Source organism: Bradyrhizobium sp. WSM2793 (assembly GCF_000379585.1).
In the GTDB taxonomy this organism is placed as follows: domain Bacteria; phylum Pseudomonadota; class Alphaproteobacteria; order Rhizobiales; family Xanthobacteraceae; genus Bradyrhizobium.
This window is the reverse complement of record NZ_KB902770.1, coordinates 165,734-222,558: the sequence shown is the minus strand read 5'-3', so window position 1 is coordinate 222,558 and position 56,825 is coordinate 165,734. Positions and strand designations below refer to the sequence as shown.

The 56,825-nt window shown below is 60.7% G+C and carries 55 protein-coding genes and 1 pseudogene (1 of these 56 cut by a window edge); 49 read left to right on the top strand and 7 right to left on the bottom strand.

The features are described from left to right. Positions 1-259: 259 nt before the first annotated feature. Positions 260-1,027, bottom strand: a complete 768-nt coding sequence (locus A3AS_RS43255; RefSeq protein ID WP_018316715.1) for a TetR/AcrR family transcriptional regulator — start codon at positions 1,025-1,027, stop codon at positions 260-262. 849 nt (positions 1,028-1,876) lie between these two features. On the opposite strand from A3AS_RS43255, the gene A3AS_RS0106105 reads away from it, so the two are divergent. The 11 genes from A3AS_RS0106105 to A3AS_RS0106055 all read left to right on the top strand — a co-directional run bounded on the left by A3AS_RS0106105 (position 1,877) and on the right by A3AS_RS0106055 (position 15,939). After that, a complete protein-coding gene (locus tag A3AS_RS0106105; RefSeq protein WP_018316714.1) occupies positions 1,877-2,857 on the top strand; it encodes a hypothetical protein in 981 nt (326 codons plus the stop codon). 262 nt (positions 2,858-3,119) lie between these two features. Then, the gene (locus A3AS_RS0106100; RefSeq protein WP_026201721.1) at positions 3,120-4,847 is read left to right on the top strand and encodes an AMP-binding protein; all 1,728 of its coding nucleotides are present in this window, start codon (positions 3,120-3,122) and stop codon (positions 4,845-4,847) included. 238 nt (positions 4,848-5,085) lie between these two features. After that, the gene (locus A3AS_RS0106095; RefSeq protein WP_198293681.1) at positions 5,086-5,787 is read left to right on the top strand and encodes an NADPH-dependent F420 reductase; all 702 of its coding nucleotides are present in this window, start codon (positions 5,086-5,088) and stop codon (positions 5,785-5,787) included. Positions 5,788-6,505: 718 nt separating this feature from the next. Beyond that, positions 6,506-8,185, top strand: coding sequence for an MOSC domain-containing protein (locus A3AS_RS0106090; RefSeq protein ID WP_018316711.1), 1,680 nt, complete (start codon positions 6,506-6,508; stop codon positions 8,183-8,185). 86 nt (positions 8,186-8,271) lie between these two features. Beyond that, the gene (locus tag A3AS_RS0106085; RefSeq protein WP_018316710.1) at positions 8,272-9,549 is read left to right on the top strand and encodes an MFS transporter; all 1,278 of its coding nucleotides are present in this window, start codon (positions 8,272-8,274) and stop codon (positions 9,547-9,549) included. Between the two features lie 135 nt (positions 9,550-9,684). Further along, positions 9,685-10,914: an amidohydrolase family protein gene (locus A3AS_RS0106080; protein WP_026201719.1), complete on the top strand. Its 1,230-nt coding sequence runs from the start codon at positions 9,685-9,687 to the stop codon at positions 10,912-10,914. Positions 10,915-11,001: 87 nt separating this feature from the next. Further along, positions 11,002-11,502, top strand: coding sequence for a nuclear transport factor 2 family protein (locus A3AS_RS0106075; protein WP_018316708.1), 501 nt, complete (start codon positions 11,002-11,004; stop codon positions 11,500-11,502). Positions 11,503-11,759: 257 nt separating this feature from the next. Further along, positions 11,760-12,830, top strand: coding sequence for a LysR family transcriptional regulator (locus A3AS_RS0106070; RefSeq protein ID WP_018316707.1), 1,071 nt, complete (start codon positions 11,760-11,762; stop codon positions 12,828-12,830). Positions 12,831-12,875: 45 nt separating this feature from the next. Then, positions 12,876-13,589 carry a glutathione S-transferase family protein gene (locus A3AS_RS0106065; protein WP_371260659.1) on the top strand — a complete coding sequence of 238 codons (714 nt, stop codon included), beginning with the start codon at positions 12,876-12,878 and terminating at the stop codon, positions 13,587-13,589. 52 nt (positions 13,590-13,641) lie between these two features. Further along, positions 13,642-14,889: an NAD(P)/FAD-dependent oxidoreductase gene (locus A3AS_RS43250; protein ID WP_049814793.1), complete on the top strand. Its 1,248-nt coding sequence runs from the start codon at positions 13,642-13,644 to the stop codon at positions 14,887-14,889. Positions 14,890-15,006: 117 nt separating this feature from the next. Next, entirely contained in the window at positions 15,007-15,939 is a 933-nt protein-coding gene (locus tag A3AS_RS0106055; protein ID WP_020508629.1) for a pyridoxal-phosphate dependent enzyme, read from the top strand. Positions 15,940-16,246: 307 nt separating this feature from the next. On the opposite strand, the gene A3AS_RS0106050 is transcribed toward A3AS_RS0106055, so the two are convergent. Further along, a complete protein-coding gene (locus A3AS_RS0106050; RefSeq protein ID WP_026201718.1) occupies positions 16,247-17,011 on the bottom strand; it encodes an SDR family oxidoreductase in 765 nt (254 codons plus the stop codon). A 129-nt stretch (positions 17,012-17,140) separates the two neighbouring features. Between A3AS_RS0106050 and A3AS_RS0106045 the strand changes: the two genes are divergently transcribed. The 7 genes from A3AS_RS0106045 to A3AS_RS47050 all read left to right on the top strand — a co-directional run bounded on the left by A3AS_RS0106045 (position 17,141) and on the right by A3AS_RS47050 (position 22,844). Continuing rightward, positions 17,141-17,908, top strand: coding sequence for an autoinducer binding domain-containing protein (locus A3AS_RS0106045; protein WP_018316700.1), 768 nt, complete (start codon positions 17,141-17,143; stop codon positions 17,906-17,908). 198 nt (positions 17,909-18,106) lie between these two features. Then, positions 18,107-18,745 carry an acyl-homoserine-lactone synthase gene (locus tag A3AS_RS43245; protein ID WP_049814792.1) on the top strand — a complete coding sequence of 213 codons (639 nt, stop codon included), beginning with the start codon at positions 18,107-18,109 and terminating at the stop codon, positions 18,743-18,745. Between the two features lie 158 nt (positions 18,746-18,903). Next, positions 18,904-19,308, top strand: a complete 405-nt coding sequence (locus A3AS_RS0106035) for an isochorismatase family protein (RefSeq protein WP_157644211.1) — start codon at positions 18,904-18,906, stop codon at positions 19,306-19,308. Between the two features lie 461 nt (positions 19,309-19,769). Further along, positions 19,770-20,738 carry an ArdC family protein gene (locus A3AS_RS0106030; RefSeq protein ID WP_018316697.1) on the top strand — a complete coding sequence of 323 codons (969 nt, stop codon included), beginning with the start codon at positions 19,770-19,772 and terminating at the stop codon, positions 20,736-20,738. A 121-nt stretch (positions 20,739-20,859) separates the two neighbouring features. Beyond that, positions 20,860-21,084: a ParB N-terminal domain-containing protein gene (locus tag A3AS_RS49955; protein ID WP_049814791.1), complete on the top strand. Its 225-nt coding sequence runs from the start codon at positions 20,860-20,862 to the stop codon at positions 21,082-21,084. A gap of 313 nt (positions 21,085-21,397) precedes the next feature. Then, positions 21,398-22,519 carry a hypothetical protein gene (locus tag A3AS_RS0106025; RefSeq protein ID WP_049814790.1) on the top strand — a complete coding sequence of 374 codons (1,122 nt, stop codon included), beginning with the start codon at positions 21,398-21,400 and terminating at the stop codon, positions 22,517-22,519. 172 nt (positions 22,520-22,691) lie between these two features. Continuing rightward, positions 22,692-22,844, top strand: a complete 153-nt coding sequence (locus A3AS_RS47050; RefSeq protein ID WP_157644210.1) for a hypothetical protein — start codon at positions 22,692-22,694, stop codon at positions 22,842-22,844. Between the two features lie 388 nt (positions 22,845-23,232). On the opposite strand, the gene A3AS_RS48895 is transcribed toward A3AS_RS47050, so the two are convergent. Beyond that, a complete protein-coding gene (locus A3AS_RS48895) occupies positions 23,233-23,490 on the bottom strand; it encodes a hypothetical protein (protein ID WP_018316694.1) in 258 nt (85 codons plus the stop codon). Positions 23,491-23,944: 454 nt separating this feature from the next. On the opposite strand from A3AS_RS48895, the gene A3AS_RS0106005 reads away from it, so the two are divergent. From A3AS_RS0106005 to A3AS_RS44770, 20 genes are all read left to right on the top strand, one after another. After that, on the top strand, positions 23,945-24,268 hold the full coding sequence (locus A3AS_RS0106005) for a DUF736 family protein (protein WP_018316693.1): 324 nt from the start codon (positions 23,945-23,947) through the stop codon (positions 24,266-24,268). A 101-nt stretch (positions 24,269-24,369) separates the two neighbouring features. Beyond that, entirely contained in the window at positions 24,370-25,185 is an 816-nt protein-coding gene (locus tag A3AS_RS0106000) for a DUF2285 domain-containing protein (protein ID WP_157644209.1), read from the top strand. A 148-nt stretch (positions 25,186-25,333) separates the two neighbouring features. Further along, complete coding sequence (locus A3AS_RS0105995; RefSeq protein WP_018316691.1) at positions 25,334-25,558, top strand: helix-turn-helix domain-containing protein; 225 nt, start codon at positions 25,334-25,336, stop codon at positions 25,556-25,558. After that, complete coding sequence (locus A3AS_RS43230; protein WP_018316690.1) at positions 25,548-26,087, top strand: S26 family signal peptidase; 540 nt, start codon at positions 25,548-25,550, stop codon at positions 26,085-26,087. Before A3AS_RS0105995 ends, A3AS_RS43230 begins: the two co-directional genes overlap by 11 nt. A 422-nt stretch (positions 26,088-26,509) precedes the next feature. Next, complete coding sequence (locus A3AS_RS43225) at positions 26,510-27,523, top strand: methyltransferase (protein ID WP_018316689.1); 1,014 nt, start codon at positions 26,510-26,512, stop codon at positions 27,521-27,523. A 396-nt stretch (positions 27,524-27,919) separates the two neighbouring features. Beyond that, positions 27,920-29,887 (top strand): relaxase/mobilization nuclease RlxS, encoded by a 1,968-nt coding sequence (gene rlxS, locus A3AS_RS0105975; RefSeq protein ID WP_018316687.1) that lies wholly within the window; start codon positions 27,920-27,922, stop codon positions 29,885-29,887. Positions 29,888-30,073: 186 nt separating this feature from the next. Next, complete coding sequence (locus tag A3AS_RS0105970; protein ID WP_018316686.1) at positions 30,074-31,216, top strand: GSU2403 family nucleotidyltransferase fold protein; 1,143 nt, start codon at positions 30,074-30,076, stop codon at positions 31,214-31,216. A gap of 625 nt (positions 31,217-31,841) precedes the next feature. Continuing rightward, positions 31,842-33,869, top strand: coding sequence for a conjugal transfer protein TraG (locus A3AS_RS0105965; RefSeq protein ID WP_018316685.1), 2,028 nt, complete (start codon positions 31,842-31,844; stop codon positions 33,867-33,869). Between the two features lie 12 nt (positions 33,870-33,881). Further along, complete coding sequence (locus tag A3AS_RS43220; RefSeq protein ID WP_018316684.1) at positions 33,882-34,433, top strand: hypothetical protein; 552 nt, start codon at positions 33,882-33,884, stop codon at positions 34,431-34,433. Continuing rightward, the gene (gene trbB / locus A3AS_RS0105955; protein WP_049814787.1) at positions 34,426-35,409 is read left to right on the top strand and encodes a P-type conjugative transfer ATPase TrbB; all 984 of its coding nucleotides are present in this window, start codon (positions 34,426-34,428) and stop codon (positions 35,407-35,409) included. The genes A3AS_RS43220 and trbB overlap by 8 nt, the downstream gene beginning before the upstream one ends. A 19-nt stretch (positions 35,410-35,428) precedes the next feature. Beyond that, entirely contained in the window at positions 35,429-35,797 is a 369-nt protein-coding gene (locus A3AS_RS0105950) for a TrbC/VirB2 family protein (RefSeq protein ID WP_084674789.1), read from the top strand. Continuing rightward, complete coding sequence (locus tag A3AS_RS0105945; RefSeq protein ID WP_018316681.1) at positions 35,797-36,054, top strand: VirB3 family type IV secretion system protein; 258 nt, start codon at positions 35,797-35,799, stop codon at positions 36,052-36,054. Before A3AS_RS0105950 ends, A3AS_RS0105945 begins: the two co-directional genes overlap by 1 nt. Continuing rightward, positions 36,048-38,615, top strand: coding sequence for a conjugal transfer protein TrbE (gene trbE, locus A3AS_RS0105940; RefSeq protein WP_018316680.1), 2,568 nt, complete (start codon positions 36,048-36,050; stop codon positions 38,613-38,615). The genes A3AS_RS0105945 and trbE overlap by 7 nt, the downstream gene beginning before the upstream one ends. Positions 38,616-38,644: 29 nt before the next feature. After that, a complete protein-coding gene (trbJ, locus tag A3AS_RS0105935; protein ID WP_018316679.1) occupies positions 38,645-39,397 on the top strand; it encodes a P-type conjugative transfer protein TrbJ in 753 nt (250 codons plus the stop codon). Between the two features lie 11 nt (positions 39,398-39,408). Continuing rightward, entirely contained in the window at positions 39,409-40,572 is a 1,164-nt protein-coding gene (gene trbL / locus A3AS_RS0105930) for a P-type conjugative transfer protein TrbL (RefSeq protein WP_018316678.1), read from the top strand. 3 nt (positions 40,573-40,575) lie between these two features. Continuing rightward, positions 40,576-41,280: a conjugal transfer protein TrbF gene (trbF, locus tag A3AS_RS0105925; RefSeq protein WP_018316677.1), complete on the top strand. Its 705-nt coding sequence runs from the start codon at positions 40,576-40,578 to the stop codon at positions 41,278-41,280. Continuing rightward, positions 41,277-42,302, top strand: a complete 1,026-nt coding sequence (trbG, locus tag A3AS_RS0105920; RefSeq protein ID WP_018316676.1) for a P-type conjugative transfer protein TrbG — start codon at positions 41,277-41,279, stop codon at positions 42,300-42,302. Before trbF ends, trbG begins: the two co-directional genes overlap by 4 nt. 83 nt (positions 42,303-42,385) lie before the next feature. Further along, positions 42,386-43,576, top strand: coding sequence for a TrbI/VirB10 family protein (locus A3AS_RS48890; RefSeq protein WP_245283152.1), 1,191 nt, complete (start codon positions 42,386-42,388; stop codon positions 43,574-43,576). A 5-nt stretch (positions 43,577-43,581) separates the two neighbouring features. Beyond that, positions 43,582-43,815 (top strand): DUF2274 domain-containing protein, encoded by a 234-nt coding sequence (locus A3AS_RS0105910; protein WP_018316674.1) that lies wholly within the window; start codon positions 43,582-43,584, stop codon positions 43,813-43,815. A gap of 502 nt (positions 43,816-44,317) precedes the next feature. Further along, positions 44,318-44,527 carry a helix-turn-helix domain-containing protein gene (locus tag A3AS_RS44770; RefSeq protein WP_018316673.1) on the top strand — a complete coding sequence of 70 codons (210 nt, stop codon included), beginning with the start codon at positions 44,318-44,320 and terminating at the stop codon, positions 44,525-44,527. An 85-nt stretch (positions 44,528-44,612) separates the two neighbouring features. Here the strand turns inward: A3AS_RS44770 and A3AS_RS48885 are convergent, their stop codons facing one another. Both A3AS_RS48885 and A3AS_RS48880 read right to left on the bottom strand, forming a co-directional pair. Next, on the bottom strand, positions 44,613-45,140 hold the full coding sequence (locus A3AS_RS48885) for a site-specific integrase (protein WP_245283151.1): 528 nt from the start codon (positions 45,138-45,140) through the stop codon (positions 44,613-44,615). A gap of 45 nt (positions 45,141-45,185) precedes the next feature. Next, positions 45,186-45,761, bottom strand: coding sequence for a hypothetical protein (locus A3AS_RS48880; RefSeq protein WP_245283150.1), 576 nt, complete (start codon positions 45,759-45,761; stop codon positions 45,186-45,188). Positions 45,762-46,132: 371 nt separating this feature from the next. Between A3AS_RS48880 and A3AS_RS49950 the strand changes: the two are divergent. Then, positions 46,133-46,240, top strand: a pseudogene (locus tag A3AS_RS49950) (AraC family transcriptional regulator); the annotation flags it as partial. A gap of 124 nt (positions 46,241-46,364) precedes the next feature. On the opposite strand, the gene ribB reads toward A3AS_RS49950, so the two are convergent. After that, entirely contained in the window at positions 46,365-47,441 is a 1,077-nt protein-coding gene (gene ribB, locus A3AS_RS0105900; protein ID WP_018316671.1) for a 3,4-dihydroxy-2-butanone-4-phosphate synthase, read from the bottom strand. 142 nt (positions 47,442-47,583) lie between these two features. After that, a complete protein-coding gene (locus tag A3AS_RS0105895; RefSeq protein WP_018316670.1) occupies positions 47,584-48,207 on the bottom strand; it encodes an Lrp/AsnC family transcriptional regulator in 624 nt (207 codons plus the stop codon). Positions 48,208-48,818: 611 nt separating this feature from the next. On the opposite strand from A3AS_RS0105895, the gene A3AS_RS0105890 reads away from it, so the two are divergent. The 10 genes from A3AS_RS0105890 to A3AS_RS0105845 all read left to right on the top strand — a co-directional run. Then, positions 48,819-49,172, top strand: a complete 354-nt coding sequence (locus A3AS_RS0105890) for a VOC family protein (RefSeq protein ID WP_018316669.1) — start codon at positions 48,819-48,821, stop codon at positions 49,170-49,172. Positions 49,173-49,199: 27 nt separating this feature from the next. Further along, on the top strand, positions 49,200-49,787 hold the full coding sequence (locus tag A3AS_RS0105885) for a flavin reductase family protein (RefSeq protein WP_245283148.1): 588 nt from the start codon (positions 49,200-49,202) through the stop codon (positions 49,785-49,787). 114 nt (positions 49,788-49,901) lie between these two features. After that, a complete protein-coding gene (locus tag A3AS_RS0105880; protein ID WP_018316667.1) occupies positions 49,902-50,771 on the top strand; it encodes a branched-chain amino acid ABC transporter permease in 870 nt (289 codons plus the stop codon). Further along, positions 50,755-51,786, top strand: a complete 1,032-nt coding sequence (locus tag A3AS_RS0105875; protein ID WP_198293680.1) for a branched-chain amino acid ABC transporter permease — start codon at positions 50,755-50,757, stop codon at positions 51,784-51,786. The genes A3AS_RS0105880 and A3AS_RS0105875 overlap by 17 nt, the downstream gene beginning before the upstream one ends. Further along, on the top strand, positions 51,783-52,508 hold the full coding sequence (locus A3AS_RS0105870) for an ABC transporter ATP-binding protein (protein ID WP_018316665.1): 726 nt from the start codon (positions 51,783-51,785) through the stop codon (positions 52,506-52,508). Before A3AS_RS0105875 ends, A3AS_RS0105870 begins: the two co-directional genes overlap by 4 nt. After that, the gene (locus tag A3AS_RS0105865; protein WP_018316664.1) at positions 52,501-53,220 is read left to right on the top strand and encodes an ABC transporter ATP-binding protein; all 720 of its coding nucleotides are present in this window, start codon (positions 52,501-52,503) and stop codon (positions 53,218-53,220) included. Before A3AS_RS0105870 ends, A3AS_RS0105865 begins: the two co-directional genes overlap by 8 nt. A 104-nt stretch (positions 53,221-53,324) precedes the next feature. After that, positions 53,325-54,089 carry an enoyl-CoA hydratase/isomerase family protein gene (locus tag A3AS_RS0105860; protein ID WP_018316663.1) on the top strand — a complete coding sequence of 255 codons (765 nt, stop codon included), beginning with the start codon at positions 53,325-53,327 and terminating at the stop codon, positions 54,087-54,089. After that, positions 54,090-54,884, top strand: a complete 795-nt coding sequence (locus A3AS_RS0105855; protein WP_018316662.1) for a creatininase family protein — start codon at positions 54,090-54,092, stop codon at positions 54,882-54,884. Between the two features lie 168 nt (positions 54,885-55,052). Further along, positions 55,053-56,186 carry an LLM class flavin-dependent oxidoreductase gene (locus tag A3AS_RS0105850; protein ID WP_018316661.1) on the top strand — a complete coding sequence of 378 codons (1,134 nt, stop codon included), beginning with the start codon at positions 55,053-55,055 and terminating at the stop codon, positions 56,184-56,186. Between the two features lie 16 nt (positions 56,187-56,202). Then, positions 56,203-56,825: the 5' portion of an enoyl-CoA hydratase/isomerase family protein gene (locus A3AS_RS0105845; protein WP_007594449.1), read on the top strand. 157 nt of this gene lie beyond the right edge of the window; the window shows 623 of its 780 coding nt (coding positions 1-623); the start codon lies at positions 56,203-56,205; its stop codon lies off the right edge, out of view.

The window sequence follows — 56,825 nt, the reverse complement described above, 5'->3', positions numbered from 1 at the left end:
ACTTATCCAAATGGTGATGCTGCGTGAGAGCTCGTGCTATTCGTTTGTCACTCTGGACGGCGCGCTGCTCGCGATCAGCCGCTCCCTCGGTTTAGTATTGAAAAGCGCGTTCTCAAAAGAGAATCGTGAGCATTGGCGATGTCTAGGAATTGTCCGTACGCCGCACGCCTGTTAGGCGGCGGAGAATGCCGTGCATTCAATCCGCGCGTCGCCCCGGTCATAAAAGCGTTTCGACGAAATCTTAGGTCTTAACCCAGTCCTACTTGTGACGGTGTTCATCATCAGCGAGCCGCTGACGATGGTGCGCATTTCGCACTCCGACTTTATAGCCCCGCGGATTTCCCGGATCTGACGCCTGGGAATCGATCTTTCGAAGGTTCCCCGTTTGCTGCTGAGCCAACTTCACCTTCATGTCCAAATAACCCCACACTGCCGCCTCGATAGAGCGCGTTAGAGAGGATGCATCGACCTCTCCTCGTCGGCCGCTGGCGTAATTTAGCGCCTTGGCAATCTCGACTATGTCCATAGCCGTCGTTTCAGATACGGACATTGAGAGACCGAAGCTCTTCCGTAGGAACTCTTCTAGCGAAGCTCGGATGATTGTACCGGCGCGCGACGCTGGCATGAGCGATGCTAATCGAACTTCCTCGAAATCCAGCAATCTTGCCAACAGTGGACGTCGTACCTGATTGCGGACGGCCGCCTTAAACACCTCCCGCAGTGCTCGTCTCGGCGGGGTTAAGGCGAGCGCTGCCAAGATGGCGTCGACCATACTGGTCGTCTCGCGCTCGATGAGTGCGATGGTAACTGCGTCTTTGTTCGGAAAATACTGGTAAAGCGACCCTATGCTTACTCCGGCACGAGCCGCGATCTCGTTCGTCGTGTAGCCGTCAAACCCGTAACGTTCAAGAATATCGGCCGCACCCTCGAGTATCGTATCCACCGTTAGGGCCGCGCGGGTTTGAGCGGGCGTTTTTCTGGGGTTCAGCCGCTGCGTGCCAACCTTATTGAAGCGTGATGAGCTCATGTGAGAAATGCTCGTACCTTTTCTGGCTGTCGTCAAGGGTATCCTGATCCTGCAGACGTCACCGTGCGCATTGCTCCGATGTTCTTTCGACGGTCTTCCCGACGGTTGCCATGCCCGAACCCGCGACCTTCATGTCGGCGACGCGCGCGGCAACGGTCTAGCTGGGGGCGGGGAAGTCGTACCAATGGCCGTGCGAATGTTGGGAGTTCCGTAGCTCGAGGACGCATATGGTTGCATCATTCGTGATGGGACTTTCATCCGCTCGCGTCAGGAGTCGGCGCCGAGTTGAGCAATCTGTTTGGTGTGCATGCCGACTGAAGGCAGGCGGATTCTCGACAGCCGAAATGTGAGCAGGTGTGGCCGTCTCTGCGGTCAATGGCAGCATTTGCAGGAAATATCGCGAGAGCCCGATGCGAGTACCGAAATGGCGAGCAATCGCTACCCTGTGCGCATGAAAACGGAGTGACGTTCGTTCGCTCAACGACAAAACAACGAAGGGAGAGTTCGCGAGCGATACAATCTGGCCAGCAAGGCGGCAAGGTTCAATTGGATCAAGTCGCCTCCGTGCAATTCAATCAAAGCCGCGGTTCTTAGAGCGCTCGACTACCCCAGGAAAGCGGTGGGGAAGCGTTGGTGCGCGCTAGTTGCGTCCGGACAGATCGTAACGTTCGAAACGGCTGATCGTGTTGCTGAAGACTAAGACCGAACCACTGAGAGAGGACAGTTTCGGTGGCTTAAGAATCCTCTCGCCGAGCGACGTCGCCGCTGGCGTGGCCAAAACGCTTTACTCAAACAACGTTACATGGGGGATATCACGTGTCTTGCTGTCATTGGAGGATCGCACTGGCGATGTTGTCCGCGACGATGCTTGGCCCAATAGGCTTTGCCAACGCCGCGGATTGGCCTGATAAGCCGGTGAAGGCTGTACCGGTTGTCGATGCTCCCTTCTTTACCGTGAATGACAACCGGTTAACGTACGCATATTTGTTTGAAGCTAATACTCCTCTAGCTCCGGGAGGGAAGAACGTTGCCGCGTTTACGCACTTTGACGCCTGGGCATACGGTACCAACTCTTTCAACGGCCTATTGGCCAAGAACCAGCAGGGCGACGTAGCTTCATCTTGTAGGCTACCAAATCAAGGCTGCGCCGGCTCACTGGAATTCCACGGTTTTCTCAGGAGCACACTTGGCTTCAATCAAGTATTTGACACCAAAGCGTTCTCAGCCGGGCCGCTACAGAACGTCTCGCTGGCGGTCGGAGGCGGCGTGCAGTTCAAGAATACATTCTCCGCAATCAACCGAAACTCGATTACCGCAGGCCTCCAATTCGACTTCGCTTTGCCCTACAAGGGGTACTTCAACATTACGCCGCAAATGTACAAGGCTTGGCAGTACTCCGGGAGCTATGCGGCGATATCATTCGCACCGGCATTTCCGGGAGCTCCCAACGGATGGCTCGACTTCGACCCGACATGGTCCCTTTTCATGAGCTATTACATGCCGTTGGGTTTCTTGCCTGAGTCGATCCCGCTCTCCGTCAGTGGCAACTTCACCATCATTGGCCCCATGGGGAGGGGCGCGAAACCAGGCGTCCTTCCAGCGGCCCTCATTGCTCCCACCATAACCGAGTACAATGGTGAGCCGGTCCGCTTGACGTTGGACGCCAGCAAAGTGCTGTGGGGTCCCAAGTATTCTCATTTCGTCGACGTGTGGGTCGCTTACAAGTATTGGCGCAATCTTCTAGGGCTTGACGACACTTCCAATCTGGCGTGCCTGTCGCTCAATTGCAGGGGATCATCACTATACTCCGGGATTACGGTGAAGTTCTAACCGCCTGGCTTGGTACGACAATCCGAAGATGTCCGGAGCTGCTCACGGCATCGAGTCAATGGCTCGGCGGCGTGGCCACGCACTCCATAGATCGAAGACGCCTCCGCTAGCGGGCCGGTCAGTTCTGCTCCTCCCTGACTTGGGCCGCCTAGCTTGTGCTAGGCGGCCCATTTCAGTCGACCCTCACGGGAATTCGCAATCGGGACCTGCTTCTGATGAAGGTCGAACGCACAAAAGGCGCAGGTTTTGCAGGAAAAGTATGATGACAACGTTCCAGGACGCGCGCGCCTTTTTGCTGAAGCATCGCACCGATTACGATACGGCGGTGAAGGGATTCCGTTGGCCTGATCCTGTCCCTTTCAATTGGGCACTGGAGTGGTTCGATGCCGATCTTGCCACGAGAGAAGAGAGCAGAGACCGCCCAGCTCTGTGGATCGTCGATGCCGGCCGGAACACGGAGAACAAGCTCACCTTTGCGGAGTTGTCGCGCCGCTCCAATCAGGTCGCGAATTTCCTGCGCGCGCAAGGGCTGCGGCGCGGCGATCATCTGCTGCTGCTGCTCGGCAATGTTGTGCCGCTATGGGAGACCATGCTGGCGGCCATCAAGCTTGGTGTGGTCGTCATTCCTGCAACGACGTTACTGACGCCGGAGGAACTGATGGATCGATTGGAGCGCGGGAGAGCTGCAGCGGTGGTCGCAGCGCAGGACCAACTGAACAAATTCGGGGGCCTGGCGACAAACAACCTCGTCCGCATCGCCGTTGGAGCGACATCGCAGCCCGGCTGGCTCGCCTACGAAGAGTCTGCGCTCGCATCGGAGTTTTTCGTCCCGGACGGTCCGTCGCTGCCAAACGATCCGATGCTGCTCTACTTCACCTCGGGCACCACGGCCAAACCCAAGCTCGTGCGCCATAGCCAGCGCAGCTATCCAGTCGGCCATCTTTCGACCATGTACTGGCTTGGCCTCAGACCCGGCGACATTCACCTCAATATCTCTTCGCCGGGCTGGGCCAAGCATGCCTGGAGTTGCTTCTTCGCGCCCTGGAATGCGGGGGCTACCGTATTCGTCTTCAATCAAGCCCGCTTCGAAGCAAAAGCATTGCTCGAGGCCATCGGCCGTTTCGGCGTGACCACGCTATGCGCACCGCCGACGGTCTGGCGTCACTTCATTCAGGAGGACCTTGGCTCCTTCAAGGTGAGCTTGCGTGAGGTCTGTGGCGCAGGCGAGCCACTCAATCCGGAAGTGATCGATCGGGTACGTGCCGCGTGGGGGCTCACCATCCGCGATGGATACGGCCAAACGGAGACCACGGCGTTGGCTGGCAATTCTCCTGGTCAGAAGATCAAGATCGGATCTATGGGGCGCCCGCTGCCCGGTTATCAAGTGCAGATTAGCGATGCTGATGGTCTTCCCGCAACCGAGGGCGAGATCACGTTTCGGCTCAACGCGGGCAGGCCGGCTGGGCTCATGCAGGGCTACCAAACCGAGGACGACGGACTTTCCGGCGTCAATGGCGTGCTTTACCGCAGCGGCGACGTCGCCGTTGCAGATGAGGACGGCTATCTCACTTTCATAGGACGGTCTGACGATGTGTTTAAGTCCTCGGATTATCGCATCAGCCCGTTCGAACTGGAGAGCGTTCTGCTTGAGCACGAGTTCGTCGCGGAAGCGGCGGTGGTCCCCAGCCCGGATCCTGTACGCCTCGCGGTGCCCAAGGCTTTCGTACTGCTCGCTTCAAGTGCCGAGGGTTCACGCGATACTGTGCTGTCTATCTTCCAGCACCTGAATGCGCGGCTTGCGCCATTCAAGCGTATTCGGCGCCTCGAAATCGTCTCCGAACTTCCCAAAACAATCTCTGGCAAGATCCGCCGCGTCCAGCTTCGCAAGCCTGAACAGGACGCCAATGGCATCAGCCCGTTGCGTGGCCAGGAGTTCCGAGAAGAGGAGTTTCCCGAGTTGCGAATACAAAAGGGGAAAGATAGCCGATAAGCGAACTTGGAGAGCTGTCGCGGAGGCGAACACTCGGCGAGTGTGCGCTGCGCACTGAACCGTGTTCCAAAAGATGCGTGCTTGGCACTGAACCAGAAGCCGATGCAAACGCGGTTCTTTGTGCCTGTCGGAAAAGTAGTGTTGGAATCGCGTCCCCATCCGAGCGCGCCAAAGACACACATCGTTCGAAGTCACGTACGATTGGTGTGATTGGTTTCAAAACACCGTGAGGAGTGTGGTGCTCCTCGAAGCGCGAATTCACAAATTCTGTTTCGATCAATCAACAAAGGCACGTTCTAAAATGCGGAATATTGCAATTTTCGGATCTGGTCGAGTAGGAGCGACGCTTGCCACCGGTTTGGCTGCGGCCGGGCATTCTTTGAAACTCGGCGTGCGAAACCCAGAAACGGCGCGCGGCAAATGGACGGGACCTAACGCGATGTTCGCCAGCCTGGCCGAGGCATCGCGCGACGCCTCGGTTGTTATCAACGCTACGCCCGGAGCGAGTAGCGTCGAGTGCCTTTCAGTTCTTCGCGCAGAGTTGAAGGGAAAGGTGTTGATCGATGTTGCTAACGCAACGGTACGTGGTCCGGATGGAATTCCGAGTGCCTTGCTTTACCCCAACTCAAGCTTGGCGGAAGTCCTTCAGGCAGCATTACCTGAGACCTTCGTGGTCAAGACGCTTAATACCGTGTTGTCGCCCGTGATGGCGAATCCCGATCTGCTGAGATCGCCAGCGACCGTCTTTGTGTCCGGAAACGATGACGGTGCGAAGGCGGTCACGCGGGAATTACTGCGCGACCTCGGCTGGTCGGATGGCTCCATCGAGGATCTTGGAAGGATCGATAGCGCGCGTGGTACCGAAGCACTGATCCTCCTCGTGCCCTATCTCATTCGTTCCAAAGGATTTGCAAACTTTGCGCTGAGCGTGGTGCGGTGAACCCAATCGATTGTTGATGAAGTGTGACGTCGCTCTCTGAGAGAAGTGTTGTTACTCGGCATCTTTTGCCGGCAATCAAGAGAGGCCGATTGGGTCAGTGGCGGCAAACCCGAAGGCCCGCCGAGCCGATTGTCGTTCCTCGCGCTCAACATGCGATGGTCGCTCAACGATGTGGGCGATGTCGTATTTCGCTCTTGGCAGCCGTCCCCTCGGCAATCCGCGCACGATACCGACCAGATCATGGGTCGCTGATGAGCGTCTTGCGCAGCCCGGCGGGCAGAGCTGGATGAGTGTTTACTTTTCGATCGGGGCGTTGGTGATCGTGGGATACTGGTGCAGCTGAGCCGCTTTCGGCCTGGGCGCGATACGCTGTAGCGTTCTAATCGCATCCGTTAACTCTCGCCTAATCCAAAATGCGAGCAGACACCTCGATTGTCGAAGCGGAAGGCGCCGTGAATCGTTTGTTTTGCTGAATTTCCTGCTGTCTAGACCTCCCTTCGGGAGCGCTCTCGAGCGTGCTCCAAAAGCGAGTTGTAGGAGTGAATGATTACGCAGAATATTCGGAGATCGCGAACAATGTCCAAGCTAGCAGAGATGAAGAGTCGTCGTGCCCCAAACACGCCTTAGTGGCAAATCTTCGGAGGCGCCTCGCACGCCAAGGATCATCGCCCTCAGCCGCGCTCATCCCGTCCCGACCGAGATTCGCGGCCGGCAGCTGATGACGTCGATCGTCCGCGACCCCATCGAGGGGCCACTGCAAATCGGTCCCGAAGGACCGGTCGACAATTCGACCGCTGTACACACCGAGCACATGCTGGCGTTTCCTGCCGCGCATTACGATTTCTGGACGCGTGAACTCGGCGTGGCTCGCAATGCATGGAACTGGGCCTGGTGGGGAGAGAATCTGACGGTTGATGGCGTAGACGAAGAAATGCTGCGCATCGGGGACCTGGTCAAGATCGGTACTGCCGAGTTTGAGGTCACGTCGCCGCGGATTCCTTGTTTCAAGGTGGCTTGGCGCATCGGTCAACCGGACTCCATCCTTTTGCGTATGATGGAGACGGGGCGCGTTGGTTTCCATCTGGCGGTGCTCAAGCCGGGCCTGGTCTCGCTCGGTGACGCAATCGAGGTTTCCTCTCCACAGCCTGAAAACATCACCGTCGCCGACCTGTCGCGGCTGCTGCTGTCGACCTCCATCGAAAGCGTGGAGCAGCTGAGCGCCACTTTGGCGATCCCGGCCCTCGGCAAAAAGGCGGCGGGAGCAGTCCGCCGCCGAATTGCGCTGATCGAGGATCGCGAGCGCATGCGTGTCGGCCGCTGGCGAGGGTGGCGCCGGTTCATCTTGGCGAACGCTAACGACGAGGTCGAGGGGATCCGTTCGTTCCACTTGCAGCCTGATGACGATCAGCCCCTGGCTCCCCCGGCGCCAGGCCAATTTTTGAGCGTCAAGACCCAGCGCGAGGGCGAGCCGGACCTGGTGCGCACCTGGAGCATCAGTGACGTCGACCTGCAACGGCGCCTTTACCGCATTAGCATCAAGGTCATAGAAGGCGGCGCCGGATCTCGCCGCATGCACGAGCAGTTGCAGGTGGGAGACGCCATCTGGTGTCGTCCACCCGCAGGTCAGTTCATCCTCAATCGCAGCGGCCACCGCCGTATCGCGCTGTTCAGTGCAGGTATCGGTGTCACACCGATGATAATGATGCTGAAGGGCTACATCGAGCGGGGGCAGGGCGCGCCGCCCCTGGTGTGGCTGCAGGTGGCCGTGAATGGGCGGGCTCACCCGTTCAAGGAGGAGATCTCCGCGCTGCTGGCGCAGCTCCCGGATGTTCACCGGATCACCTATTACACCCGGCCTGATCCCGCGGATCGCATTGGTGTTGACTACGACCGCTCGGGTCGCCCGACGGCGGAGGATCTGCGTGAGAATTTCGGGGCGCCTTATCCGCTCAACCTGTTTGGCCGGGAGCTGCCGTTTCCCGGACAGGAAACGGAGGCCTACGTCTGTGGCCCAGAAAGCTTCCAGGATCTGGTGCGGGATTCACTGCTGGCGATCGGTGTGAAACCCTCCGACATTCGTTCCGAGGCATTTGTCGTCAACAGAGTGGCGAGTGAGGGGCAGGCGGCCCTGATCGAGAAGGCGGCAGTGCGTTTCATCCGCTCCGGGGTTACCGCCGAGTGGCACGCGGACGACGGCCAGACCTTGCTGGACCTGGCGGAGGCAGCGGGCCTGAGCCCGGCTTATGCCTGCCGCTCCGGTCTTTGCCAGAGTTGCGAGTGCGCGATCATGGCCGGTGCTGTCCAGTACGACCCGCAGCCATCGGTGTCCTTGGAGAGCGGCAAGGTGCTTATCTGCTGCGCCCGGCCGGCGACGAACGTGATCGAGCTGGATGTTTGAGCAGCCGGCAACTCCTGTCTCCATCCGACCGGTGGAGTCTTGAAAAACTGCAGCTGCGATCGACAAGACTAAGGGGAGGAAGTGGGATGACTTCGACGCGGGACTATTCCGAGCTCAAAGCAAATTGGCGCCTGCTGCTTGCTGCGTTTGTCGGATCGGCTGTGGGATTCCCGACACTTCCATTCTTCAGCATTGGCGCCTTCGCGCCGACGTTCCAGCGCATCTTCGGCTGGAGCCAAGCCGCCATTCTGGGTGGGCTGCTGCTCGCCACGGTCATGATTCTTCTCTTCGGCACCTTTATCGGAGCATTCATCGATCGGAGAGGGCCCCGCCTGATCACGATGGTCTCACTGGTTGGCATGGGAGTCAGCTATATGGGGCTGGCCGCCTCCGACGGCTCCATGACGGTCTATTATGCCGCTTGGGTCGCGATGTGCGTCACCGGTCTCGGTGCCAGTGCCATATCTTTCACGCGAGTGATCAGCGGCGCTTTTAGCCATCGTCGTGGGCTCGCGCTTGGCTTGGTGTTGGCGGGATCCGGCGTCTTCGCTTTGCTAGTGAAACCTTTTGCGGCATGGCTGATCGCCGCCTTCGGTTGGCGCGTCGCCCTGGTCGCGATCGGTGCTCTGCCGGTTTTGCTTGCAGCTCCGCTCGTGTGGTGGGGTTTCCCAAGAAGCTGGACAGGACCGAAAGGTGTTGTCGTGATGGCTGAGACGGGGCTCAGCGTCAGGGATGCCTTGCGAAGTTGGGCTTTCTGGGTGCTGATCGTCGCCTTTATTGGCATGGGTTTTGGGATCGGCGCACCCGTGCCAAATATCGAAGCGATCCTCAACACCAAGCAGCTCGATGCGCGCGTGATCGTCAATGTGGCGGCGCTCATTGGCCTCTCCATCGTTGTGGGCCGTCTTGCTGGCGGTTGGTTGATGGATCGCTTCTGGGTCCCAGCGTTGGCTATGATCATGTTGCTCAGCGCCGCCTCGGGCTGCGTGCTGCTGTCAGCGTCCGTGGTGACGGACACCAGTGCAGGCGCCGCCATCGTATTGATTGGCCTCGCCGCCGGCGTGGAATATGACATTCTGGCCTATCTGGTCGCCAGGTATATCGGCTTGCGCCGCTACGGGGCCATCTACGGCATCTTGTTCGGCATTTTCGCAATCGGAGCCGGTGGAGGGCCAGCGCTGCTTGGTCGATCTTATGATTTGTCCGGCAGCTATACGACGGGCCTCTTAGTCTGCGCAGGCGCCCTGGTCGCATCCGGTCTCTGTCTCTTGTCGCTGGGTCCCTATCCCACAAAGTTCGAACCCGTTCAGGGCGCCTCGTGCCCAAGCGATGTCGAACCCCAGGCCTTCACCTCCAGCACCTGAACCGGCTGCCATGATCAGATTACCAAACTACGTCACGCCGTGTTTGTGCCCGGGATCGCTTCAGGCGACTCTAAGCCCGAGTAAGCGTTCGCCGGCATACGACCCGCAAGCGCGTGTCAGTAGGGGAGATGGGCTGTGATTACAGTGCTAAGCAACGCGCGTATCTTTGACGGGGTCTCCGAAAATATCGTTGAGAATGGCGCGGTGGTCATTGAAGGCGATAGGATTCGGGATGTGACATCGGGAGCTGTGCGCCTCAGCGACGCCCGTATCATCGATTGTCGCAACCGCTATCTGATGCCCGGATTGATCGACTGCCACGTCCACGCTTGTTCACCGACATACAATTTGCCTGTTGCGGATCATCTGCCCGCGTCCTTGCTAGCGTCCCATGCGGTGAGATGGTTGAAGGGCGCGTTGCACCGAGGGTTCACTAGCGTGCGCGATGCGGGTGGCGGCGACGTCGGTCTGCATCTGGCGATCGAACGGGGGGTTATCGAGGGTCCTCGCTTTTTCTTCTCCGGGAAGGCGCTGTCGCAGACCGGAGGTCATTCGGACAACCGTCCTGCTGATTACGTCCCCCAATGCGGTTGCGCCGGCTACGCCGGGTGTACCGGGCTGGTCGTCGATGGGGCCGACGCCGTGCGGCTCGTTGTCCGCGAGGAGCTGCGCAAAGGCGCCACGCAGATCAAGCTGATGCTGTCTGGGGGCGTCACCTCTCCGACCGACCCGATGTGGATGCCCCAGTTCACCGACGACGAGATCCAGGCAGCGGTCCACGAAGCCGGTACACGCCGCGTATATGTGATGGCGCACGCACATACCGACGATGCGGCGCGCCGCTGCGCCACCCTCGGTGTGCGTACTGTGGAGCACGGGACAGACATAAGTCCGGAAACGGCGGCCCTCCTGGCCGAACACGGCACCTACGTCGTTCCCACGTTGTCGCCCGCCGCGCTCCTCGAGCGGCACGGCGCGCGGGTGGGGCTACCCCCCGCGGGCGTCGAGAAAGTCAAGGGCATCATCACGCTTATGGCACGCTCCATCGAAAATCTGACTCGGGCCGGAGTAAAGCTCGGAATCGGCACCGATCTCTTCGGCGAGGAGTTTCACGTCATGCAAGGAGGCGAACTGAAATTGCGGGGCGAAGTTTCCCCGGCGATCGACGTGTTGCGCTCGGCCACCTCTATCGGTGCGGAAATCCTCCAGAAGAGTGGCGAACTCGGGTGCATTCGCCCTGGCGCTCTTGCCGACATCCTTGTTTTGGAGGGCGATCCCTTCGCGGATCTCGGACTTTTCGAGGACGCTGCGCGGAACATCCCGATGATCATGAAGAGCGGGCAGTTCGTGCGTTGCTCGCTCTAACTTCAGCGTCGGGTGGCGGTCCTGCTTCGGCGGGCCGGACAGCGGCGCGAATCCGAAGTGGAAGAAATACCCAGCGAAAGGACGACGATGACCGATCCCTTGAAGGAACTGCTGGACAAGCGCGCGCTAGACGAATTGATCTTTAAAACGATGCATGCGCTCGATGCGCGCGACTGGCCCGCTTACCGGACGTCGTTCGTGGACGATGTCGCCTTCGACTTCCGCGAGCATGGCGCGGCCCCACCGGAGGCCCGCCAAGTGATTACCGGGATAGACAACTTTCTGGTCTTGCAGCGCGCGGTGATCGAGGGCTTTGACACTGCCCAGCATCATGTCACGAATATGGTGCACACGATCGATGGCGACAAAGCCATAACCGATTCTTATCTTTATGCTGAGCATTTTTTGAACAACGACCGCGGTGATCGTAGCGTATCGCTGGGCGGCCGCTATCAATTTGACTCACACCGCTACCCTGGCGGCTGGAAAATCCATCGCCAACGCTTCTACAGCCCATGGATTCGCGGCAACCCCATGCTCTATCAGATTGCCGTTGAGGTGACGTCTGCGCGCGCCGCCGGCCAGTAGCGTCCGCCATGCTTGCGACGCTCCAGTCTGTAGCGATCCTGCGTCATTCGACAATGGTGCTCGTCATGCGAGTCCCGTCGTCCGCATCTGGCAAGAGGCAGCAGTACGTAAATTGGGGAAACGGGCGAAGGAAGTTCTTACGGCACGTTGCTATAGCCGTGGTGCGCGTCTGCGCGGCTTCGCAAATATAAGCCACATCGCACTGAGCCGGCTCCTTTTCATCGAATAATCGAACCGCCACGGAATCTGTCGTCGAAATGAGACATCTCACTTTTCGCCAGCTAAATATCTTCGCGACGGTGGGTGACCACGAGAACCTGGCGGCCGCCGGCCGGATACTTGGCCTCTCCGCGGCCACCCTGAGCGACGCTATTCGCGATGTCGAGGCTGCGCTCGGTAAGGAAATGTTCGATCGATCATCACGCAAGATGCGGCTGTCCGCCGACGGTCGCGCACTGCTGCCCGATGCGAAAAAGCTCGTGCGTGAGGCGCATGCGCTGACGTTGCGACACCGCAGCCGATCGGTGCTTTGTATCGGCGCGTCAATGACGGTCGGGAACTATATCTTGCCGCCGCTGCTCGGTGATTTCGCGCTGAGGCACCCCCAAAGCGAGATCGCGGTGCAAATTCGCAACACGGACGACGCCATCCAGCTGGTGGCGGAGCATGCGGTGGACGCGGCGATCGTCGAAGGACGTGTCACCGATTCCTCGCTCGATGTTCGTGTTTGGCGAAGAGATCCGTTGGTGATCATCGCTGCGCCGGACCATCCGCTAGCGAGAACCACGGACTTCGCGGCTCTCGGCGCGGCGAGGTGGATCCTGCGCGAGCATGGATCGAGCACGCGTCAGTCTTTCGAGACAGCTGTCGCTGGTTGGCCGGTTGCGCCCTATGTCCTTATGACCGTTGGCAGCAATGAACTCTTGAAGGCTGCCGTGATGCGCGGGCTGGGCCTCAGCTACATCGCGGCGTCGGCAGTGGCGGCGGAGGTCCGGCGCGGCGAGTTGGACATCGTGCCCCTGAATGGCGTCTCGTTCCAACAGACCTTGAGCATCGTCCAGCGCATCAACAAACGGTCGAGCGCGATCGTGCAAGAATTCCTGGATCTCTGCGTCGCGGCCCATGTGCCCGGAGGTGTTGAGGCGGACTCCGGTTCGGGCAGAACGTTGCCTTTGGTAAGCGGACCAGCCGAGCCCGCTAACGCGATTGGCGGAAAGAAGGGCGCATCGGCTCTCGCGTCAGGCCGGGAATGCAACAAAAGCGGCCGTCGAAAGCGCGATCAATCGCATCTCGAGAATAGGTTGCCTGTTGGTCCGTTCGCTTCGTGAATCTCTAACGTCGAGTTCGGTCATTTGCTACTTCCGCCGACATCCATGGCTGGTACGCTCGACGCAAGTCAGAACTTCGGAGGCGCAGCATCGCTTGCGTCGACCTTGAGTCAACACCGAGCTCGAACGGGGCAGAGCATGAAGTTGCACGGAAACAGAGTGGGGTCGAATTGCCGTCGGGTGACCATCTATCTCGCGGAGAAGGGTCTTGAGCTCGAACTCGTTGAGGTTGACCTGGCATCAGGCGAGCACAAGAGCGCGGCGTTCCGTGCGAAGAATCCGGCCGGCCTTATACCGGTTCTGGAGCTGGATGATGGAACTTTCCTCCCCGAATCTTCGGCGATCGTTGAATATCTCGAGGACAAGTTTCCGGCGCCGACAATGATCGGTAGCACGCCAGAGATGCGAGGAAAGGTCCGAGCACTCGAAAGGATCGCCAGCGATCTCGCGATCGTTTCAGGTGTGATGCTTAAGCACTCCAACCCCATGTTCGCAAAGAACGTCGATCAGGTTCCGGCAGTTGCTGAGGCCGTGCGGGGCATCGTCGCTCAGCAGCTTAACCTTCTCGAGGCACATCTCGGCGACAAGCCCTTCCTGGCGGGGGAACGACCGACCATCGCGGATATCACTCTCTTCTCCTTCACCCAGGCGTTCAGAGTTCGGATGAACACGACTCTTGCCGAAGGCTACCCGCGTCTGACCGCCTGGTACGAGCGATTCGAAAAGCGGTCGAGCGCTGTGTACCAGGTGGGCGCCTAAATGGCGCGGCTGATCGTGCAAATGGCCGGATGAAGCAAGACAGAGAGCAAATATGACCAAAAAGTCTGCCAGCAATGTTCATCTCTTGGGCGGATCCTCGTCGCTCTTGAATGACAAGAAGATTGCCATTATCGGCGCAGGACCATGTGGCCTGACGCTAGCGCGGCTTTTACAACAGAAAGGCGCCGACGTACGCGTCTTCGAAATGGAGCCGTCGAGCACGGCGCGTAACCAGGGCGGCTCGCTTGATCTGCATGAAGACTCCGGCCAACTCGCCTTGCGTAGAGCCGGTCTGCACGAGGAATTCCTCGCCGCATGTCGACCGGAAGGGCAAGCCATCAAAGTCGTAGACAAGCATGGCAAGATGATCGTGGATCTGCAGCCGAAGGATGAGGCGGAAACACGTCCCGAAATTGATCGCGCCGTGCTGCGCAGCCTACTGATCGACTCACTGGATGCCGAGACGATACAATGGGGGCGGCCGTTAGAGAGCGTGGAGCGGTCTGCGCAGGAAAATCTGCGATTAGTGTTTGCGGACGGGCGGCACGTAGATGTGGATCTGGTGTTTGGATGTGACGGCGCCTGGTCGAAGGTGCGGCCGTTTCTTTCCACGACGAAACCGTATTATTGCGGAATTACGATTGCGGAAACATGGATTCCGTCAGTGGAGGCACACCACCCTCGTGTGGCTGAGCTTGTTGGTGCCGGCATTTTTCTGGCGACGGGGGACGACAAGGGCTTGCTCGCTCAGCGGAACGGCAATGGCAGCGTTCGGGTGTACGTGCTTCTGCGTGTTCCTGAGGATTGGACGCAGCGCTGTGGTTTTGCTTTCAATCAACTCGATGCGACCCGCCAAGGCCTGTTGCAACTTTTTGAAGGATGGGCGCCGCATCTACGTGAGGTGCTGACGGTGCCTGATACATTTATTCCCCGCTCACTCTATACACATCCTCCCAGGCAAGCCGCTTGGCTCGATCGAGCCAACGTCACCTTGCTGGGGGATGCTGCTCACGTGATGCCGTTTTTTACAGGACGGGGCGTCAATCTCGCGATGCTGGATGCGGCCGAGCTCGCGGACAACCTGACATCCGGAAAATTCTCTGACGTTGCGGGGGCCATCCGCGCATATGAAACGAGCATGTTTGACCGAATGGCCCCGGAAATCTCGGAAAACCATGCCGACCAGGACGTATTTATCTCGCGCGACGCCCCTGCAGGCATCAAGGAGCTGTTATGGCGCAGAATAGAATCAGGCCAAGAACGCAAATCAAAACCGTCGGGCGCCGGCTCTAACTCCTAGATCACCCGACTGCGATGTTGATGCAACGATGTCTCCCTCATTCCCAATTTGGGGAAAGCAGGCGGTTCTGCAACAACGCGGCGACGGGTTCGAGCGATCTCAGAAAGATATCCCACGATGCATTCGAGTTTCCATCATGTAACGCCTGTTGTTGAGACGCCAACGATCAATCAGCGGCTAGGTCGCCGCATTATGTTTAAGATGGACTGCCATCAGCCCGCGGGGTCATTCAAGATCCGAGGCATCGGCCATGTCGTGGCGCAGCATGTTGCCGCCGGCGCTGATCATTTCGTCTGCTCATCGGGGGGTAACGCAGGACTGGCGCTCGCCTATTGCACTGCGGCCCTCAAAGTGCGAGCGACAATCGTCGTCCCCGAGACCACGAAGCCGAGCGTGCATCAATTGCTCGCGAGCTATGGCGCAACGGTCCACGTAGCGGGCAAGGTCTGGGATGAGGCCGATAAAGCAGCACGTGATCACTGCGCCGCTGAAGGCGCGGTCTACGTATCGCCATTCAATGATCCCCTGCTTTGGCAAGGCCATAGCACCCTTGTTGATGAACTCGCGTTTCAGATCGAGCGACCCGACGCGGTCGTTTTGTCTGTCGGCGGCGGCGGGCTCTTATGCGGAGTGTTACATGGTATGCACAAGCATGGCTGGAGCGACGTGCCCGTCATAGCGGCGGAAACCAAAGGCGCAGATTCCTTTGCTGCGGCCGTTGCGGCCGGCCACCCGGTCGCCCTGGGGGGCATTACCTCGAAAGCAACATCGTTAGGCGCCCTTAAAGTGTCCGACGAAGCCTTCCGCTGGACCGCGAGGCATCCTATCCACTCTGCTGTGGTCACTGATCAAGCAGCCTTCACATCGTGCGTTACATTTGCAAATGAGCTTCGTGTTCTGGTTGAGCCTGCCTGCGGCGCCGCGCTGGCAGCCGTCCAACATGGCAACTTTCCGCTCGATAAGTGCAACAACATCGTGGTGATCGCATGCGGCGGGAATGCCGTCAGCGCGGGCGCCTTGTGCGAATGGGCGACGCACCATTCGGCTTGAGGCGCTCGGCCTCTCCAGATGATCTTGAGAGGCCAGTATCCCGGTGGTCAACCCAGGTCAATCCTCAAACATTTGCCCGCCGACGGCGACTGACACGAAGCGATAACCGCCAACGACGGCTTCAGAGGTGCCTTCGACCGCCGTTGGGGACATACTTTTGTGACCTGGGTGAGGTCTAGTGGTCTTATCCTCCGCTACCTGCAGTAAACGCCGCGGCGTAGCGCGCCGTCAGTTGAAGGCAGATGGCGATCGTCGATCTTGCGATCCTCGCCGTCGATGAAGCGGGATCGCGCCGAGGGTATTGAAATCATTGGGCGTAGACGGCGCCGCCATTCACGTAAACGGTGGTCGTGTTCACCCAACGCGCGTCATTGGACGCTAAAAATAAAGCCGCGTCAGCAACTTCTTCCGGTTCACCCGGTCGTGTGAAAGGGGTCGGAACGGCCGGGGCCGGGGCCGAGCCGGTCGGACCGACCGCTAGACCCGCGATCCGGTCAGTGCGTATCAGTCCGGGGGCCAGAGTGAGAGCACGCACGCCGCGGATCGCAACCTCTCGCGAGAGGGCCCGGGTCAGCTGTTCGATCGCGAGCTTAGTGGATGAGTATAGGCAGTGTTCCGGCACAGCAAGTCGGGTCGTTCCCGAGGAGAGACTGATGATGACGCCGTTGTCGCGCACACGACGGCCAGCTTCTTGAAACGTGACGATAAAGCCCTTCAGCACCTTCAACTGATGGTCGATGGCTTCCTCGGAAAGCTGAGTTGGCGTCCCTGCAGCGATTCCGGGCATCCCGGGATGAGCATTCGCGACCACGATATCCAGACCTCCGAATGCCTTTTGCCCTTCATCGAACAGTCGGCGTACTGCCACAGGGTCCATGCTATCGCCTTGCAAAACAACGGCATCGCCCCCAGCCGCCTTTACCGCATCCGCAGTCGCATCCGCTGCAGTTCTGTTCGATACATAGTTGACAACAACGTTCGCGCCTTCGCGTCCATAGACCTCCGCGATCGCACGACCGATTCCGCGTGACGCGCCGGTGATGAGCGCTACCTTATTCTCTAGTTTGCGCATTGTTTCTTTCACTTCATGAGTGTTTTACTTCTTGAGTTGTCAACTTATCAGCCCCCCATATCATGGAAAGTCGTAAAGCTCCGAACGTGCTGTAAGGAATTATCGAACCGACGAATCCGGCGCTTCGATATGCTCGGCGGTGATGGCTTGGCGATCGCAAACAAAATGAATCCGATCGAGGACGCGTTCCAGGAATTCACTGACGCAATCCAGACGGCGGGCGATGTTAACGCATTCGAACGTCTTGCCGTGCGGCTCGCGCAAAGGCTCGGCTTTCAGCGATTTGCCTATTTGCGCTTGACCGGCGAGGCGCCCGTGCTCATCTCGTCCTACCCGAAGTCCTGGACCGACCGCTATTTTGATCTTGGATATCAAAAGCTTGATCCCGTAGTTCTCCGTGCCAGGGCTGAGCGTGCCCTCTTTAGCTGGGGTGGGAGAGCTCGTGCGCCCACGGGGTCGCGAGCTCAGCGTCAGTTTTTTGATGAGGCCACAACCTTTGGCATCCGCTCTGGAATCACCGTGCCGATCAGAGGCGGTTTCGGACAGACAGCGGCCTTCACGTTGGCGACGAGCGATCGTGAGATCGATCTCGACCGTCTTGCCGGCGAGTGGAGGGACATCATTCACCAGACGGGATTGTATTTCCATGCCCACGTCGTCGCTCGGCTCGGCGCTCCGTTTGTCAAGCGGCAAATCACCGAAGGCGAGCTGACCCAGCGCGAGCGTCAGTGCCTTGCATGGACAGCGCAAGGCAAGACGGTCGCCGATATTGCGGTCCTCGTCGCGATCGCGCCGCGTACCGTCGTCTTTCATCTTGAAAATGCACGTCGCAAATTGGGAGCGGCGTCGATCGCTCAGTGTGTTGCGATAGCATTGCGCCGCGGCCTGTTGAGCTGACGCCCTCGTATCTGATTTCCAGCAGGGTAGGATAAGGAAGGCGCATGCGTGCGGCCTTCAAGACGAAGGGCTCATTGCATTTAGTCTAAAGTGGTCTAGCGTGGTCCTGCTGATCGCGTCCCACCTGCAAAATCTGACAGGCGCTCACGCGGGCGTTTTCTGCTGTCAAAGCCTCCCTGGTAACTCTAGGAGGTCGGTATGCACGCTATCGCGCTTCATACGTCTCAGTTTGGTCGCCATCTCGACCTTCTAACGTCGATGTATCGGCTCCGTCGGCGCGTCTTCAAAGACCGATTGGATTGGAGCGTGTCGGTATCGGGTGACCTGGAAATCGACGTCTATGATGCCCTGGGTCCCAACTATCTTCTCGTCGTCTCAGATGAGAATGAGGTTCTTGGCTGCGTCAGGCTTCTGCCGACGACTGGCCCAACCATGCTCGCCGACACCTTTGCCAATCTTCTGGGCAACAGGGCGGCGCCACGTGACGAGCGCATTCTCGAAAGCTCAAGATTTTGCGTCGACACGGAGCGCAGCGTCGATGCCGGCCGAACCGGCTTCAACCGCGCCACCTTCGTGCTGTTTGCCGCGATGCTCGAGGCGATGCGAGAAGAGGGAGCGCAATCCATCGTGACCGTCACTGATGCTCGAATGGAGCGCATCCTGAGGCGAGCGGGTTGGCCTCTGGAGCGGTTGTGTGAGCCCCAGCCGCTTGGGCAGACCCTGGCGCTTGCAGGATTTCTTCACGATTCAGAACAGGCGCTCGAGGCCATGTACCGCCAAGCCGGGGTGGACGGACCGGTTCTGGTCTCACTAGGTTCGGAACGCAAGATCGCCTGATCTTTCGGCGGTTGACAAAGTCTCGTTACATGCTGGCTGATCCGCGACATAGCTGCGTTGTTCTCTTGAACATGACGCGAGGCGGTGGAGTCGACGCTCAGGCGTCCGCCCTCGGTCGACGCGGAAACCTGACGTTGCTGCCGGCATGCCGAGAGGTCTTGGGTATCCGTCAGATCGCAGTCGGCGAGTATGAACGGGACAATGTTCCCGATCAAATCGCTATCGCTATCGAGCACTTCGATATCGATGCCTTGTCCGTTTGGCGGGATCCGCAGCTTGGAGCTTTCCTTGCGGAATCGGAGGCTAGCGTCGTCTTTCTGGGCGGATCATTTCTGGAAGAAGAGGTGCTGATCGCGGCGTTGGAAGGGGTGCGGCACGGGTACGACATCCGATTGCTCTCGGATTTGTCGGTCGCACGTGATGAAGCCGATCGGTCGATCGCTTTAGCTCGCCTAGCCCATCATGGCGTCCTCGCCACCACGATCCGACAAGCTCTCCTTGAATGGGCTGTGTCTCTGGGCGATCAGGCCGTCAGCCGGAGGGTTCAGCAATTGCTCTCGTAAATGGCGCCTCCCGCAAGCGGCCGCTTGCGGGCCGGGCTCGCGTGAACCGAGCCCGCTTTGCGGTCTCGGCCTTGCGGCTTCGATCCCTGGCGCAAACACGTCGTGCACGAATCCAGGCGCCACATGTCGTCTATGTGATTGATGGAGCCCCACGCTCTCGCTAACGCGTCGACGATGCCTTTGAGGGCGATGCTTTGAGGAGCCGGCCGCAGGCGGCCGGCGCTTTTAATGAGCCCCCGGAAGGCGGGGTGGGCGGCGCTCCCGCATAGCCCCGAACCGGCGGTCCGCAACCGCGCCTCGCTAGGTCTCTCTGTGTCGCTTGCGTGCTTGGCGCGGTCCTCCGCTGTCGCTCCGGCCGTTCCGGTGCGGTCCGCCTCTACGTTCGGGGCTTTGCCGTCGCTTCTCGCCGCCCACCCCCGCCTTTCGGGGGCAGGGCGCGGAAGAGAAGCGAGCAGATCGTCATGTCCAAGCGTTCAGCCCACCATCACGCGACCAAACCGAAGGCAAGTCTTTACGAGGAAATCACCGCCCACATCGTCACCGATCTGGAGGCGGGCATCTTCCCGTGGGCCCGGCCATGGGGCACAGGGGGCGCCAATCAGGCTTGTGCGCTGCCGAGAAATGCAGCCACGGGCAAAGCCTATTCGGGGATCAACGTCCTGATCCTTTGGGGGCGGCTGTTTGAGTGCAGCTTTGCCTCGTCGCGGTGGCTCACTTTCCGCCAAGCCTCAAGTCTCGGCGCTACAGTTCGCAAGGGCGAGCACGGCGTTACCGTCTGCTACGCCGACCGCTTCGTTCCCAAGCGCGAGGAGGGTGACGCAAGCCGCACCTCTCAAGACTTGCAGGAAGCGGACGGAGCGGCCGTTCCGTTTCTGCGGCGCTACACCGTCTTCAACGTCGATCAATGCGACAACCTGCCGGACCATTGCCTCGTCGAAGCGCCAGCCTTGCCTGAGCGCGAGATCGTGCCGCAGGCGGAAGCACTTACTATCGCAACGCGCGCCGATATCCGCATCGGCGGTGCAAAAGCGTTCTATTCGCCATCAGAGGACACGGTCCACGTCCCGCCTCAGCCCGCCTTCTTCGAGCAGATCAATTATTACCGCACGCTGTTTCACGAGCTCGGGCACTGGACTGGTCACCTCTCGCGCCTGAACCGGGAGCTATCAGGCGCATTCGGTTCAAAACTCTACGCCAATGAAGAGCTGATCGCGGAACTGACGGCAGCCTTCGTCTGCGCTGCGCTGTCGATCGAGCCCATCGTCCGCCATGCCGACTATCTCGGCTCGTGGCTCAAGGTCCTTCGGGAAGACAGCCGCGCGATCTTCCGCGCGGCCAGCAAGGCCTCGAAGGCCGCCGACTTCCTGCTTGCCTTCGCAGAAGCCGGCGAGACCTCCGCAACTGCGGCCCAGCCGGAGATTGGCTCGTAACGACAGGGCGAACGAGGGCGCCCGTCCTCGCTCGCCCCGTGAACGGCCTCTCGACATCGGGCTCTTTCACGAGGTCGCCTGCAATCAAACGAGCCCACTCTCAAGGACAAGGACCCCAGACATGGAACTGCGCAACATCGCCCTTAGCAATCTCAGGATCGCAAACGTCAACGTCCGGCACGGCCGGAAAGCCCCAGATATCTCCGACATCCTGCCATCGGTTCGCGCGCGCGGCGTGCTTCAGCCTCTGCTAGTCCGGCCCCACGGCGACGCCTTCGAGATTGTCGCCGGACGTGCGCGATTACGGAAGCCGACAGCGATGCCGAAGCCCTGGAAGCATCCCTGATCGAGAACGTGGCACGCGCGCCCATGGATGAACTGCAGGAATATGAAGCGTTCGCCAAGCTCCTGAAACAGGGAAAGACCGCGCCAACATCGCCCAAACGTTCGGGCAAACCGAGCGCTACATCAAACAGCGCCTTGCGCTGGCAGGTCTCAACGGCGCCATCAAGGAGGCCTACCGGAACGGCAATATCGAGCCTGAGGAGCTGCAACTGCTCGCCACCGCCACGCGCAGCCGGCAAAAGGACTGGGTCGCGGCGTTTGAAGCGGAGAATGGTCCGGACGGCGATGCCGATGGAGCGCCCAGAGGGCACCAGTTGAAGCAATGGCTGTTCGGGACGGAGCAGATCGCAACGACCGCTGCGTTGTTTCCGCAGGAGGCCTACAAGGGCGACATCGTCACTGATCTTTTTGGCGACGCCAGCTATTTTGCCGATGCCGCCGCATTCTGGGCCTTGCAGAACGTCGCCATTGCCAGCTTGAGAGACGACCTTGCGGCCAAAGGCTGGAAGGTTACCGTGCTCGACAGGGGCGCGCGCTTTCCGTCATGGCGATATGACGAGGTCCCGTTGGAGGAGGGCGGCGAAGCCTTCATCGAGGTCCGCAACAATGGCGAGGTGGAGATACACGAAGGCTATCGAGCTTACGCGGAGACGTGCGGACCGGCCGAGGCAGAAGAAGTCGACCGCGCACCGCAAGCCGCGCGAGCTGAACTCACCAAGGCCGCCGAGAACTATCTTGCCCTGCATCGGCATGCCATCGTCCGCGCTGAACTGCTGGCTCACCCTGGCATTGCCCTGCGCCTCGCGGCGGCTCACATGATCGCGAGTTCGCCGCTTTGGAGCGTCAAACCTGATCCGCAGCGGGCCGACAAGGAAACGACCAGCCAAAGCGTAGCGTCAAGTCCCGCTCAATCGGCCCTCGATACAGAACGGCACGCCGTTCTCGAACTCTTGCAGCTCGAGAAGAGCTATTACGGGACCGTGACGCGCGGTAATGGCGATCCATTTACCGCGGCTAGCTTGTTTGCCGGACTGCTGGCGCTGCCCGAGGAGGCCGTGCTGCGGATCCTTGCCGTTGTCATGGCCGAGACCTTGGCGGCGGGCTCGATCCTCACCGAGGCCGCGGGACTGGCGATCAAGCCGGACGTGACGCGGTGGTGGAAGCTGGACGGCGTCTTCCTCGACCTCCTCAACGATCGGGCCGAGATCAACGCATTGCTGTCCGAGGTTGCAGGCAAGGCTGTCGCGGATGCCAATGTGTCGGAGCCCGGCAAGGTGCAGAAGAAGATCATCCACGACTGCCTGAACGGCGAGGGAAGGGAGCGCGCCGACGGGTTCGTGCCGCGCTACATGAGCTTCCCCATCGGCCATTATGATCCGAACAAGACCCTCGAAATTGTCTCCGCGTCAGAGGGCCTTAACGCTTTGTTTACCTGAGCTTGAGCCGGCCGATTCGGGCGCGGACGGCCTTGCCGTGCCCGAATTTGACCCTCGCCGAGTCGCAAAAGAGTCAATCTGGCGCGCGGCAAATTTCGTCAATTGAGAGCGGCGCGACTCATCCTATAGCTCGATCCAGTTGAGCTGAGTGCACCGCATCATGGAGCCGAGGATGGTGAACCCATTCAAGCTTTTTCACGAACCGCAAGCGGTCAGGCTTAGTCGCATTTGTCTCGCCCGAGCTATCGTTTGTCTGTCGGCGCTGGCTTCCAACGCGGTGCTGTTGCTGAAGGTCGTGCCGACCATGATCAGCGGGCTCAACTGATCGTCGCGTATCTGACAGGAAGGCCACAGCCGACGAGAGCGCGTCCTTAAAATCGAAGCCGGACCGTTCCACGCGATGCTGCGCTTAACGATCCGGCTTCACAGCTGGTTCAAACCACTCTCGGCCAGGGCGCCCAATCGACTTCGCGCAAGCTCGACGCTGCCTTAGCCCCGGCGCCTCTTGAGACTGAAAGCGGGTAGGCGAAGAGCTACTTCTTTTTCTTCGCGGCTTTTTTCGCGGTGGTCTTCTTCGCCTTCTTCGGCGCGGTCTTCTTCGCCTTCTTCGCTTTCTTGGCCATGTGCCCTCCGTCAATGCATGAAGCTAAAAGTGCAGACCGGGAATCGGCATGCACACAAATGATTGTAACATCGAACATGCGAGATTGACATCACGGCACGCCGACACGTGTGTTGCGCCTTCGAGTCGCGTCTCTCTTCGCCGTCAAGTTTGCAGCAATGAGGAGCGGCACGGCCCTCGCGAGCAGATCCGATGCGCCGATGAGCGTCAGTCCGCCGGCGTTACCAATCGCTGCAAATACGCTGTCGTCGCCCTGGCCGGAAGCACCACCGAAATTGGCGTAGAGCTTGCGCGGGCCAAACTCGGGCGCTGCCAGCGACAGGCTCACATAGTCCTTCTCGCCGTTCACTGTGGGCGGATCCAGCCCGACCGATCTCGGCGCCCAGGGGAATGACCCGGAAGTTAGGATGGGTCTTTCGGGGCTCTTGCCGCGGTTTGGATGATGCAGATGCGGACCAGGAGCAAGACCTGACACGGCATTGTAGCTGCGGGGTCGTCTTGTTCCGGCCGACCGGGTTGGTCTTGTCCTCTTCTGCTGTCAGCAGCGGGCTGATCCCCTCATGCGTGGCGAACAGACCTATGGGAAGCGCTCCGCCGGTCAAAACCTTCCCCGCCAGCTTTTTTCCCCGCCGGAGGAAAGGTCCGGCTCCTCGCGGCCGCTTCGCTGCAAATAAGCTTTCGGCTCAGGTGCTCCGCATGCGCTGCGCCCCGAAGGCGGGTTCGAAGGCGTTTCGCTTCCCATCACGGTCTCGCCATCGCGAGGGGATCGGCTCCTCGCGAAAACAACAGAAGAGGACAAGACCATGACCGCGATCGGATACGTCACCAAGAACGACAACGGCAGCTACAAGGGCCAGCTCAAGACCGTCTCTATCCGGGCCGACATCGACATCATCCCGAACCGCGACAAGACCGCCGAGACCCATCCCGACTTCCGCGTCTTCACGCAAGGCGTCGAGATCGGGGCAGGCTGGATCCGCCGCGGAGAGAACAGCCGCAAGGACTATGTGAGCCTGTCGCTGGCAGCGCCCGAGTTCGGCCCGCGCAAGCTCTACGCCAATCTCGGCCGCGCCGCCGGCCAGGACGACGACAGCGTGTTTGCGCTGATCTGGAATCCGGCGGACTGACGCCCCACGGCCCCCGCGAGAGCTGCTCGCGGGGGCCGTGCTCTTGCCCCATTTGGACAGAACCATCCAAAGTTGTATGAGTGCTTCTGGAGGAGCGCTTATTGAACCGGTCGGTGAATTCCAAGCAAGGCCAAGACAACGATCATGCCTCGTCCTGCTCGCCCGCGACCTATGACGGCGGCGATTGGGCTTGGGAGTTCTTGCGGCGGAACGTCGACTATGTCGCCGACTGGCGAAGCAGCGTTCCCCAGCACTTGCCGTGCATCACTCTGAACGATGGCACGAAGCTGTTGCGGCTCAGGCGGCGGTTTCTCCAAGCAGAGAAGTGGGGGCTTTATGCGTTCACAGATCCAAGACTCTGCGCTCGCCAAGCACCCGCATTCTGGCACTCCAATGCTTTGAAACGAGTGGTGCGCCTCAATGCCAGGAAGCCGAAGGAGGGCGAGGCGAACGTCCGCCGGCTTGCCGATTTCAACGCCGAGCGACATGCGGTGATCGGCGTAGATGGTGTTCCGCTGGTCGTGATGAAGCGCAATGGCGTTAGCGTTCCCCTCGAAATCCACGGCCTTTCGGTACTGACAGCGGCGTTCACGCCTGTCTACGAGCTGCACGATCTCGACGATCTCACAGCCGAGACCGAGCTTTTAAGGCGTTTGCAGCGCCTCACCGACGCCGACTTTAGAGCGGCTCAAAAACCGTCTTTTGCTGCCGATGAGCGCCTCCAGCAGGCTCTCATCGCGCTCGACGAGAGCCTCAAAGGCAAGACGTATCGACAGATCGCAATTGCGATCTTCGGGGAGAAGAAAGTTACTGAGGAATGGCACAGTCATAGTCAATTCTTGCGCGATCGCACGCGACGCCTCGTCGCCAAGGGCACCGCATTGATGAAGGGCGGTTACCGCGACCTTCTGGCCTGAGAATTTTTCCTTCTCATTTGACGAACTTTGCCCGCGCAGGATGGCGAAAGCTCGCCTCCCATCTTCGCCACTCCACAAAGCCCTTCCAATCTGACGACGCTTCTTCTTGCACCTCTTGGTTGTACGGGGGTGTTGGAAGGACAGCTGGATGACGATCACGAAAACTGACGACAAGGAACCGGACAAGCCGTTCCTCAATACGGTCGAGGCGGCCGCCTGGCTCAGGCTCACCAAGAACACGCTGGAGAAGATGCGGGTCCAGGGCAGGGGACCGGTCTACCGCAAGCACGGACGCTATGTCCGCTATCACATCGAAGACCTCGTCGAATGGTCACATGCGAGCAAGAGGAGGTCGACCTCCGATGCGGATTGATCGCACGAGATTATGGAGCCAGGCCTCGACGCTCTCGGCCATGTGCGCCGGCATCATTACGCTTCTGATGTCGTCCGCGCCCGCGGTGCCGGTTCTGATCTACAATGCCACCGGCAGCGCGCCGCTGGGCTTCTACTATGTGGAGCCGCGGCTGCCGGCGCGCGGCGAGCTCGCCGTCTTCAAGCCACCTCCTAAAATCGAACTCCTGATCATCGCGCACCAGATCCTGCCTATGCCCGTGCCGCTTCTCAAGCGCGTCGAGGCTATTGGCGGAGACGAAATCTGCCGGGCCAAGGAGCCGATCGGTACGATCTCCATCAACGGAAAGGTCGTCGCCGAGGTGCTGGATAAAGACCGGCAAGGGCGGCCTCTGCCGGCCTGGGAGGGCTGCATGAGGCTCGTGGAAGGAGAATATTTCCTGCTGCAGCCACATCCGAATTCCTTCGACTCGCGGTACTTCGGGCCAGTGCTTCGCTGCGATATCCTGGGTGTGGCACGTCCACTCTGGACGTGGAATCCGGATATGTGAGCGGTTGGCTGAACGGGCGCGCGTCCGAAACAAGGCGCGCGCCGTCGTATTTGCCCCTCGGCTAAAAGCCCCGATCAGCAGAAGCCGCGTCAGGCCGGCAGGCAAGGCCTTCCAGCGCAAAGCTGACAAACCTCCACGACGCCCCGCCGGATCGCGACGTTGATGATCAGAAGGTCGATCGCCAGCTCGTGCGCCGTTTGCATGCGTAAGTCACTCTTCTTTTGAGAGGGGGACTTGAGGGGCGCTGCCCCGTCACCCCTGCAAGACTTTCTTTCGTCCTCCGGTGCAGCAAGTCGGTCGCACGTCGCAGCTCACGCTGCTCGGTGCAACCGCGTTGCGCACCATCGGATTCGCGCCGCTCAGGCCGGCGCCGAAACAAGCTCTTGCCCCCGAAACCCCGGTCTCGCCGACGGGCAGGCGGCATGGCGAAGGCCATGCGCGCCGCGCCGATCAAACGCCCAGCAAGGGCCGACAAGCGAGACATCACGATGGCAAAATTGACGAAAGCGGAGGCCAAGGCACATGCTGAGGCCGTTGAACTGCTCAAGAAGGACGTCCTTACCTACGATGAGCGCGTATTTGTCCTGGACAACTGGCACGAGGGCGCAAGCCACATCAACGGATCGGCCGGGGCATTCTTTACCCCTAGCGGCCTTGCCGGAGACTTCGCAATCGATGCTTACGGCGGCCGAACCGTCGACCTTTGCGCCGGAATTGGCGCACTCGCGTTCCACGTCTATTGGAGGGCGCACTACGCGCGGGGCCGCGACGAGCCACAGAAAGAGATCGTCTGTATCGAGCGTAATCCTGCCTATGTCGAGGTCGGGCGCAAGGTGCTGCCGGAAGCCAATTGGATTTGCGCCGATGTGTTCGATCTGGACTTGCCAAGCCTCGGTCACTTCGGTTGCGCGATCGCAAATCCCCCATTCGGAGCCACTCCCAGGATCGGAAGCGGACCGCGCTACACGGGGCGCTCTTTCGAGTTTCACGTGATCGATATCGCCTCTGATATCGCCGACTATGGCGCGTTCATCATTCCGCAGGCGTCTGCACCGTTCCAATATAGCGGCGTGCAGTGCTACCGAGAACGCAAGAGCGCGGATTATCTCAAGTTCACGGAACAGACCGGAATTCATCTCGAAGCGGGCTGCGGCGTGGACTGCTCTTTCTATCGCGACGCGTGGAAGGGAGTCGCGCCAAACGTCGAAATCGTCTGCGCGAATTTCGAAGAAATCCCTCGCAACAAGGTCCAATCGTCAACCGACCCGGAGGCGGAATTGCGCGCCTTGTGGAGCAAAAAGGGCGTCCCGGCGGAGCGGCAGGACGCGACAATTAGCGAGATCGACGCCAAAGCAAAGGTCGGAATTCGGTTTGACGAACGCCCCGTCCAGGCCGACTTGTTCACTGATCTTGGGCCCAACGCACCCAGGCGCTGACGGTTGCTGCGGCGAATTTCGTCCGCATAATTGCCATCTGAGCGAGACAGGCGGCAAGCCTATTTCGCTCAGTCGGCCTCCGGGCACCTGATGAATTTCGGCGCTCGTCGGTACGGCCCAAGGGCCGTTGATGACTTCAGCCATTTTCATTCAGACACGGGCCACCTTTGACCTCTTGGTCAAGGGGCAAAAAATGCGGGAGGGCAAGATAAAAGCACTGGCGCTACATGGCGCCTAAGCCGTTGTCTGCACATCCAAGATTTGGCGCCGCCTAGGTCCTCGGTGTCGCCACGTTCGACCCAACCCAATGGCGAACTTGCGCAATTGCGTCTGCGTCTTGGCGAACGCTCCTCGGCTTCACATATCGCCGGTTCAGTCAAACGCCGGACGCGGGCCATGCGAGAAATCGACGACGAATTCGAAGTGAAGCTTGGAAGGATCGGCAACCGCAGAGCCAGGAAAGCGACCAGCTATCTTCGACGCGTTCGGCAAGAGGCAGCCAAGGCCGGCGCGAACGCGCGTGTAGGTTCCGCGTTCAGCGGCGGACGCATTGGCCGCGGCCGCGCGCAAGGCGCGGTGTTGGCCGGGCGCGCGCGGAGCCACGGACAACGCCGTGTCGTGGTCAAGGCCCGGATCGTGCGGATCAAGTCAGGTGACCTAGGCGCCGTGCAGGCTCACCTCCGATATGTCCAGCGCGACGGCGTCACACGCGAGGGCGAGCCGGGGGAGCTATACGACGCTGGTAACGACCGCGCGGATGGTAAAAGCTTTACGGAGCGCAGCGCCGGCGATCGCCACCAGTTCCGCTTTATCGTGGCGCCGGAAGACAGCGCGGAGCTGGCGGACCTGAAGCCTTTCGTCCGCGACCTCATGCAGCAGATGGAGCAGGACCTCGGCACCAAGCTCGACTGGGTTGCTGCCGATCATTTCAACACCGGCCATCCCCATACCCACATCGTCCTGCGCGGCAAGGACGATGAAGGAAATGACCTCGTCATCGCCCGCGACTATATCGCTCACGGCTTTCGGTCGCGGGCAGCGGAGCTCATCACGCGCGAACTCGGTCCTGAAACGGAGATCGAGGTCGTCCGCAAGCTTCAGCAGGAGATCACGGCCGAACGGCTTACTCGGGTTGACCGAGGCATCCTGCGCGACGCTCGCGACGGAGTGCTCGAGCCGGGCGCGCTGTCTAGACGAGAGCCCGCTTGGCAAACGGCGCGGATCGGACGGTTGCGAACCCTGGAGCGGATGGGGTTGGCAGAAGAGGCTGAACCGGGGCGTTGGCGGATCGACCCTGAGCTTGAGCCCAAGCTCAGACGCATGGGGGAGCGCGGCGACATCATCAAGACCATGCATCGCGAGATGGCCGCCGCTGGGATTTCGAAGGCCGCCGGCGACTATACGATCTTCGATCCGGAACGAGACGGTCAGCGTCTGGTCGGGCGGGTCGTCGGCGAAGGGTTTGCGGATGAACTGACAGAGCGCCGCTATGTGGTGATCGATGGGTTGGACGGGCGGACGCACTACGCTGAGATTGGTACGCTTGGCGCCAATGAAGAAGCGCCTGTCCGGAACACGATTCTGGGACTCAGGTCGCGCGCCGCTGAACCGCGCGCGACCGATCGGACGATCGCTAGCATCGCCGCTCGCCATGGCGGCATCTACAGCGACCGTCTGCATCAGGAATTCGACCCGCAAGCATCAGGCGAATTTGTCGGATCCCACGTGCGGCGCCTGGAGGCGATGCGGCGTGAAGGGATGATCAATCGGCTCGCCGATGGCAGTTGGAGCGTGGGGCGGGACTATCTGGACCGGGCGCTTCGATACGAGAAGCTCCAGCAATCGCGCAATCCGGTGCGGGTCGCGGTGCTGTCTTGGCAAAGGCTCGAGGATCTGCCGCAGGCTCTGGGTGCAACCTGGCTCGATCGCAAGCTCGTTGGGAAGGAGCCCGATGAGCTCGCGTCGGCCGGGTTTGGCGCCGACGTCGAGACCGCGTTGCGAGCAAGGCGGCAATGGTTGACCGAGCAGGGGCTGGCGCGGGAGGAAGGCGGCCAGATCCGCTTTGCGAGGAATATGCTCGAGACGCTCGAGGCGCGCGAACTGGCAAAGACCGCCGCAGATATATCCACGCGCACTGGCCTTGAGCATCTCGACGTCAAGGCCGGCGACAAGATCGACGGCGTCTACCCGCGCATGCTGACGCTGAACAGCGGACGGTTCGCCTTGATCGAGCGATCCCATGAGTTCGTGCTGGTGCCCTGGCGGCCGGTGCTGGAGCGGGCGCGCGGGCAATTGGTGACCGGCCAGGTCGGCGGGGAGGGTATATCCTGGTCGGTCGGCATCAAGCGCGGGATTGGACGATAGAGGCTGGATTTCATCAGCGGTAGCTCAGTTTTCCCGCGAGGCGGTTCGCAAGTAGCTCAATTTTTACCATGTAAGTCATTGAAAAATATAGTAGTTATACTATTTTAGCGATTCTAGTATATCTCAGTTTTCTCCGAGTTCCAGAAGTTATACTGTTTTCGCGAAAATAGTATAACGAGGTCTGCCATGGCGCCAAACCAACGCCTCGATATCTCCTACCAGACGCTCTATTCGGAGCTCGTCCAGCGCAGCCTGGATGAAAGCTTCACATCCGACTTCTCCGCCAACGGCCGGTTCGTGGCCGTCGCGGTCAAGGGCAAAAAATACTGGTACTTCGACACGCCCAAACCTGAGGGAGGGGCCCAGGATCGCCGCTATGTCGGTCTGGTCGATGACCCCGAAATCACCAAAAGGGTTGAAGCGTTCAAGGATTTGAAGGCCGACCTCAAGGGACGGCGCCGCCTTGTTTCCACACTGACGCGCGAAGCACACCTGCCGCGTCCTTTGCCCGTGGCAGGCCAAGTGGTGGAAGAACTGGCGAAGGCGGGCTTCTTCCGTATGAGGGGCGTGCTCGTCGGCACCGTCGCCTACCAGTGCTACTCCGCTGTGCTCGGCCGACGTCTTGATGCGGTCGCTATGCAGACCGGCGATGCCGACTTTGCGCAATTCCATGAAATCTCGGTCGCGATCAAGGATTCCATGCCTCCGATCCTGGAGGTACTTCGACATGTCGATCCGACCTTCCGCGAGATTCCGAGCCAGGCCGACGGCAGGGTCTCCACCCAATTCGTCTCGCGAGACAACTTCAAGGTCGAATTTCTGACGCCGAATCAGTGGTCCGACGATCAGGCCGGCAAGCCCGTCGCGATGCCGGCCTTGGGCGGAGCGGCGGCACTTCCGCTCCGCTTCCTCGACTACCTGATCTACCAGCCCATCCGCGCGGTGCTTCTGCACGGAGCGGGCGTGTCAGTCCTCATTCCATCGCCCGAACGCTACGCCATCCACAAGCTCATCGTCGGTTCCCGTCGTAAGGAGGATCGCGACGCTACCGCAAAGAGTTCGAAGGATCGGCTTCAAGCCCGATCGATCACTGAGGCGATGATCGCAAATCGGCAGCACGCTGATCTTGCATCCGCCTTCATGGAGGCATGGGATCGTGGCGATCAGTGGAAAGCCGCGATCCGCACGAGCATCGCCACCTATGACGATGACTTCCAGCAGTCGCTCCGAACCGAACTTTCGAAGGGTGTATCCGAGCTCGGCTCCGATCCAGCCGGTTACGATCTGCCGGATAAGCCGATTGGCGAGCCGGCCCCTCCGCCAAGATGACCTGCGGACGGCAGCCAGGTGCCGGCCTCGAACTTCCTGCTCCAACATCGCTTCGACCAGCAGCCGCCGCAGCACAAGCGTGGCTTCAATGCTCGCCTCTGTCACGCGGGTGCTGGCGATGAAGATGCCGATATAGGCTGCCGATCACGTCGACGTTCATGCTGGACGCTGCGTCTGGCCTAACATGACCCGCGGCAGTGATCGGGCTGTGAGCGATCGGGCTATCTAAGCCTAGTTGGCTCTTGCTCGCCAAATGGCATGTCGATCGCTGATCCGTTCGACACCTTGCGCCTGGGTACAACTAGATCCAGCTCAGTCTTACGGAATCGCACTTTGGCGCTCCATGGCCGAGCGCGACTCGCACAGGGGCGCGACGGTGTTGAGCGCCAATCGCCAAGGCTAAGTGGGTGACATGGCAACGAGATGCTATTTGCGCCAAGCGCTCACGCGCTGTTGAAGCATTCGATGACGCTGCGCTGATCTTGATCTTCAAGTCCGGCGCCTGATCAGGCTTGATCAATCTCGCGCTCGCTGACATCGCGACTTTTTATTTCGATTGAAGACCTGCTGCATTCGCCGTTTTCATCGCGCCGCTCACGTGGGGTGAGTGGGTGGGGCGAACCGGATGTTTCCAGCAAAAATCTATGTCGGACAGATCGCCGTTGTGTTCGGCATCGTGGTTGTGTCGACGTGGGGCGCCACGCAGTGGACCGCCGCAGCTCTCGGCTATCAGCAGCGCCTCGGTGAACCCTGGTTTCTGATCGTCGGCTATCGCGTCTATCTGCCTTGGCGATTGTTCGAATGGTGGTTTGCGTACGAAGCCTATGCGCCCGAGATATTCGAGGAGGGCGGAGCCATCGCTGCTGGCGGCGGAATCGCCGGCGCGCTGTTTGCGATCGTCAATTCGGTGTGGCGGGCGCGCCAAAGCCAATTGGTGACGACTTACGGTTCGGCTCGGTGGGCGACGGGGAAGGAAATCAAGACGGCTGGCCTGTTCGCCTCGAAGGGCGTTTTCCTGGGGCGCGTCGAGAACAACTATCTGCGCCACGACGGACCTGAACACGTCATGTGCTTTGCGCCAACCCGATCGGGCAAGGGCGTCGGATTGGTATTGCCCACACTGCTGTCGTGGACGTCGTCGGCGGTGGTGCACGACATCAAGGGCGAAAACTGGGAATTGACCTCCGGTTGGCGTTCGACGTTCTCGCATTGCTTGCTGTTCAATCCCACGGACGAGCGCAGCGCCCGCTACAATCCGCTGCTCGAGGTGCGCAAAGGCGCGGCCGAGGTCCGCGACGTCCAGAACATTGCCGACATTTTGGTCGACCCTGAAGGCGCACTCGAACGTCGAACCCATTGGGAAAAGACCAGTCACTCCCTACTGGTCGGCGTCATCCTTCACGTCCTTTATGCGGAAGAGAAGAAGACGCTCACTCGCGTCACCGAGATCCTGGCAGATCCTGCGCAATCCTTCGAGAAGACGCTCAGGATCATGCTGGCGACCAATCACCTCGGCACCGAGGCGCAGCCGAAAGTACATCCCGTCGTCGCCGCGACCGCACGAGAGCTGCTCAACAAGTCCGAAAACGAACGTTCCGGCGTTTTGTCGACTGCCGTGAGCTTTCTCGGGCTTTACCGCGACCCCGTCGTCAGCCGAAACACCGAGTCCTGTGATTGGCGCATCGCCGACCTCGTGAGCGCCGACAAGCCGGTCACGCTCTATCTCGTCGTTCCGCCATCAGACATCAGTAGGACCAAGCCGCTGATCAGGCTGATCCTCAACCAGATCGGCCGCCGGCTGACCGAGACGCTGAATACCAAGGCAGGCGACGTCAAGCACCGTCAGCTCCTGATGATGCTGGATGAGTTTCCCGCGCTTGGCCGGCTCGACTTCTTCGAAAGTGCGCTCGCGTTCATGGCCGGCTATGGCATCCGCGCCTATCTGATCGCGCAGTCGCTCAACCAGATCGCAAAGGCGTATGGGGAGAACAACGCGATCCTGGACAATTGTCACGTCCGCATTGCCTTCGCAGCCAACGACGAGCGCACCGCCAAACGCATCTCAGACGCCCTCGGCACCGCTACCGAACTACGTGCACAGCGCAACTATGCCGGTCATCGGCTAGCTCCCTGGCTTGGCCATGTCATGGTCAGCCGGCAGGAGACCGCGCGTCCTTTGCTGACGCCGGGCGAAGTGATGCAGCTGCCCCCGGACCAGGCCATCGTGCTGGTCTCGGGGTTAGCACCAGTCCGCGCGATCAAGCTGCGGCACTACGAGGACGGAAACTTCGTCAATCGCCTGCGCAAGCCGCCGAACTTGGTAGGCGATAAGTACGCCGATCGGCCGCCAGCCCGCGCCGACGATTGGAAGGGTGAGGTGCGCGCCACTGATCTTCGCCTTGCGAGCCTGCCTTACCGCGAGCTCATGCAGACCAGTGGCGAGGAGGGGGGCCTCAAGCAGCAATTGGCGTTGTTCGACGAGGCCGCGCCGGCATTGAACGAGACGCGCGCCTTCGAGGAACGATTGCTCGACGACGAGTCAGACGTCGCCTCTGAGCGCAGCCAGATGCAGCAGGCCGCAGGCGCATCCAGCACCGTGCGCCGAGCCCACGCCGTCACCCGCGACGATGACGACCTTCTTCCCTCGTTCTGAAGAGATCCCCTGATGAAACCGAAACTGTCGGCCTACGTCTCTGAAAGTGTGGCGCAGCGGCTCGAGCTCGCCGCGAAGCGTCCCGGAGCCAATAAGTCAGCTATTGTCGATGCTGCGCTGGATCGTTTTCTCAACCCCGAGCGAGACGCTAGCGGCGACGCGGCGCTAATCCGAAGGCTGGACCGGATGAGCCGGCAATTGGAGCGAGCCGACCGCGACGTGAGCGTCCTGGCGGAGACCATCGCGCTCTTCATCCGCTACTACCTGACCATCACTCCGCCGCTGCCTTCGCAAGATCAGGATGCGGCGCGTGCGCTGGGACGTGAGCGGTTCGAGATGTTTGTCGCCCAGGTCGGCAAACGCGTCGCCTCCGGTGGCCGGCTTGTCGCTGACGTCATGGACCGGGTCAGCGCCTCGAAGCCGGATCTCTTCATGCGGAACCTCGAGGAGGGCGCTCCCCTGGGAGCCGTCCAACCTAGCGACACTGGATCCCGTGCGCAGAACGCGACGGGTGAGCCGCCGGAGCATCCTCCGGCAGGGCGAGAGGAGGTCGGCAATGTCTGATCTCCTCTCGCCAGAAACCCGCGAACGACGCCGGGGCATGTTGCGAACGGCGATGGGACCTGCAATCGCCCTGGCTCTGGAAGAGCCTGACGTCGTCGAGGTCATGGTCAATCCCGATGGGAGGCTCTGGCTTGATCGGCACGGGACGGGCCGCGCAGATACTGGCGTCGTTCTGACGCCGCAGGAGTCGGAGCGGATCATCCGGCTTGTCGCCAGCCACGTGCGGGCGGAAGCGAGCGGTTCGTCTCCAATCGTCTCGGCGGAACTCCCCGAAACGGGTGAACGCTTTGAAGGTGTCTTGCCGCCGGTCGCGCTCGCCCCTTGCTTTGCCATCCGCAAGCCTGCAACGACCACGTTCCGCCTTTCCGACTACGTCAAGGCGCAGATTGCCTCGCCGCTGATGGCGAAGGTGCTGATTACTGCCGTCACCGAGGCGCGCAGCATCCTGATCGCCGGTGGAACCGGCTCGGGCAAGACGACGCTTGCCAACGCGCTTCTTGCGGAGATCGCCGGCCTCGAAGAACGGGTCGTCATCATCGAAGACACCCGAGAGCTGCGATGCGATGCAAAGGACGCCGTGACGCTCAGGACCAAATCCGGCGTAGCAAGCCTTGCCGACCTCGTCCGTTCAACGCTGCGCTTGCGGCCTGACCGGATCATCGTCGGTGAGGTCAGAGGCGCCGAAGCCCTCGACATGCTGAAGGCCTGGAATACGGGCCACCCCGGCGGAATAGCCACGGTTCATGCCAACTCGGCACGCGCTGCGCTCTACCGGATCGAGCAGCTCATTCAGGAAGCGGTCGCAACCGTGCCGCGCCGGCTCATTGCCGAGGCAATCGACCTGATTGTCTTCATCAAGGGGCGCGGGCCCGCTCGGCGCATCGAGACCGTCGCCGAGCTCAAAGGCCTCGATCCGTCAGGCGACTACTTGCTTGAGATTCCGCCCGGACTTCCAAACACCTCCCACCGCCCCTGAGCCCCAAGGAGACTGCAATATGTCCATTCGACTGCCTCTCAATGTGTGTTCGCGCCTTCGCGATCTCTGTTCGGTCAGCGGATTGCCCTTGGCCACATTCGGCCTCGCCTCGGCTTACGTGCTCATTAGCGTCACGGCAGCGAACGCCGCTGGTTCGGGCATGCCTTGGGAAGCCCCGCTCGAGCGCGTCCTGGAATCCGTGCAGGGGCCCGTCGCCAAGATCGTCGCCGTCATCATCATCACGGTGACCGGTATATCGCTCGCCTTTGGCGACACCTCCGGCGGATTCCGCAAGATGGTCCAGGTCGTGTTTGGCCTCTCGATCGCCTTCGCTGCGAGTTCGTTCTTCCTGTCCTTCTTCTCGTTCGGTGGCGGAGCGCTGATCTGATGCGCTCCGATGGTTTTGAACTCGTGCTCCACCGTTCGTTGACCGAACCCATCCTGATTGGCGGCGCCCCGCGTGCCGCCGCCATCCTGATCGGGACCCTCTCGGCCGTGCTCGCACTCGGCCTGCGCCTTTGGCTCGCAGGACTCGTGCTCTGGGTCATCGGACACAGTGCAGCCGTTTGGCTTGCCAAACGCGATCCGGCCTTTGTCGAGGTCGCCATCCGTCATACCAAACACAAAGGGCGACTCGCATGCTGAACCTGAAGGAATTCCGCGGCAACGCCTATCGCCTGGCTGATTGGTTGCCATGGGCATGCCTGGTCGCTCCTGGCGTCATCCTGAACAAGGATGGCAGCTTTCAACGAACGATGCGCTACCGCGGACCGGATCTCGACAGCGCGACTGAGGCCGAGCTGATGAGCGTCGTCTCCCGCGTCAACAACGTCCTGAAGCGCTTTGGATCGGGCTGGGCTCTCTTCTTCGATGCTACGCGCATCCCGACTGGCGAATATCCGAGGTCGGACTTTCCCGATCCGGTGTCGTGGCTGGTGGATGAGGAGCGGCGGGCGGGTTTCGAAGGCCCCGCCGAGGTCGCCTGGGAAGATCCGTCACGCCCGGGCGGGCAGCATTTCGAGAGCGTGCTGCATCTGACGTTGATGTACTTGCCGCCCGCCGAAAGGGTCTCGCGCCTCGAAGGGCTTTTTCTCGATGGCCCCACGGCGAGGGATCGCGCGGCTGGAGGACAACGCGCTCGTCGCGGCCAAATGCCCAAACCTCCTGAGCAGGGTGACGTCGACGACGGGGAGACCGACGGCCAACGGAGATTTGACAGCGACCAGAAAGGCTATCGCGATCACCTCCAAAGATTCATCCAGGAAACTGATCGGGCAATCGATCTGCTCTCGTCGGTCTTGCCTGAGATCTGGCCCCTCAACGACGAGGAGACGCTGACCTATCTTCATAGCTGTGTCTCGACCAAGCGCCATCCGGTCAGCGTTCCCAAGATCCCGGCCTATCTCGATTGTTTCCTCAGCGACGAGCCCTTGACCGGCGGATTGTCACCCGCGATCGGACGAAGCCATCTGCGCGTGCTCACGGTGCTGGGGTTTCCGCACGTCACCTTTCCTGGCCTGCTGGACGAATTGAACCGGCTTGGCGTTGCCTATCGCTGGTCAACACGATTCATTCCGCTCGACCGTACCCAGGCAAACGCGACGCTGTCCCGTTACCGGCGGCAGTGGTTTGCCAAACGGAAGTCGCTTGCAGCGATCCTCAAGGAGGTCATGTTCAACGAGCAGGCGGCGCTCCTCGACACCGACGCCAGCAACAAGGCGCTCGACGCCGACGCGGCGCTCTCCGAGCTTGGCGACGATCTGGTTGCCTTCGGCTACATCACGACGACCGTCACCGTGAGCGATGAGGACTCGCATCAAGCGGACGAGAAGATGCGCGCAGTCGAGCGGGTAATCAACAGCCGTGGGTTCACGGCCATCCGCGAGAGCGTCAACGCGGTGGAAGCCTGGCTCGGCGGCCTGCCGGGTCAAGCCTATGCCAACATCCGCCAGCCGATCGTTCATACGCTGAACCTTGCGCATATGTGCCCGTTGTCGGCGGTATGGGCAGGACCGGACCGGTGCGAGCACCTTGATGGCCCGCCGCTTCTGATCGCCAAGACCAAGGGCGCGACCCCGTTCAGGTTATCGCTCCACGCCGGCGACGTTGGGCACACCATCATTGTCGGTCCGACCGGGGCGGGCAAGTCGGTCCTGCTCTCGATGCTCGCTCTTCAATTCCGCCGATATCCGAATGCGCAACTGATCACGTTTGACAAGGGTCGGTCAGCGCGGGTCACGACGCTCGCGTTGTCGGGGTCCTGGTACGAGCTGGGCGCCAAGGGCGGTATCGCCTTTCAGCCGCTCAAGGACGTCGCGGAGGAGGGGGCGAGACTCTGGGCGCTCGACTGGCTCTGTGGCGTGCTCGCCCATGAGGGCGTGACCGTGACACCCGACGTCAAGGAGACGCTGTGGTCGGCGCTGAGGAGCCTCGGGTCTGCGCCCGTCTCGCAGCGGACGATGACCGGCCTTGTGGCGCTACTTGCCCGCGACGCGCTCCGCCAGGCATTGCAGCCTTACACGCTGGAAGGACCATACGGCCGTTTCCTGGATGCGGATGCCGACCGTCTCTCCGGCGCCGACGTGCTCACCTTCGAGATGGAAGAACTGATGGCATTGCCAGGACTGGTGGCGCCGGTTCTGACCTATCTCTTCCACACCCTTGAAGAGCGCTTTGATGGCCGGCCTACGCTACTGGTGCTGGACGAGGCCTGGGTGTTTCTGGATGATCCGCTGTTTGCGAGCCGAATTCGCGAATGGTTGAAGACGTTGCGCAAGAAGAACGTCTCGGTCATTTTTGCGACCCAGTCGCTGGCTGATATCGCCGACAGCCAGATCGCGCCGGCGATCATCGAATCCTGCCCAAGCCGGATATTCCTCCCGAACCCTCGTGCGCTGGAGCCAACCCAGACCGAGACCTATCGCCGGTTCGGCTTGAACGACACGCAAGTCCACCTGATAGCGGAAGCATTCCCGAAGCGCGACTACTACCTGCAGTCCCGCGCCGGAAACCGCCTGTTTGAGCTTGGTCTCGGACCGGTGGCGCTCGCGCTCGTCGCAGCTTTCTCGCCAGAAGATCAGCGGACCGTCGATGCGGTTGTGTCCCGCTCCGGCCCCCATCACTTTGCCAAGCGCTATCTCGCCGAGCGCGGACTGCACTGGGCCGCGAACCTGATCAGCACCTTCGAGCAGGCCCAGAAAGCCTGATCCCAATCCTAACGTTTAAGGAGCCACCTATGCTGAAGATCTTCGGCACGCCTGTCGCATGCCAAACTCTAAGGGCGACCGCAATTGTCGCGCTATCCTTCGTCATTGCGCTGAACGGATCCCGACGGCTTGGGGCGCAAGTCGTCGTCTTCGATCCATCGAACTATAGCCAAAATCTCCTAACGGCTGCTCGCACGCTCGAGCAGATCAACAACCAGGTCAGGAGCCTACAGAACCAGGCGCAGTCGCTGCTCAATCAGGCCAGGAATCTTACGAACCTCCCCACAAGCGTCGTCGGCCAGCTCACGTCAACGATCAATCAGATGAACACGCTGATTGGTGAAGCAAAGAACGTCTCATTCGATGTCCAGAAGACCCAGCAGGAGTTTGAGCGCTTTTATCCTCGGCAGTACGCGGCAGCCGTCTCGTCGGACAAGATGGTGCAGGACGCGACGTCACGCTGGGACAATAGCTACGACGGATTGAAGCAATCGCTCGCAGTTCAATCGGCCATTGTCAGCGGCCTGGATCAAGACGGCCAGACGCTCCGAACCCTGATGGCAAACTCGTCTGCGGCCGTCGGCTCGCTGCAGGCCCAACAGTCCGGCAACGAGTTGCTCGCCCTGCAGATCAAGCAGTCGTTGCAGGCCCAGGCGCTCATGGCAACGCAGGCGCGCGCGGACACGTTGCGTGCAGCCGAACAGCAGGCCTCGTCGGCTGCAGCGAAGGAGCGCTTTACTCGCTTCATCGGCGATGGCCATGCCTACACCGGCGGCAAGTAGGGGAGGGCGCCATGGCTGATCTCTCCGTCATCGACCGCTTCACCGAGACTTTCTCGCGCTACATCGACTCTGGCTTTGGCCTCCTGTCCGGCGACGTCTCATTCTTGAGCTCAACGTTGATCGCCATCGACCTCACGCTCGCCGGGCTGGCCTGGAGCATGCGCGCGGACGACCACATCATGGTTACGCTCGCCAAGAAGGTGCTCTATGTCGGTGCGTTCGCGTTCATTGTCGGCAACTTCAAGAGCTTGGCCGATATCGTCTTCGCGTCTTTCTCCAGCATTGGTCTGAAGGCATCTGGCGGGAGCTTAAGTGCTGCCGACTTGGCGCGGCCAGGCTTTGTCGCCTCCGCCGGGTTTACAGCCGCCCATCCTCTCCTGGAGGAGACCGGCCAATTCTCGGGCTTTGACGTCCTGACTAACCTGCCGACGATCCTGATCCTGCTGTTCTGCTGGATCCTGATCGTGCTCGCGTTCTTCGTGCTCTCGGTGCAGCTCTTCGTCACGCTGATCGAGTTCAAGCTGACAACGCTTGCAAGCTTCATCCTCGTGCCGTTCGCACTGTGGGGAAAGACCGCATTCTTGGCGGAAAAGACCCTCGGTAACGTGGTCGCCTCGGGGGTGAAGGTGATGGTGCTGGCGATCATCATCGGCATCGGTTCGACCATCTTCGGTCAGCTCGCGAGCACGTTGACGCGGCCGGTCGATATCGTATCGGCCATGAGCTTGTTGCTGGCGGCCCTTTCGCTGTTTGGCCTTGGCATCTTCGGCCCGGGAATCGCGGCGGGACTGGTCTCAGGTGCGCCTCAGTTGGGCGCAGGTGCAGCCGCGGGTACGGTGGCGGGTGCGGCGGCTGTCGTGATCGGCGGCGGAGCGGCAGCCGCAGGAGGCTTACGCCTTGCCGCGGGCGGTTCAATGGCTGCGGTTCGCTCCGCAGCATCGCTCACCGGAGCGTCCTCTGCTGCGGGCACGTCAGCTCGGGCCGCGACCGTGGATCAGCTATCGAGTGCGAGTACTGGCGGCGCAACGAACGGGGCGGCCGCTTCAGGCGCAGGGCGTGCGACGGCGTCGTCAGCACGCGGACACGCAAGGGAGGCGGCCCAAGTCGCCGCCCACACTCTGAGGGAGGGTGACAAAGGCGGGCATTCGTCGGGCCCGAAGTTGGGGGAGGAGTAAGATATGGCAGGTCATCCGTTTCAGCGCGTGTCCGTTCGCTATGGCGAGACGCCCGAGCCGGTCACTCCCTATCAGAAGGCAGCTCAGGTCTGGGACGAGCGGTTAGGGTCCGCCCGTGTACAGGCCAGCAACTGGCGGCTGGCTGCGCTGGCGGCCATTGGTCTGTCCAGCGTCCTTGGATTGACGATCTTTGCCCAGATCGCCCGCTCAGGTGTCGTTCCCTACGTGATCGAGGTCGATCGGCTCGGCGAAGTCCGAGCAGTCGGGCCGGCGCTCGAAGCCTATCAGCCATCAGACGCGCAGATCGCGCATTTTCTTGCGCGATTTATCGAGAACGTTCGTTCGCTATCGATCGATCCGGTCATCGTCCGGGCGAACTGGCTGCGTGCCTACGACTTCGTCACGGACCGCGGCGCGCAAGCCCTGAATGACTATGCGCGCGAAGCCGATCCATTCACAAAGATCGGATCGAAGACCGTGACAGCGGAAGTCACGTCCGTGGTGCGGGCGTCTGGCGACAGCTTCGAGATCCGCTGGAAGGAAAACACCTACGAGAACGGCGCGATCGCAAAGACCGAGCGCTTCACTGGCCTCGTCACCACCGTTCTCAAGCCACCCGCAGATGCCGAAACGCTGCGGAAGAATCCTCTCGGCCTCTACGTCCATTCCCTCAACTGGTCGCGCGACCTCATTGGAGACGCCAAATGAATTCCACAGCCTTCACCAAGCTCGCGTCGGCCAGCGTCCTTGCATTGTCGCTTGGGCTTGCCGGATGCGCCACAAAGCTCAATGTTGAAGCGCCCTATGACGACATGGTCTTTGAGAAGGGACTTCCAGAGACCGATCTGCCGGCGCCGGTACAGGTCGTCGAAACGCCCAAGATCTTGCCGTTGCCGGGTCAATTGAAGCCCTATCCGACAAAGGCCGCCAAGGAAGAAAAACTGCCGCCGGAGCAGGCGATCGCCAAAGCGAACAAGGCTGCACGGATGGAGCCGACGCGCGCCGGCTACATCAATGCCATCCAAGTGTATCCCTGGACGGAGGGCGCACTCTACCGGCTTTATTCCAGTCCGGAAAAAGTCTCGACCATTGCGCTTCAACCGGGCGAGGAACTGATCGACGTCTCCACCGGCGATACAGTTCGCTGGGTGGTCGGCGATACCATGAGCGGCCAGGGCAACTCCCGGCGGGTGCACATCCTGGTCAAGCCGACGCTGCCGGATATTCAGACCAACCTCGTGGTCCTGACCGATCGGCGGGCCTATCACCTCGAGCTCGTGTCGACCAAGCAGACCTACATGGCGTCCATCTCTTGGACCTATCCTACGGATACACTTGTCGCGCTCCACAAGCAGAACGTCGCTGCCGCGCAAAGCGAGGAGCGTATCGCCGATCGCGGGGTGCGGCTCGACAGCCTGAATTTCCGCTATCGCATTGAAGGCGACGATCCACCCTGGCGGCCGCTGCGCGCCTTCGACGACGGCCGCAAGGTCTATATCCAGATGCCGTCCGGCCTGTCGCAAGGCGAGGCGCCGCCGTTGTTCGTCGCCGGAGCCGATGGCCGGCCGAACCTCGTCAACTATCGGGTCCGCGGCTCCTACTACATCGTCGATCGGATGTTCGGTGCCGCCGAGCTTCGCCTTGGCGAAGATCCGCAGCGCATCGTCCGGATCATCCGGATCGACGCGCGACCGGTGTCACAGATCCTCGGCATCGGGAGCGCCTCATGACGACAGGATTGGATCAGGATCCGGAGCCGCTGGAGCTGCGAGCCCGTCCGCGGCCCGTTCGGCGCCTCAATAGGCGCGCTCTCATGATCGGCTGCGCCGTCGCGGCGCTGTTTGTTGGCGGGGCGATCCTCATTGCGCTTCGACCGCACTCCTTCAAACAATCGGAGCGGACAGAGCTCTACAATACCGACCGCAAGCAGACGGCCGAGGGCTTGAGCAAGCTGCCCAAGTCCTATGAGGATCTGCCGCCATCGACGCCGCGGCTTGGACCGCCGTCGCCCGGGGACATTGGCCGGGCCTTTGCCGAAAACGAGAAGAAGGCTGGCGTCGCGCCGGACGCTGGCTTCCGAACCAATCCGGAGGAAGACGCCGAACGGGCTGAGCGGATCCGCCAGACGCGCGTCGCGCAGCAGGCAAAGGAGTCGGGCTTGTTCGTCCGCCTGTCGGAGAAGCAGGATAAGCGTAGGCAGGCCAGCACGACCGAAGCACCGGCTGCTGCCCCATCCGCATTCCGGCCTTCAACGCCCGATACAGGGCCGTCCGCTGCGGAACTCGCAAGGACCGCGCAAGCGATGATCGACCGTTCCAACGAGATCATTCCCTCGTCGCAGGCCCGCAAACTCGCCTTCGTGGGCGCGAAAGCCGACACGGAAACCACCAATCCCCATGCGCTCAAACCTGCGCCATCCACTTATGCAGTGATGGCAGGATCAATCATCCCTGCGAGCCTCGTCACGGGACTGAATTCGGACTTGCCCGGGGCGACCATCGGCCAGGTCACCGAGAACGTCTACGATACAGTTACGGGTGAGCATCTCCTGATCCCGCAGGGGACCCGGCTCATGGGCAAATACGATAGCGTCGTCGCGTTTGGCCAAAAGCGCGCGCTCGTGGTCTGGACGCGACTTATCCTGCCGAACGGCAATTCGATCGTGATCGAGAACCTTCCGGCTACAGACGTTGCAGGCTATGCCGGGCTCGAGGACCAGGTGGACTTCCATACTTGGCAGTTGCTCAAAGGCGTCGCTCTGGCGACCCTGATCGGGGTGGGGACACAGCTATCGATCGGTAACGACGAGAGCGATCTCGTGAAGGCGTTGCGGGAAAGCACGCAGCAAACGACCAATCGTGCTGGCCAGCGCCTCGTCGAACGCGAGCTCGACGTGCAGCCGACGATCACGGTGCGGCCGGGTTGGCCGCTGCGGGTGATTGTTTCGAAGGATCTGGTGCTGAAGCCGTATCAGGACGTTCAGACGGTGGCCAAGGCGAGATAGTGCCAATGAAGCTTTCAAAACTGCCCGACCGCACTCCGGTCAAACTCATCACGACGCTAACGCCGGCGCTTGCTGCGCGGCTTCGCGATTACGCCGATTATTATGCAGAGACCTACGGGGCACGGGAGGAGGTGGTCGATCTCGTACCGTTTATGCTGGAGGCATTTCTCGACGGCGATGTAGCCTTCAAGAAGGGGAAGAAGAAGGTCGATGGTACAATACCGACGTCTAGCGGTTGACAGGGCTTCCGCCGTGGCGAGCTACGCACTTTGAGCGAGTGCAGTCCTTACGTGTTCGATGGATGCCTCAAGCGATCTCAATAGCGCACGCAGTTCACCTGATGGCAGTTCCTCCAGGCGAAGGCTATCGCTGTTGACGGTTTGTGAAACTAGACGATCGATCGGGTCACTTGACCGAGGCCCGTTCAAAGCCAATCCGGATGACCCGAAGATTTGAGATACTATTTCGCCGGAAGGACGAATCGTGGTGACCAGCTCTAAGCCACCTGCGATTTCCTGTTCGAGTACCTCAAGGGGAAGTTCAACACATGCCAACATGGAGTCCACCCCATCAGCCCGATAACCGAGGCGGAGGAACCGCCCTTTGGTTAAGGGGACTTGTTCGACGAACGGTTTAGCCGACAGGGTTCGCGCATTAGTCATCGAGAACTTCCAAACGAGATACGAACAATACCTAGTATACTAGGTAGAGATCAAGTGACGTTTGAGGCCGTCATGCCGCATGAAGTTGCGGCGGCTGGTAGCCAGGAATCTTCGACGTCTACGAAAGGAGAGCGGCCTTTCCCAAGAGGAGTTGGCCGATCGCGCTGGCTTGAATCGCAACTACATTGGAATGATTGAGCGCGAAGAAAATTCGCCGACGGTTGACGCCCTTGATCAAATTTCGAATGCGCTTGGGATTGATCCGGTGACTTTTCTTCAAGATCGTTAATGGGTTGGCGCCACGACTGAGGTGAAAAGTTCCGGCGCCGGAGACGACACGAACTCGTAAAGCGGGAATTTTAAGTCCCTTGCGTCTATTGGTAGACCGACCAGTCATCGTTCGTGAGGAGAGCTCTGAATGCCGGAGCCGCTGTCCCTGAAGGCCGCTCTCGTAACCGATGCGATAAATTCTTCCAGGGATTGCTGCGGGGCGGTTTGTAACTTGTGGAGTTCTTGGTGTAGCGCCGCAGCGTTCGCCAGTCTTTATGACCTGTTACCAATGCGACCCTTTCAATGGTTAGTCCTGCCTCGAAAAGACGGCTAGTGCCTTCGTGGCGCAGATCATGAAAATGCAAGTCTTCGATCTTCAGTTCTTCACAGGCTCGCGCAAATGCCTTGCTCACAGAGCGATGATTATAAGGAAATACGCGACCTGATCCTCTCGTTATGATCCGCTGTTGGAGAAGGAGTTCCCAAGCATCATAGCCAGTCAGATTGAGGAGCGGTACTTTTTGATCATTGCCATCCTTGGCCCGCGGATCCTTGCGATCGCGGATAAGGAGCACCCGCGTTTTCATGTCCACGTCCGGCCATTCGGGTCGGCAAATCTCCTCTTGTCGCATCGTTGTCGCGACAGCGTACCGAACGATCCGCCCCATAGGGATGACTTATCGGGGATTCGTCTCAAAATACTCAATGAGTTCGTCGAGCTCGTCTTCTGTTGGACGTCGGTCTCGCTCCTCCGACTTCCCAACAAGGCCCAAATGCTTCATTGCGAAGCGCGCCAGGCGAACCTCTTCGGCCGAGACCTCAATGCCGTGAACGGCTGCAGCGTGCGTCGTCACGGTTCTGATAAAGGAAAAATCGATCGCCAATGTCGCTGGGCCAGCGCCTTCCTTCGCGCGCTTGCGTCCAAATTCGATAAGTCGCTCGCGATTGAGCTTAGACAGTTTCACTGTCCCCAAGGCTTCCTTCAGTGCCTCCAACACGGCGGCCTTTGAGCGGCGGGGAGGGCGCCCGACTTCATGCATATCCTCGACGTGAAGGTCGATGATGTCGCCGAACGTATGCGCCTGGACGGCAGCGCGTGGTTTGGGTGATCCACTGCGGTCGATGTTGCGCTCCATATCGAGCGCCCAGTCCTCGCCGTCCTTGCGCCGGCGGAAGGTCTCTGACATGTAGCGGTTCTTGCGGCGGACCTGGACGCGCCAGTTCCCGGAAGACAATTGCGTGAAGCTGGCCACGGCCGTGTGCACTCCCCAATTCGTGTGCGCTACGTGTGCACTGAGAGGTCAAAGAAGGTACAAACGGGTGCAAATTCGGCTAGTTTGGAGTGCACACGTTCATGCTTCATCCTATTGAGAGCATAAGGTAAATCATTGAAATCGCAATACTATCGCTTTTCTGTGGCACCCATGATGGACCGGACTGGCTGATCTCGGACCCCGTTGCACGATACTTGATGATGCGCGGCCAAGTTGGATGGGCGAGATATTTGGACCGCAGATTGCGCCAGCAGGCAACAGCTCCTGTGCGATTGCCATCAAGCGTTCGGCAATTTTGAAAGTCGCGGGTTCAGCGCTGTTGTCGCGCATTTCCTGTTCGTCAAGCGCGCTCTGCTGGCGACACGTTTCAGTCCGTGTCCGGGGCGCTCGGCTACGAGTCGGTGAGCGCGTTCATCACCATGTTCAAGAAGACGCTCGGCAAGTCGCCGGCGCGCTACTTCTCCGAGCGCGAGGCCGGCCAGACTGGCCGGGGGAGATCTGTCGCGCGACGAACTGCAAGCGTCGCCGGATGCCTGAGGTGCGGGACCCGCTCATGGACTTTCGCAACGCAGATGGCTGGAATTAGAGCGCTTCGTTTCGGACGATCTCGATGCCAAAGCCTGACAGTCCCTTGAAGTGATGCGTCGACGACGTGAGGTGACGGATGGAACTGATCTTGAGATCCCGCAGGATCTGGGCGCCGACGCCGATCTCGCGCCATTGCCGATTGCGGTCATCTTCGCGCGAACCGGTCGGGCCTAACGGCGCAGGCGGAACGCCTGCCGCGCCGTCGCGCAGATAGACGAGCACGCCGCTGCCATTATCCTTGAAGCGTTGCAGAATGACGTTCATCTTGGCCTGTTCCTGACCCGAGAACAAATCGCGCAGGACGTTGGGTTTGTAGAAGCGCGTGAGGACGTTGGTGCCGTCGCCCAGTTCTCCGTAGATATAGGCGACGTGATGAATGGGGTCGAACGGCGAGCGATACGAATAGCCCTGGAGCGGGCCGATCGGGCTCTCCGCCGTGACGCTCGAGACGCGCTCGATCAGCGTCTCGCGGGCCTGCCGGAAGCTGATGAGGTCAGCAATGGTGACCTGTTTCAGCTTGTGCTTGTCGGCGAACGCCGCGACTTGCGGACCCTTCAGTACTGAGCCATCGTCGTTCATCAGTTCGCTGATGACACCGACCGGCTCGAGACCTGCCAGTCTGCACAGGTCGACGGCGGCCTCGGTGTGACCCGAGCGCATGAGTACGCCCCCCTCCTTTGCGATCAGAGGGAAGACGTGTCCCGGCCGGCAAAAATCGCCGGCGCCAGCGTTGGGATTGGCGAGCGCGCGGCAGCACGAGGCCCGCTCTGCGGCCGAGATGCCCGTTCCGTTATCCGGCCGGTAGTCCACCGACACGGTGAACGCCGTGGTGTGAGCCGAGTCGTTGTTGAGAACCATCGGGTCAAGCCGCAGCCGTCTCGCGTCTTCGAGGGTAATCGGAGCGCAAACGATTCCCGATGTATGGCGGATGATGAAGGCCATCTTCTCAGCCGTGCACCGCGAGGCGGCGACGACGAGGTCGCCTTCGCCCTCGCGATCGTCGTCATCGGTGACCACGACGATTTCGCCGTCGGCGAGCGCCTGCAGGGCCGCTTCGATCGATCCCGTCATCTCGGTCGCTCTGCTCGCTAGAACCGACGGGTGCTCGCGTTGGGTCATGTGCGGATTGTCAGGCTCGCTGCGCCGCTCGAGCACTCTGCCGATCTTAACTTCACCATTATTGCCAACTGGCCGGAGCCCATGGCGGGGCGCCTCATAGTCTTTCCACGCTGTAGCTGGGACGATTGGTGTCGAGCCCGATCGGCGCATCGGACAGCAAAGGACCAGTTGGGTCGAATCGGGGTCTTAGTGAGCGCTCCAGAGGGCGCGAGGGGTTGGCGCAAGCCTTGACGGTGACCGGCCGATTGGCGTCGATCGGCAGCACGGTCTTGTGCGAAATGCGCTTGAGGGCCAGATTTGATCGAATGCTGCTGACGCCGGGAATGCGGGATAGTTTGTTGACAATCAGGTCTTCGAGATCTTCGATGTCGGCCGCCATGACGCGGAGCATGTAGTCGCTCTCACCGGTCATGAGATAGCATTCCATTACCTGGGCCAGCCGGTCGATGGATCGGGTGAAATTCTCGAGGGACGTCTGGACCTGCTTTTCCAGCTTGATCTGGATGAAAGCCGTTACACCAATGCCGAGCACGGCGGGATCGAGAAGGGCGATCCGTCGATCGATCACGCCGAGTTTTTCGAGTGTTCTGACGCGTGCCAGACACGGCGACGGCGAGAGATTGACGCGTGATGCGAGCTCGACATTGGTCAAGCTCGCATTCTGCTGGAGCTCGTTGAGGATCTTGATATCTATTCTGTCGAGAGAGGTTGTCGACATCGCGTATCTCCCAAGTATGGCAGTCTTCTGCGGCGCGTATCACCGTCGTTTGCGGGGTGATGACAATCGCGTGGTAAAAGCTAACCGCAATTGCGCTTGTGGGATTTCGACAAATCGTCGATTTGTATCGAAAAACCGTCAACCTTCGCATTGTGCATTGCGATCAGGAGGTTAGTTGCCTACTTCCGATACATTTTTTGCCTATGCGATATGCAGGCCGACGTTGATGCACGGATTCGGTCAAGATGTAATGCCCGCCGCTCCATCGATTGGCTCCCCATGTCACTTGACGGGACGTGCAGCAGAGTTCGATGTCGAGAGCTGCCCTGTTTCGTACAACCGCCTGTCGTCGCGTGTGGCCCCCGGTCCCACGTCGCTGACCACGCCGCGGGCGTTGCGCGAGACAAAAGGTTCGGCAGCAACGACGCCCACCCTCGTCAACCAGAAAATGGCAAAGATCGGCCGGATGCAGAGTTGGATCTAGCGACTCGACAAGTCGTTACAGCATAAAATGCTGATGAAGCTTCTGTGACAGGCGTTGTTCAAGCAGTAATGCTGCGAGGCTCGGGCGACTATCCAACCACGATCGCACTTGGGTAGCGACGGTTTGGATGTCGAGCGTGAAACTGAAGCAAGTCTATTTGACAGCGAACGATCCTGGACGCTTGGCCGAGTTCTACGAAGGCCTGGGTCTGAAGGTGCGCTTCGCTGATCACGGCAAGTGGATCCAGTTCGTGAGCGATGCGGCTGCGTTCTGCGTCGCCGGACCGACGGAGTCGGTCTCGGACCAGCTGCAAGATGCCGTTCTTGTCTTCGATGTCGATGACCTCGATGCCGCCATGGAGCGTGCCGCAGCCATGGGAGCGCAAGTCGGCGCGGTCCGGGACATGGAAAGTCACGGCCGTGCGGTGAAGGTGCGGGATCCGGGCGGCAACGTCATCCAGTTCTATCAAGCAGCCGGATAGCTCAGACGTTCACCGGGGCGGCGCTGCATGCCCGGAACCACAACCAGACAAAGAGGGCGCATCCATCCCATGAATCCAAGGGTCGTAGCCATGCCGTCCGCAACACCGCCGCTGTCCGAAACGAGCCCACTCGACGCCGCAGCATTCCGTGCTGCGATGCGCAGCGTGCCGGGCACCGTGTCGATCGTCACGACAGGCCGGGCGCCGAACCGCCATGGTCTGACACTCACGGCGGGCTGCTCGCTGTCGGCGGCTCCGCCCAGCGTGCTGGTTTGCGTCAATCGATCTGCCGGTGCGCACGACATCATTCTCAGCAGTGGGTCGTTCTGCTGGAATATTCTAGGGGTCGAGCATCGCGATCTGGCGCTCAAGTTTTCCGGGCAGGACGGCAGCAAGGGCGATATCCGCTTCGGTGACGGTTTGTGGTGCGATCTCAAAACCGGAGCACCAAGTCTGGTCGGCGCGGTCTGCAGCTTCGATTGCCGCGTGGTGAATGCTTACAGCGACAGTAGTCATACCATTTTCACCGGAGAGGTGGTGGCTCAGACCACGAGGGCCGGATGTGAGTCGCTCGTCTACATCGACGGATGTTTCGCCGCGCCAAAGGCGGTCTGAAACACAGGACGACGTGAGGCGCCGCTACGTTTCCGCTACAGCCAAGATGGAACCGATCAGCATGCAAGGAAGACGAAGACTTTCTATCGCGCATCCATCGGCGGTCGGTCGCTGATGCTGTCGCTCTGGCTCAATGTCATCGCCGGCGGGGTGCTCATCGGGCTGGTTTACGGGCTCGTCGCGCTCGGTCTCACGATCATCTTCGGCGTCATGCGCGTGGTCAATTTCGCTCATGGCGAGATGGTCGTGTTCGGGATCTACATCGGATACTGGACCGTTCAAATCTGGGACATCCCGATCGTTTTAGCCGCCGCGATCGCCGCGGTCGTCATGTTCGTGTTCGGCTATCTGCTAGAGACGCTCGTCGTGAAGCGGTTCGTTAATCGGCCGCATCACTATCAGTTCATCGTCTTCATCGGCCTCTCACTGCTTTTCAGCGGCGTATTGCTGATGTCGTTCGGTCCGGATCCGCGGCCGACGGCGTCTCAGTTGTCCTTCCAGACCGTGAGCGTGGGATCGCTCACCTTGGATTGGGCCCGCATCCAGGCGGCCGCTACGGCCGGACTGCTGATCGCCGCACTGGGAGCCTATCTGAAGTACTCCGCATTCGGCCGATCGCTGCGGGGCGCCGCCAATAATCGACTGGGCGGACTGGTGGTCGGGCTGAATATCCCTCGGGTCTATGCGGTGACCTTCGGCATCGGAGCCGCCTGCGCTGGCGTCGCCGGCGCATTGATCTCGCCGCTGTTCGATGCGCAGCCCTATCTCGCCGTCGACTTCACGCTGCTGGCCTTCGTGACGGTGATCGTCGGCGGTCTCGGCAGCTTCGGCGGCGCTCTTCTGGGCGGCCTGACGATCGGGGTCGCCGAAGCGATCGCGGCCTTGATGTTCACGCCGTCGATGAAAACAGCACTCCCTTACGCGCTTCTGATCATCATCCTGATTTTCCGTCCGAGGGGGTTTTTCGGTGCAAAGGACATCTGATCAAGCCAGCGACACCAAGCGTTGGGGTGCCGGCGCTCTGGTCTTTGCCGCCCTGGCCGTGGTGGGTGGCATGTCCAACGCCTACGTCATCTCACTTCTGACGATCGTCCTGTTGTTCACCTTCATCGGACAATCGTGGAACCTGATGCTCGGGATCGGCGGGCAGCTATCCATCGGTCACGCGCTGTTCGTTGGAATCGGTGCGTATGCGGTGGCGATCCTGAACATCAAATACGGCGTCACCCCGTGGATCGGTCTGCTGCTGGGCGCGGTGATTGCGGGCTTCGTCGGCGCGGTGCTGGCGTGGCTGAGCTTCCGCTTCGAGGTCCGTGGCATCTATTTCGCGCTGCTCACGATCGCAGCCGCCGAATTCGCCCGGATCATGTTCGGCGGGTGGGACTATGTCGGCGGCATGCAGGGCCTGTTCTATCAGGCGCCGAGCGGCACGATGGACCTCGGGATGCTGCGCGGTGACGCGCGGTTCTACTACTTCGTCGCGCTCGCGCTTGCGGCCATCGGCGTCGCGGGAACGGAGCTGATCTCGCGGTCCTATTGGGGCTATGTCTGGCGCGCGATGCGGGACGACGACGAGGCCGCCCGCGCACTGGGGGTGCGGACGTTTCGCCACAAGGTGCTGGTGGTCTCGATATCGGCCGCGACGGCCGCGGTCGGCGGCGGCGTGCTGGGCTTGGTGCAGGGTGCGATCTTTCCGGATTCGATCATGGGCATGGCGATCTCGGTCGACGTACTGATCGGCCCTGTGGTCGGCGGATTGGGCACTGCGTTCGGCCCGCTGGTCGGCTCGATGGCCGCGATCCCGCTGCATCACGCCATGGGTGCGCTCGGCGACAGCCTGGGGCTCCCCGGACTGAACAGCGTCGCCTACGGGGCGGTGCTGATCATGGTAGTGTGGTTTCTGCCCGACGGCATCTGGCCGGGGATCGTCCGGCTCTACGAGGCGATCCAGCTGCCGGCGCGCGGCCGGATCTCACAATTGCGGAAGGTCGAGGAATGACCGCGCTGCTCGAAGTGAAGAACCTGACCAAAGCGTTCGTTGGATTGGTCGCGGTCAATGATGTCAGCTTCTCACTGCAGGCAGGCCGCATCACCGCCCTGATCGGGCCGAACGGCGCCGGCAAGACCACCTGCTTCAATCTCGTCGCCGGGGCGTTGAGACCGACCGCCGGGCGGGTGCTGTTCGAGAGGCGTTCGCTCGAGCGCGAGCCGCCCGAAGCGGTGTGCCGCATGGGCATTGCGCGCACCTTCCAGATCGTCCGACCGATGAAAGATATGTCGGTGCTCGAGAATGCCATGGTCGGCGCCTTCAGCTGGACGACGAACGTCAAGGAGGCGCGGGACAAGGCGTATGAGTCGCTCGAAAATGTCGGGCTCGCCGGCAAGGCGAATGCCCGGACGGATCAGTTGACGTTGCCCGATCGCAAGATGCTCGAGATGGCGAAGGCGCTCTCGACTCGCCCCAAGTTGCTGCTGCTCGACGAAGTGATGGCGGGGCTGCGTCCGACCGAAGCGGCCGGCGTCGTCGGCGTGCTGCACCGGCTCGCCGAGGGTGGACTGACGATCCTACTGGTCGAGCACGTGATGCGGATCGTGATGGAAGTGGCGTCGACCGTGGTGGTGCTTCACCACGGCGCCAAGATCGCCGAGGGCAAGCCGTCAGAGGTGGTAGCGGATCCTACGGTGCTGGAAAGTTATCTGGGAGCCGGTTTCCATGCCTGACGACGCGCTTCTCGAGATCGACGACCTGTGCGTGGCCTATGACGGCTCCAATGCGCTGAACGGCGTGTCGCTCCGCATCGGCAAGGGTGAACTGATCTGCGTGGTCGGCGCCAACGGCGCCGGCAAGACCTCTCTGATCCGATCAATCGCGGGGATCGTGCCGTCGTCGCGCGGTTCCGTCAGGATCAACGGAGTCGAAATCTCGCGGCGACCGCCGTGGGACATCTGCGAAATGGGCATCGCTCAGGTCGCCGAGGGCCGCCAGATCTTCAGTGCGCTCTCCGTCGAGGACAATCTGCTGATCGGCGGCTCGCTGAAGCGGGCCAGGCACGACCTGGCAAATACGCTTGATTCCGTCTATCAGCTGTTCGGGCGACTTCGCGAACGCCGCGACCAACTCGCCGGCACGCTGTCCGGCGGCGAGCAACAGATGCTGGCGATCGGTCGGGCGATCATGTCGAAGCCAGAAATCGTGATGTTCGACGAGCCGTCGATCGGACTGTCGCCGGCGCTGACCGACGTGATGTTCGGCGTCGTCAAATCCCTCAACGAGCAGGGCATCACGGTCCTGCTCGTCGAGCAGAATGTCGCCAAGTCGCTCGCGCTGAGCAGCCGCGGCTATGTGCTCGAGAACGGCTCCGTGATGTTGCACGGATCGAGCCGCGATCTGCTCGAGAACCCCGATGTCCAGCGCGCCTATTTGGGGTTGTGAGGTGTGCCGTCTCGGCGAGGCGTCGGGCATTGCCGCCTCTCGTCGCGCCGCCGTGTGGTCCACCGCTCCCGTCTGTTGTAGCCGCTCTCGCTTGGGTCTCACTTATGAACACTGCCACTTCTCTCCTGATCGAGCGTGATCAAGACCTGGTCACGATCACGATGAACCGGCCGCCGGCCAATGCGCTGAATGCTCGACTCATCGTCGAGTTGCTGGAGGCGATTCGGCGCTTTGCCGACGACGAGAATCCGCCCGGCATCGTGCTCACCGGAGGCGGCGACCGCTTCTTCAGCGCAGGCGGCGACATCAAGGAAGTCGTCGGGATCGATGTCGCGAGGCCGCGCATCCGGTTCTTCCACGAACTCCTTGTGGCGATGGAGAACTATCCGGGTCCGATCGTCTGCGCCGTCCGCGGCTATGCGGTCGGAGGCGCCCTGGAGTTTCTGCTGCATGCGGACTATGTCGTGGCCGATGCGGCGTGCAAGATCGGGTTCCCGGAAATCAACCACGGCCTGCTGCCGGTGACCAAAGGTATGCGCCGGGCCGTCGAGAAGCTCGGCGTGCGGGCGGCGCAAGATCTGCTGTATTGGGGCGAGCTCGTCGGTGCGGAACGCGCCGTGGCGATCGGCGCCGTGAACGAGATCGTCGCGACCGAGGAGGTCGCGTCCCGAGCGCGAGACGTGTGCAGCGCGTTGCGGCAGAAAGACCGCAAGCTGTTCCACGCCATCAAAAGATCGCTCAACCTCACCGCGCAAATGAGCGATCTGGCGCTCGAAGAAATGACCGTGGCCGACCTAGACGCCTATGTCACAGACGAGAGCTCAATTAATGTGCGTGCGAGGTTTTTGTCAAAGAACAGTAAGGGCTGAATGATGGTGCGCGGATATCCCGATCAGATCTATCTGGAGCAGATGAGCCACGAGGAAGTCGCCGCGGCGCTGGCCGATGGGTGCACGACGGTGGTGATCCCGCTGGGGGCCGTCGAGCAGCATGGACCGCATTTGTCTTTGGGCATGGATGCGGATCATGCCGATGCTCTGGCCGAGCGGATCGCGCGCAGCCGCGGCAACACGCTGGTGGCGCCGACCATCAGGGTCGGCTGCTCGTCTCATCATCTGCCATTCCCGGGCACGATCTCGCTACGGCCGGAGACGCTGGAAACGATTTGTTTCGATTATTGCACAAGCCTGGCGCGCCACGGCTTCAAGCGCATCCTGATTCACTCGGGCCACATCGGAAATTTTCCGGTCCTGAAGGACATGCTCGGTCGCCTGCGCGGGGCCGTCCCCTCGGATGTTGCGATCCAGGCGTTCGTCGACTCGACGAAATGGATCGACACGTGGCGCGATGCGGTGCGTGAAGCCGGAGGAGACGTATTGGCCGTCGGCGGCCACGCCGATATCGCCGAGACGTCGCTAATGATGGTCATTCGGCCCGACAGCGTCAGACAGGACCGCTTCGAGGTGGGCCATCTTGGCGGCTTGTCGGAGGCTGATCTCGAGCTGATGTGGAAGAACGGCATCCGATCGGTTTCGCATAACGGCGTGATCGGAAGTCCGTTCGGTTCGAGCCACGACATCGGCGAAGCGTGCCTCGCGGCGATCGCCGAGTTGCTGATCAAGACCTTCGATAGCGAGGCCGGAGACGACGGCGCCAGCCGTTGACGGTCAGCCCGTCCGCTGCGCGGCGAAGCTTCCCAACGGCGTCTGCCATGTTGCGAATACTGACAGCATAAAATTCGGAAAGCTTGACTACGGAACGCGGCTTTCGGGCGAAAATATCGCCCCGCCTATGAAACCCTCTGGCATCTCGAAAGCTAAGAGGATTGAGACATGGCACTTACGTTCGGGTTCTGGTCTGAACAGGAAACCCAGGTCGGCCACAGTTACTCGCGCAGGCTTCACGAACTCGTCGACGAAGTCCGTCTGGCCGAGAAAGTCGGCTTCGACTGTGTCGCGCTCTCCGAGCAGCACGTGGCACTGGGCGGGATCTCGAGCTCGGCGCCCGAAGTGGTGTTCGGCTATCTGGCCGCGGTGACGTCGCGCGTCAAGCTGCGCGCAGCCGTGACGCTGATGCCGCAGCGCATCAACCACGCCTTGCGTTCGGCCGAGCGGCTTGCGGTGACCGACATCCTGTCCAACGGCCGCATGGAATTCTACGGCGGCCGCGCCAACACCACCATCGCGATGCGGGCGTTCAACGTCGATCCGAACGAAACGCTGGCGCAGATGGAAGAAGGACTGGCGCTGCTGAAAAGGGCGATGCGCCAGGACATTTTCACGTTTGACGGCAAGTACTACCAGATCCCTCCGCGCCAGCTGGTTCCGAAGCCGCTGCAGAAGCCGCATCCGGTGATCGGGATCGCGGCGACCAGCGAGCGCAGTCACGTCTGGGCGGCCTCGCAGGGTTTCGCCGTGATGAGCAGCAACATCTATCAGGGCTGGGAAGCGCAACAGAAGCTGATCGGTGCCTATCAGAAGAACTGGAAACGCGACGAGGGGGGACCGCTGCAGCGTCCGCGTATCGGCATTCCGCTGTTCATCGGTATCGGGAAAACGGACGAGCAGGCCAAGGCGCATTATGCCGGCCCACTGATGCACTATGCCAAGATCTCGACCGATGCCTATCCGCGTCTCGCGGCGATTGCCGATGACTATAAGTACATGGGAGAGAGCGTGCCGTCGATGGAGCGTGCCGCCAACGACTGGGACTATCTGGTCAACGAGTCGGCCACGACGGTGTGCGGCAGCCCCGATACGGTCATTCGTCAGATCGAGAAGTTCGAGGCCATGGGGATCGACGAGGTGCTGCTGCACATGGACTCGGTCCCGCACGAAAAGATCATGGAAGCGATCGACATGGTCGGTCGCTACGTCATCCCGCATTTCAACGACAGAAACAACGTCGTGCGGCCGACCGAGGAGATCCTCGGGCAGATCCGGCTGATGCGGACCCAGAACAAGTAATCCAGCGGTGAAATCAATGTCGCAATACGGCTACAAGTACCTGATCGTCGAACAGCGCGCCACAGGCGTCGCGATCGTCACGATGAACCGACCGGAGATCCTCAACGCGATCAACTGGGAGATGCACGAGGAGCTCGAAGACGTCTTCGTCAAGCTGGATCACGACAGCTCTGTCAACGCGATCGTTCTCACCGGTGCGGGCCGCGGATTTTGCTCCGGTGGCGATCAGAAGTCGCTGGATAAGGGGACGCTGCCGTCCCCGACGCGCAGCGGTCGCCACCTCATCCGCAACATGCTGGAAGTCGAAGTGCCGATCGTCGCGGCCGTCAACGGGGTCGCGGTCGGCCTGGGTGCCACGCTCGCGCTGTTCTGCGACGTGATCTATGCGAGCTCGACAGCTCGTTTCGCCGACACGCACGTTAATGCCGGCGTTGTCGCGGGCGATGGCGGCGCGGTGATCTGGCCGCTGCTGATGGGGCCGGTGCGTGCGAAGCACTATCTGATGACCGGCGAATTCATCTCCGCCGAGAAAGCGGCTGCTATCGGCATGATCAACGAGGTGGTCGCGGACGGTAACGTTCTCGATGCCGCGATCGAATACGCCGAACTGCTGGCAAGCGGGCCGAAGGAATCGATCGT

What these genes read in the sequence shown, in the direction of transcription:
- A3AS_RS0106085 (WP_018316710.1), top strand. Translation starts at nt 8,272, where the DNA reads ATGACTTCGACGCGGGACTATTCCGAGCTCAAAGCAAATTGGCGCCTG.
- ribB (WP_018316671.1), bottom strand. Translation starts at nt 47,441, where the DNA reads ATGACGGGATCGATCGAAGCGGCCCTGCAGGCGCTCGCCGACGGCGAA.
- A3AS_RS43250 (WP_049814793.1), top strand. Translation starts at nt 13,642, where the DNA reads ATGACCAAAAAGTCTGCCAGCAATGTTCATCTCTTGGGCGGATCCTCG.
- A3AS_RS0106090 (WP_018316711.1), top strand. Translation starts at nt 6,506, where the DNA reads ATGACGTCGATCGTCCGCGACCCCATCGAGGGGCCACTGCAAATCGGT.
- A3AS_RS0105860 (WP_018316663.1), top strand. Translation starts at nt 53,325, where the DNA reads ATGAACACTGCCACTTCTCTCCTGATCGAGCGTGATCAAGACCTGGTC.
- trbL (WP_018316678.1), top strand. Translation starts at nt 39,409, where the DNA reads ATGGCTGATCTCTCCGTCATCGACCGCTTCACCGAGACTTTCTCGCGC.
- A3AS_RS0105890 (WP_018316669.1), top strand. Translation starts at nt 48,819, where the DNA reads ATGTCGAGCGTGAAACTGAAGCAAGTCTATTTGACAGCGAACGATCCT.
- A3AS_RS48890 (WP_245283152.1), top strand. Translation starts at nt 42,386, where the DNA reads ATGATCGGCTGCGCCGTCGCGGCGCTGTTTGTTGGCGGGGCGATCCTC.
- A3AS_RS0106050 (WP_026201718.1), bottom strand. Translation starts at nt 17,011, where the DNA reads ATGCGCAAACTAGAGAATAAGGTAGCGCTCATCACCGGCGCGTCACGC.
- A3AS_RS0105865 (WP_018316664.1), top strand. Translation starts at nt 52,501, where the DNA reads ATGCCTGACGACGCGCTTCTCGAGATCGACGACCTGTGCGTGGCCTAT.
- A3AS_RS0105870 (WP_018316665.1), top strand. Translation starts at nt 51,783, where the DNA reads ATGACCGCGCTGCTCGAAGTGAAGAACCTGACCAAAGCGTTCGTTGGA.
- A3AS_RS0106070 (WP_018316707.1), top strand. Translation starts at nt 11,760, where the DNA reads ATGAGACATCTCACTTTTCGCCAGCTAAATATCTTCGCGACGGTGGGT.
- A3AS_RS0105970 (WP_018316686.1), top strand. Translation starts at nt 30,074, where the DNA reads ATGGCGCCAAACCAACGCCTCGATATCTCCTACCAGACGCTCTATTCG.
- A3AS_RS44770 (WP_018316673.1), top strand. Translation starts at nt 44,318, where the DNA reads ATGAAGTTGCGGCGGCTGGTAGCCAGGAATCTTCGACGTCTACGAAAG.
- A3AS_RS0105910 (WP_018316674.1), top strand. Translation starts at nt 43,582, where the DNA reads ATGAAGCTTTCAAAACTGCCCGACCGCACTCCGGTCAAACTCATCACG.
- trbE (WP_018316680.1), top strand. Translation starts at nt 36,048, where the DNA reads ATGCTGAACCTGAAGGAATTCCGCGGCAACGCCTATCGCCTGGCTGAT.
- A3AS_RS49955 (WP_049814791.1), top strand. Translation starts at nt 20,860, where the DNA reads ATGGAACTGCGCAACATCGCCCTTAGCAATCTCAGGATCGCAAACGTC.
- A3AS_RS0106005 (WP_018316693.1), top strand. Translation starts at nt 23,945, where the DNA reads ATGACCGCGATCGGATACGTCACCAAGAACGACAACGGCAGCTACAAG.
- trbB (WP_049814787.1), top strand. Translation starts at nt 34,426, where the DNA reads ATGTCTGATCTCCTCTCGCCAGAAACCCGCGAACGACGCCGGGGCATG.
- trbF (WP_018316677.1), top strand. Translation starts at nt 40,576, where the DNA reads ATGGCAGGTCATCCGTTTCAGCGCGTGTCCGTTCGCTATGGCGAGACG.
- trbJ (WP_018316679.1), top strand. Translation starts at nt 38,645, where the DNA reads ATGCTGAAGATCTTCGGCACGCCTGTCGCATGCCAAACTCTAAGGGCG.
- A3AS_RS0105965 (WP_018316685.1), top strand. Translation starts at nt 31,842, where the DNA reads ATGTTTCCAGCAAAAATCTATGTCGGACAGATCGCCGTTGTGTTCGGC.
- A3AS_RS0106045 (WP_018316700.1), top strand. Translation starts at nt 17,141, where the DNA reads ATGCTCGGCGGTGATGGCTTGGCGATCGCAAACAAAATGAATCCGATC.
- A3AS_RS0106030 (WP_018316697.1), top strand. Translation starts at nt 19,770, where the DNA reads ATGTCCAAGCGTTCAGCCCACCATCACGCGACCAAACCGAAGGCAAGT.
- A3AS_RS0105895 (WP_018316670.1), bottom strand. Translation starts at nt 48,207, where the DNA reads ATGTCGACAACCTCTCTCGACAGAATAGATATCAAGATCCTCAACGAG.
- A3AS_RS43255 (WP_018316715.1), bottom strand. Translation starts at nt 1,027, where the DNA reads ATGAGCTCATCACGCTTCAATAAGGTTGGCACGCAGCGGCTGAACCCC.
- A3AS_RS0105950 (WP_084674789.1), top strand. Translation starts at nt 35,429, where the DNA reads ATGTCCATTCGACTGCCTCTCAATGTGTGTTCGCGCCTTCGCGATCTC.
- A3AS_RS0105880 (WP_018316667.1), top strand. Translation starts at nt 49,902, where the DNA reads ATGCTGTCGCTCTGGCTCAATGTCATCGCCGGCGGGGTGCTCATCGGG.
- A3AS_RS0106055 (WP_020508629.1), top strand. Translation starts at nt 15,007, where the DNA reads ATGCATTCGAGTTTCCATCATGTAACGCCTGTTGTTGAGACGCCAACG.
- A3AS_RS48885 (WP_245283151.1), bottom strand. Translation starts at nt 45,140, where the DNA reads ATGCGACAAGAGGAGATTTGCCGACCCGAATGGCCGGACGTGGACATG.
- A3AS_RS0106065 (WP_371260659.1), top strand. Translation starts at nt 12,876, where the DNA reads ATGGCTGGTACGCTCGACGCAAGTCAGAACTTCGGAGGCGCAGCATCG.
- A3AS_RS43220 (WP_018316684.1), top strand. Translation starts at nt 33,882, where the DNA reads ATGAAACCGAAACTGTCGGCCTACGTCTCTGAAAGTGTGGCGCAGCGG.
- A3AS_RS0105850 (WP_018316661.1), top strand. Translation starts at nt 55,053, where the DNA reads ATGGCACTTACGTTCGGGTTCTGGTCTGAACAGGAAACCCAGGTCGGC.
- A3AS_RS0105885 (WP_245283148.1), top strand. Translation starts at nt 49,200, where the DNA reads ATGCCCGGAACCACAACCAGACAAAGAGGGCGCATCCATCCCATGAAT.
- rlxS (WP_018316687.1), top strand. Translation starts at nt 27,920, where the DNA reads ATGCGAGAAATCGACGACGAATTCGAAGTGAAGCTTGGAAGGATCGGC.
- trbG (WP_018316676.1), top strand. Translation starts at nt 41,277, where the DNA reads ATGAATTCCACAGCCTTCACCAAGCTCGCGTCGGCCAGCGTCCTTGCA.
- A3AS_RS47050 (WP_157644210.1), top strand. Translation starts at nt 22,692, where the DNA reads ATGGTGAACCCATTCAAGCTTTTTCACGAACCGCAAGCGGTCAGGCTT.
- A3AS_RS43230 (WP_018316690.1), top strand. Translation starts at nt 25,548, where the DNA reads ATGCGGATTGATCGCACGAGATTATGGAGCCAGGCCTCGACGCTCTCG.
- A3AS_RS0105995 (WP_018316691.1), top strand. Translation starts at nt 25,334, where the DNA reads ATGACGATCACGAAAACTGACGACAAGGAACCGGACAAGCCGTTCCTC.
- A3AS_RS0105855 (WP_018316662.1), top strand. Translation starts at nt 54,090, where the DNA reads ATGATGGTGCGCGGATATCCCGATCAGATCTATCTGGAGCAGATGAGC.
- A3AS_RS0106100 (WP_026201721.1), top strand. Translation starts at nt 3,120, where the DNA reads ATGACAACGTTCCAGGACGCGCGCGCCTTTTTGCTGAAGCATCGCACC.
- A3AS_RS0106075 (WP_018316708.1), top strand. Translation starts at nt 11,002, where the DNA reads ATGACCGATCCCTTGAAGGAACTGCTGGACAAGCGCGCGCTAGACGAA.
- A3AS_RS0105945 (WP_018316681.1), top strand. Translation starts at nt 35,797, where the DNA reads ATGCGCTCCGATGGTTTTGAACTCGTGCTCCACCGTTCGTTGACCGAA.
- A3AS_RS43225 (WP_018316689.1), top strand. Translation starts at nt 26,510, where the DNA reads ATGGCGAAGGCCATGCGCGCCGCGCCGATCAAACGCCCAGCAAGGGCC.
- A3AS_RS0106105 (WP_018316714.1), top strand. Translation starts at nt 1,877, where the DNA reads ATGTTGTCCGCGACGATGCTTGGCCCAATAGGCTTTGCCAACGCCGCG.
- A3AS_RS43245 (WP_049814792.1), top strand. Translation starts at nt 18,107, where the DNA reads ATGCACGCTATCGCGCTTCATACGTCTCAGTTTGGTCGCCATCTCGAC.